A 55,948-nucleotide genomic window follows, 5' to 3' on the forward strand; every position below is an offset into this window, starting at 1 on the left:
ATAATACAAAAGGTACGACGTCACCCAGAACGTATCTTGGGCTCCGTCTGTTTGTAGGTGTCCGGTTTCAGGTCTATTTCACTCCCCTCGTCGGGGTGCTTTTCACCTTTCCCTCACGGTACTGGTTCGCTATCGGTCGCTGAGGAGTACTTAGGCTTGGAGGGTGGTCCCCCCGTGTTCAGACAGGATTGCACGTGTCCCGCCTTACTCGAGGATACATCATCGCATTACTCGTACGGGGCTATCACCCTCTGAGGCCCTGCTTTCCTGACAGGTTCCGATTGTCTTTGATGTATCACTGGCCTGGTCCGCGTTCGCTCGCCACTACTAACGGAGTCTCTGTTGATGTCCTTTCCTCCAGGTACTTAGATGTTTCAGTTCCCTGGGTTTGCTTGAAACCTCCTATTTTATTCAGAAGTCTCATACCTTCTCTTGATAACCGGAAATCCAAAACCTCTTCGATCGAAATCCAAAGGCCTGGCTTCTCGCATTATCTGGTCGAACCCCACACCGTTGTCTTTCGACAAAGGTCTTGGAGTTCCGGCTATCGAAGGTGGGTTTCCCCATTCGGAAATCCGCGGATCAAAGCTTCTTCGCAGCTCCCCACGGCTTATCGCAGCGTAGCACGTCCTTCGTCGCCTCTCAGCGCCAAGGCATCCACCGAACACCCTTAAGGCACTTGATTGCTCTCATTATCAATGTCCACACACTCGGCAGAATGTTGTCTGCGCAACGGCCATCAAAGGCACGCGTCCTCGATGAACGCGATTGGCGCAGCCGGACATTGACTAGAAAGACCAGCTTGCTTCGTAAGATCGTTCCGATAGCGAGGCGGTCAAGCTTCGCTAAAAGGATCATTCACAACCCGCTGTCTGCCTCACGGCCGAAAGCGAGCGCCGAAATGATCCGGAGATAATGAAGGCTCGCGCAACAATTGCTGCACGATCCAACTCGGATCGATCTCCTCTTTACGATGTCAGAAAACACGCAGTTCGTAGTCTTTGGTGAAGACTTGCGAATGCGAAGCGATGTTTCGCGGACGACGGTTGGGATGTCGATGATCAAACCATCTGGTGGAGCCAGACGGGATCGAACCGACGACCTCATGCTTGCAAAGCACGCGCTCTCCCAGCTGAGCTATGGCCCCGTAACCAGAAGACGAATGCTCACTCGATGAAAGTGGTGGGCCTGGGAAGACTTGAACTTCCGACCTCACGCTTATCAAGCGCGCGCTCTAACCAACTGAGCTACAAGCCCCTAACGCTATCCTCTCAAGGACTAGGGCCCTGCTCGCGTGCACGCCGCCGACACGCGCCGAATGCAATCGCACAGCGCAGCCCCGGCGCGTGTTCGTCCGCGAAGAAAGAGAAACGAAGACGGCGAAATCCCGCCAATGGAGCTCAACGATCTGGCGATCTGTTGGCCCCTGATGTTTCTAAAACGGTCCGATAGTGAGCGTGAGCTCGCTGAAGGACCATCCTTAGAAAGGAGGTGATCCAGCCGCAGGTTCCCCTACGGCTACCTTGTTACGACTTCACCCCAGTCGCTGACCCTACCGTGGCCGGCTGCCTCCATTGCTGGTTAGCGCACCGTCTTCAGGTAAAGCCAACTCCCATGGTGTGACGGGCGGTGTGTACAAGGCCCGGGAACGTATTCACCGTGGCGTGCTGATCCACGATTACTAGCGATTCCAACTTCATGGGCTCGAGTTGCAGAGCCCAATCCGAACTGAGACGGCTTTTTGAGATTTGCCAGGACTTGCGTCTTCGCATCCCATTGTCACCGCCATTGTAGCACGTGTGTAGCCCAGCCCGTAAGGGCCATGAGGACTTGACGTCATCCCCACCTTCCTCGCGGCTTATCACCGGCAGTCTCCTTAGAGTGCTCAACTAAATGGTAGCAACTAAGGACGGGGGTTGCGCTCGTTGCGGGACTTAACCCAACATCTCACGACACGAGCTGACGACAGCCATGCAGCACCTGTCTCCGGTCCAGCCGAACTGAAGAACTCCGTCTCTGGAGTCCGCGACCGGGATGTCAAGGGCTGGTAAGGTTCTGCGCGTTGCGTCGAATTAAACCACATGCTCCACCGCTTGTGCGGGCCCCCGTCAATTCCTTTGAGTTTTAATCTTGCGACCGTACTCCCCAGGCGGAATGCTTAAAGCGTTAGCTGCGCCACTAGTGAGTAAACCCACTAACGGCTGGCATTCATCGTTTACGGCGTGGACTACCAGGGTATCTAATCCTGTTTGCTCCCCACGCTTTCGTGCCTCAGCGTCAGTACCGGGCCAGTGAGCCGCCTTCGCCACTGGTGTTCTTGCGAATATCTACGAATTTCACCTCTACACTCGCAGTTCCACTCACCTCTCCCGGACTCAAGATCTTCAGTATCAAAGGCAGTTCTGGAGTTGAGCTCCAGGATTTCACCCCTGACTTAAAAACCCGCCTACGCACCCTTTACGCCCAGTGATTCCGAGCAACGCTAGCCCCCTTCGTATTACCGCGGCTGCTGGCACGAAGTTAGCCGGGGCTTATTCTTGCGGTACCGTCATTATCTTCCCGCACAAAAGAGCTTTACAACCCTAGGGCCTTCATCACTCACGCGGCATGGCTGGATCAGGGTTGCCCCCATTGTCCAATATTCCCCACTGCTGCCTCCCGTAGGAGTTTGGGCCGTGTCTCAGTCCCAATGTGGCTGATCATCCTCTCAGACCAGCTACTGATCGTCGCCTTGGTGAGCCATTACCTCACCAACTAGCTAATCAGACGCGGGCCGATCTTTCGGCGATAAATCTTTCCCCGTAAGGGCTTATCCGGTATTAGCACAAGTTTCCCTGTGTTGTTCCGAACCAAAAGGTACGTTCCCACGCGTTACTCACCCGTCTGCCGCTGACGTATTGCTACGCCCGCTCGACTTGCATGTGTTAAGCCTGCCGCCAGCGTTCGCTCTGAGCCAGGATCAAACTCTCAAGTTGGACTTGAACTTTGAACCGGCTGATCACAACGTTTGACGAGGTCCCACCATACTCGCGAAGCGATTCACATCGCTTGCGAACTGACCTCAATCAAGAGGTCATGGTGTTACCTTTGAAACGTGTACCGCCGAAGTCTTTCGTCCGGCCTCGATCAGAAAAGCCGAAGCTTTTCAGAAACAAGACCCGCAAGGACTCCGCCGTCCACGTTTCTCTTTCTTCATCTTCACTTGTCAAACAGCCCGGGACCGGAGAGGCCCCAACCTTCCTGAGAGGAAGGGTTCCGACACCCCTACCGACGATGAATGACTCCAATCGACCGGTGTCGACTGTTGTGTCACTCAACAAGGTGAGGAGCATCAGGGGCGCGTCCGCTTGCCGTGGTCAGTGACCCGGCAGCGCCGCGCTCAGTGGTCGGGGTTATAGTCCCCCCCGATCGGGATTGTCAACGCCCATTGTCAACAAATCGTCGCACGCCCAAGTCGCTTGTGCAGTGCAGAAAAATGCCCGCATTTTCTGAAGCTTAACCGGGGCGCGGAGAGCGGTTCCGCACCACGGGTGGCAGAGAACTTGAAAAAAGTTTGGGGCCGAGGGGGGCCCGGAAGCGGCTTTCGGCGCCCTCCGAGGGGGGCTGCGGCGCCTCCCCGTTCAGGAAACTTTTTCCATATTTGGCGCCGTACTAGAGCCACAATCCCGCGGCGTTCTGATAAGAGACAAGCTTGAATCGCGGAATGCCAGTGGGGGCTGCCGCGATTTTCATGGGGTCCGAGGAAGGCGATCTTACAGATGAAGCGGCCTTCTTCAGACATTCGAGAGACATCGAGAGACCTTTACCCGCTTAGCTGTTCGTAATTTCGGCCAGCCCTTCGGGCTTCTGAAGCGCGGACGCTGTGCGGCTTGCCGTTTCCCGTGATCCCCCTTGAAGAGGGCGACCAGGGATAAGGTTCGAGAGCGGTCTTCTCGGGTCGTTGATTGGGGGACGTGGGTTGAACCAGAGGACGTCACGCGGCGCTTACGGGCGTGAGACCGGGATCATCGATCTCGGCCACGAGCCGCCGCTCTCCGTCGATGGTTCCGAAGCCGCCGTCATCGATCGTCGTCGCGTCTCCGTGCAATGGTTCAGCGGTACAATTCTGACCGGACTCTGCGGCGCGGCCCTGATCGGCGGCGCCGTTTTCGCGTCGCTCGACGGCGAGATGACCTTTGCCAAGGTGCCGGAGCGGGTCGAGGGCGCGCTGCGCGGTGCGTTCGGCGCAGCTGATCGCGTCGCCACGCTGCACAAGAGCGACCGTCTGCCGCCGCCCGGCGAATCCACGGCCTCGCGCAACATCGTGCGCGTCTCCACCGTCGCCCGCGTCGGCAATCGCGACGTGATGCGGGTGCGCCCCTTCATCCGGATCGCCGGCAATCTGTCGATGACGACGAGCGATCTGTCGGCAAAAATCCCGCCGTTCAACGCGCAGCGTCTTCTCAGCGACGTCGGCTCCGATCCCAAGACGGCCTCCGACGATCCCAACAATCCCGAGGCGGTCGAACCGGATGCCGAGGTCTCCTTCGTCACCAAGGACCTGTCGCCGGTGCTGCCGAAGGCCAAGATTTCCGCGGTTGTGGCGCTCGACGACATCCTGATGCGGGTCCGCGACGCCGCCAACTGGCGCGGCAATGGCGGCGTGCGCTACGCCGCGCTCGCCAACGCCACCGCCGACGTCTCCGGTGCGGCCGGCCAGTCCGACATCAAGATGGCCTACGCCACCGAGACGCCCTCGGCGGACCCCTATGCCGGCTTCGAGACGCGGGTGGTGCCGGAAAACGTCACGCTGCTGCCGAAGACCAAGGAACAGATCACCGGCGGCAATCCCAACGGCGAGCGCGTGCACCTGGTCAAGAAGGGCGACAGCGTCGCCTCCGTGCTGCGCGATCTCGGCGCCACGCCGGACGAGATCAAGGCGATCACCGCAACGCTCGGGCCGCGCGGCCGTGACGGCGGCCTGAAGGAAGGCGAAAAACTCCGCATCCTGATGGCGCCGGCGACGCCGGGCGCGCGGCTGCAGCCGTTCCGCGTCGTCGTCGCCAACGAGACCACGGTCCAGGCCATCGCCGCGCTGTCGGATCTCGGCAAATACGTCGCGGTCGACGTCTCGAGCATGAACACCGTTGCCGATGCGACCGCGAACGCGAGCAGCGACGACGACGATGATGACGACGGCTCCGGCGTCAGGCTCTACCAGAGCATCTACGAGACCGCGATGCGCAACAAAGTGCCGATGCCGGTCATCGACGACATGATCAAGATCTACTCCTACGACGTCGACTTCCAGCGCAAGGTGCAGCCGGGCGATTCCTTCGACGTGTTCTACGCCGGCGAAGACGAAGGCGTGACGTCGACCGAGAAGAACGACGTGCTGTTCGCTTCTCTCACAGTCGGCGGCGAGACCAGGAAATACTACCGCTACCAGAGCCCCGACGACGGCGTCGTCGACTACTATGACGAGACCGGCAAGAGCGCGAAGAAGTTCTTGGTCCGCAAGCCCGTCAACACCGCCATCATGCGCTCCGGCTTCGGCGGCCGCCGCCACCCAATCCTTGGCTATGTGAGGATGCACACCGGCGTCGACTGGGCCACCGCCTACGGCACGCCGATCTTCGCCGCCGGCAACGGCGTGATCGAGAAGGCCGAACTCGAAGGCGGCTACGGCAAATATGTCCGCATCAAGCATAACAACGGCTACGAGACGGGCTATGGCCATCTGTCGGCCTTTGCCAAGGGCATGGAGGCGGGCAAGAAGGTGCGGCAGGGTCAGGTGATCGGCTTCGTCGGTTCGACCGGCGCGTCGACCGGCCCCCACGTTCACTACGAAATCCTGGTCAACGGCCGTTTCGTCGACCCGCTGCGCGTCAAGCTGCCGCGCGGCCGCTCACTGGAAGGCCCGATGCTCGCCGGCTTCGAGAAGGAGCGCGACCGCCTCGATGGCATGATGAGCGGCCGCAACGGCGCCATCGCCCGGATCTCGGATGCGACCGGCGGGCCGCTGCAGGTGACCAACCGCTAAGCCGGCAATCCCTCACCCTTGTTGAGCGATCTAGGGCAAGACCGTCGCCCGCACGATCACGAAGACGATCCCGATCGCCGTCAGGCCGAACGAGACGGCTGCCAACGGCAACAGGACGTCGATCGCGGCATGCGAGCCGCGAAGTTTTGCGCCCCAGACCGCGAATTCGCCGGCCTCCCAGTCGTGCAGCGACGTGGGCCCCCGATGCGGCTCGTACGGCATCCGATACCTCCTCCAGAGGAGCGCAAGGATCCATGGCAGCAGGATCGCGACCACGAACAGCAACGTGACCAAGCCGAGGGAGAGACTGATATCACTGCTGCGGTCAAACAGCACCCAGGCCATGAACGCGAACCATGCGACAAGGCCGACTGCGGCCGCGTAGATCTTGGGGTGAAGCTCGTCGAAGACAGGTCGTTTGCGGGCGACGAGATCTCGTTTCATGGCGATATCCTGCGCTGGCTATGGCTCGCCGGCGACGGAATTGCCGACCGCGATCGAATCGATCAGGCGCGCAAGCAGGCCCTGAATGAGGACATACCGTGTCCCGCGGGTCCCGGAGGGATCCCAGCGCTCGGCGGCGAGCCTGTATGCTGGGGCAACCCCAGCCCACGATGGCAGTTTCATTAAATCGAATGGTATCGATGGCCCTGCCGGACCGGGGCCGCGGAACCCAAATGACCGCTCGCCGGTTAATTGCGTTGGCAAATCTTCGAAGGAGGATGTGTCATGGAAAACTGGAGCAATGCAAAGCTGTGCGACGTCGCAAACCTTGTCCTCGGCGCGATTCTGTTCGTTTCGCCGTGGATGTTTAGCTTCGACGCCGGAAAAGTTTCCCAGAACGCCACCATTGCCGGCCTGGTAATCGCAATCCTTGCGATCGCCGCCCTGGCGGCCTTCGCGATCTGGGAAGAGTGGCTGAACCTGATCGTCGGATTGTGGACGCTGGTATCGCCTTGGATATTGGGCTTCCAGGGAACCACGGCGATGACCGTGCATGTGGTGATCGGCGCTGCTGTGGCGGTGCTTGCGGCAATCGAAATCTGGATCATGACCCAGAACCCACCGCGGCTTACCACGGGCCGCTGAGACATTTGGCCATCTGCTTGCCGCTATCGGCAGCGGGCGGTCGCAGCGTTGGGATGACGAGCCATGAGACGCGTTACCCGAGACGATGTCACCAAGGTGATCAGCGCGGCTGACGACGTGACCATTGCCCAGATCATAGGAACGGGCGCCACGGTGGACGAATTGGTGGAGGCGCAGGCCTGGATTGCCAATGACGAGCCGATGCTGAACACGGGCAGACCGCTGGCAACCGGGCGCGTTCGGGAACTCGTCGATATCCTCTCTGAGCTTGAGCCAAGCGAGGATGAGGATAACGCCGGCGGCAGCCCGGTCGCGGATCAGGCCTGACAGAAACAAGCCGCTCTGGATGCCCCCTGTGCAGACAGGATGCATCCAATCGCTTGATTTTGCCTAGTTCAGCTTGCGCTTCGGCACCGGTGTTTCGAACTGCGTGATCTCCGCGGTCTGCGGCGCCTTGCCGTTGAAGGTCAGCACGTTGCCTGCAGAGGAGATCGCGACGGTATCCCCGTCCTTCACCTCGCCGGCCAGGATCATCTCCGCGAGCGGATCCTGGAGGTAGCGCTGGATCACGCGCTTCAGCGGCCTTGCGCCGTAAGCCGGATCCCAGCCCTTGGCCGCGAGCCAGTCGCGTGCGGCCGCGTCGAGCGTCAGAACGATCTTGCGATCGGTGAGCAGCTTCTGCAGGCGCGCGAACTGGATCTCGACGATCCGGCCCATCTCGCTCTTCTGCAAGCGGTGGAACAGGATGATCTCGTCGACGCGGTTCAGGAACTCCGGCCTGAAATGCGCCCGCACCGTCGCCATCACCTGGTCGCGCACGGCAGAGCTGTCCTCGCCTTCCGGCTGGTTCACCAAGAATTCCGAACCGAGGTTCGAGGTCATGATGATCAGCGTGTTGCGGAAGTCGACCGTGCGGCCCTGGCCGTCGGTCAGGCGGCCATCGTCGAGCACCTGGAGCAGCACGTTGAAGACGTCCGGATGCGCCTTCTCGATCTCATCGAACAGCACCACCTGGTAGGGCCGGCGCCGCACCGCTTCGGTCAGCGCGCCGCCCTCGTCATAGCCGACATAACCCGGGGGCGCGCCGATCAGCCGCGAGACCGAGTGCTTCTCCATGTATTCGGACATGTCGAGGCGGACCATCGCGGTCTCGTCGTTGAACAGGTACTCGGCGAGCGCCTTCGTCAGCTCGGTCTTGCCGACGCCGGTGGGCCCCAAGAACATGAACGAGCCGGTCGGCCGGTTCGGGTCCTGCAGGCCTGCGCGCGAGCGGCGCACGGCGGTCGCGACCGCACGCACGGCCTCGCTCTGGCCGATCACGCGCTGGCCGAGCTGCTCCTCCATCTTCAGGAGCTTCTCCTTCTCGCCTTCCAGCATCTTGTCGACGGGCACGCCGGTCCAGCGCGAGACCACCTGCGCGATGTGGTTGGCGGTGACCGCCTCCTCCATCATCTCGCCGGAGCCTTCGCGCGCCTCGATCTCGGCAAGCTTCTTCTCGAGCTCCGGGATCCGGCCATAGGCCAGCTCGCCTGCCTTCTGGAATTCGCCGCGCCGCTGGGCGTTGGCGAGATCGACACGCAGGGCGTCCAGCTCCGACTTGAGCTTCTGGGCGTTGGAGAGCTTGTTCTTCTCCGCGCTCCAGCGCGCCGTCAGCGCCGTAGACCTCTCCTCGAGCTCGACGAGCTCCTTCTCGAGCACCTCGAGACGGGCTTTGGAGCCGAGATCGCTTTCCTTCTTCAGGGCCTCCTGCTCGATCTTGAGCCGGATGATCTCGCGGTCGAGCGAATCCAGCTCTTCCGGCTTGGAATCGACCTGCATCTTCAGCCGCGCGGCGGCCTCGTCCATGAGGTCGATCGCCTTGTCGGGCAGGAAGCGATCGGTGATGTAGCGGTTGGACAGCGTCGCGGACGCAACAAGCGCCGAATCGGAGATCCGCACGCCATGGTGCTGCTCGTACTTGTCCTTCAGCCCGCGCAGGATCGAGATGGTGTCCTCGACCGAGGGCTCGCTGACGAAGATCGGCTGGAAGCGCCGCGCCAGCGCCGCATCCTTCTCGACGTGCTTCTGATACTCGTCCAGCGTGGTCGCGCCGATGCAGTGCAGCTCGCCGCGCGCCAGCGCCGGCTTGAGCAGGTTGGATGCGTCCATCGCGCCGTCGCCCTTGCCGGCGCCGATCAGCGTGTGCATCTCGTCGATGAACAGGATGAAGGCGCCTTCGGTCGCGGTCACTTCCTGGAGCACGGCCTTCAGCCGCTCCTCGAACTCGCCGCGGTACTTCGCACCGGCGATCAGCGCACCGAGATCGAGCGAGAGCAGCTTCTTGTCCTTGAGGCTTTCGGGCACATCGCCGTTGACGATGCGCAGCGCCAGGCCCTCGACGATGGCGGTCTTGCCGACGCCGGGCTCACCGATCAGGACGGGATTGTTCTTGGTCCGGCGCGACAGCACCTGGATGGTGCGGCGGATCTCCTCGTCGCGGCCGATGACCGGATCGAGCTTGCCGTCACGCGCGGCCTGGGTCAGGTCGCGGGCGTATTTCTTCAGCGCATCATAGGCGTTCTCGGCGGTCGCGCTGTCAGCAGTGCGGCCCTTGCGTAGCGCCTCGATCGCGGCGTTGAGGTTTTGCGGGGTGACACCGCCCTTACTCAGGATCGAGCCCGCCTCGCTGGTCTTCTCCAGCGCGAGCCCGAGCAGAAGCCGCTCGACGGTGACAAAGCTGTCACCGGCCTTCTCGCCGGCCTTTTCGGCGGCATCGAAGGTGCGGGCGAGTTCGGGCGCCAGATAGATCTGCCCAGCGCCGCCGCCACTGACCTTCGGCACCTTGTTCAGGGCGTCCTCGGTCGCCTTCAAAATCGCACGGGAATTGCCGCCGGCACGGTCGATCAGACCGGCAGCGAGCCCCTCATTGTCGTCCAAGAGGACTTTCAGGAGGTGCAGGGTCGAAAACTGCTGGTGCCCCTCGCGCATCGCAAGCGACTGCGCGGACTGGATGAAGCCCCTCGAGCGTTCGGTATACTTCTCGATGTTCATATCTTTTTCTTTCCCTCGGCCTGCCCCTGGAGCCCATTAAGGCACTCCAAACGGCATCTTCATTGGGTTTCCGCTGGCCGCATTGACGTTCCTCAACAGGCAGCGGTCGTTATCAGCCGGCGCTGGCGCCGGCCTGACCCAGATGTGGGAAGCATGCCCTCGGATCGGAAGAGGCGACTTCACAAATTCGTGCGCTGCAAATTCGTGCGCTCAATGGCCGGCTTGGCGCCGGCCGGTCGAATCCCTTAAGTAGCGCCATGACAACCAGCCCGAATGCCGAGATCACCGGCCTTTACCGCTACCCGGTCAAAGGCCTGACGCCGGAGCCCCTGCCCCGCGCTCCCCTGCGGGCCGGGCAGACACTGCCCGCCGACCGCCGCTACGCCATCGAGAACGGTCCGAGCGGCTTCGATCCCGAAGCGCCGCAATGGATGCCCAAGACCCAATTCCTGATGCTGATGCGCAATGAGCGGCTGGCCACGCTGGACAGCCGCTTCGAGGACGCCACCAATCTCCTGACCATCCGTAAGGACGGCGAGGTCGTCGCCAGCGGTAATCTGGAGACCGCGGCGGGGCGCTCCGCCATCGAGGGCTACTTCACCGAGAATTTCCAGAGCGAGCTGCGCGGGCCGCCAAAACTGCTGTCCGGGCGCGACCACAGCTTTTCCGACGTCGCCCGCAAGGTCGTCTCCATCATCAATCTCGGCAGCGTCCGCGCGATCGAGACCATGCTCGGCGGCGCCGCCGTCCATCCCTTGCGCTTCCGCGCCAATCTCTACCTCCAGGGCTGGCCGGCCTGGTCCGAGCTCGACCTCGTCGGCCAGACGCTCGCCATCGGCGAGGCCCGGCTGAAGGTGGTCAAGCGCATCGTCCGCTGCGCGGCCACCAATGTCGATCCAGAGACTGCCAAGCGCGATCTCGAAATCCCGCCAACGCTCTCGCGCAATCTCGGCCATATGGACTGCGGCATCTACGCCGAGGTGATCGCCGACGGCGAGATCGGTGTGGGCGATCAGGTCGCGGTGGAAGAGCCGAAGCTGGTGTGAGCAGCCGTAGGGTGGGCTAGCCGTAGGCGTAACCCATCTCGTCTGTGGACGCGGAAACGAAAGAGGTGGGTTACGCTTCGCTAACCCACCCCACGATTTTCGCGCCTCAGTTCGGCATCACATACGCATAGATCCGGCCGCGCGAGACCGGCGCCTCGCGGACGCGGTTGCCGTTATTGCCCGAGATCATGATCGGATTGCCCTTGGCGTCGATGCCGGTGATGATGCCGACATGGCCGCCGCGGCGGCCGCGCGACATTACCGCGATCGCGCCGACCTGCGGACCGGAGACACGCGTGCCGTAATGCGCGAACGAATTCGCCATGTCGGAGCCGGTGCCCTTATGGCCGGTGTGCTCCAGCACCATGTTCATGAAGCGCGCGCACCACAGACTGCCGCGGCTGGTCGGATTGCCGCCGAGATAGCGGCGCGCCTCGGAGACCAGGCCCGACCCGCCATTGAGGCCGCCGCTCATGGCCATGCCGTCGCTATTGGCATTCGGATCATAGCTGGCCTGGGTATCGCGGAAGCCGCTCGCCTGCAATTGCTCCGCGCTGCGCTCAAAGCGCGAGCCGCGCGCGTGGTGCCGGTAATGATGATATCTGCGGGCGTGATGTGCGGTGTGATGCACGTGGGCGTGCCGCTGTGCGCTATGACGGTGCGATCGTGCTGACGCCGGAGACGAGAACGCGGCCACCGCCGCGAAGAAGAGCGCCAGCGCGACGACGAGACGCGACAGGCGATACGCAAACAACTCAAACATTCCTCATCCTTCGTTGACACCCCTCTTCCCGTCGGCCCATGGGGCGGCCGACATCCACGAGGCCGTAAAAACGTTAGATGTGGCGAGAAAAAGACACTGCGCCGCAGTGCGAAACGCCGCTTCCGGTAATCGTTGCGATGATTTTGTGTCGCTGCTGGTCTGATGCTGCCGCATTGCTGCCAACAGGATTAACTGCGATCCTGTGCGCACGGCTACAAGAGAGGGAAACAGTTAATGCCCCACGCCACGACCAGGGACGACGTCCGCATCTATTTCGAGGAGGCGGGTCAGGGAACGCCCATCATTTTTCTGCACGAGTTCGCGGCCGACTACACCAATTGGGAGCCGCAGATGCGCTACTTCTCGCGCGGCCATCGCTGCATCACCTATTCCGCGCGCGGCTACACGCCGTCGGACGTACCGTCGGGCGAGGTCTACACCTACAAGCATTTCTACACCGATGCGCTCGCCGTGCTCGATCATCTCAAGATCGACCGCGCACATCTCGTCGGCCTGTCGATGGGCGCCTACTCGTCATTGCAGATCGGCCTCAACGCGCCGGAGCGCGCGCTGTCGATGACGCTCGCCGGCGTCGGCTCCGGCTCGGAGATCGAGCACCTCGACGCCTGGCGCAAGCAATGCCGCGCCAATGCCGAACAGTTCGAGACGCTCGGCTCCTCCGAAGTGGCCAAGGTCACGCGCGAAGCACCGAGTCGGATTCCCTTCCTGGTCAAGGACCCGCGCGGCCACGCCGATTTCTACGCCGCGCTGGCGCGGCACGACACCAAGGGATCGGCCAACACGATGCGCGGCTTCCAGGGCGGCCGTCCCTCGATCTACACGATGACGGATGCGATCGAGAAGGCGGCGACGCCGGCGTTGATCATCTGCGGCGACGAGGACGATCCGTGTGTCGGGCCGAGCCTGTTCCTGAAGAAGCATCTGCCGGCGGCGGGGCTCGCGATGTTTCCGAAGACTGGCCACGTGCTCAATCTCGAAGAGCCCGCGCTGTTCAACGAGGCGGTGGAGCGGTTCGTCACGCTGGTGGAAGCCGGGCGATGGCCGGTGCGCGATCCGAGGTCGGTGGCTGCAAACTAGCTTGTCATTCCGGGATGCGCCGACAGGCGCAGGCCCGGAATCCATTGCCCCACAAACGCTGAGGCACGATGGATTCCGGGTTCGATGCTTCGCATCGCCCCGGAATGACAGAAAACCTATTTTCTCCCACCCCGGCTGAGCAAAAACACCCCCTGCTCGCCGAACAGATTCCACACCCACCACGGCAGCCGTAGCCGCAGCGGGCGGCCATAGAGGTCGAGCGCCTCCGCGCGCTCCATCTTGACGTGGATCTCGTCGCAGAGCTGGACGAAATCCTTGATGGTGCAGAAATGGATGTTGGCGGTGTCGTACCAGGTCGCCGGCAGGTTCTCCGTGCGCGGCATGTGACCGCCGATCAGGAGCTGCAGGCGCATCTTCCAGTAGCCGAAGTTCGGGAACGAGACGATTGCCCGCTGTCCGATGCGCAGCAGGTTCTCCAGCACCACCCGCGGCTGCCGCGTCGCCTGCAGCGTCTGCGACAGAATCACGTAGTCGAAGGCGTCGTCAGGATAGTTGACGAGGTCGGTGTCGGCGTCACCCTGCACCACCGCGAGTCCCTTGGCGACACAGCGGTTGACGCCCTCGCGCGACAGCTCGATGCCGCGCCCGTCGATGCCGCGGCTCTCCAGAAGTTGCAGCAGATCACCGTCACCGCAGCCGACGTCGAGCACCTTCGAGCCCGGCCTGACCATCTCCGCGACCAAGAGATGGTCGGCGCGATAATGGCCGGATGGCTCGGTGGCGAGGCCGTTGAGCGGCAGCACTTCCTGTACAGACATCGCTAGCCGCCCTTGCCGGTGAGCCCGCGCGCCTTGCCCGCCGATTGCAGGAAGGCGCGGGAGATATCGAAGAATTCGGGAACGTCGAGCAGGAAGGCGTCATGGCCGCGATCGGTCTCGATCTCGGCGAACGACACCCGCGCGCTCGACGCATTCAGCGCATGCACCAGCGCGCGCGATTCCGAGGTCGGGAACAGCCAGTCGCTGGTGAAGGAGACGACGCAGAAGCGGGTCTGAATGCCGGCGAACGCCTTCGCCAGCACGCCATCATGATCGGCGGCGATGTCGAAATAGTCCATCGCACGTGTCAGATAGAGATAGCTGTTGGCGTCGAATCGCTCGACGAAGGACGAGCCCTGGTAACGCAGATAGCTCTCGACCTGGAAATCGGCATCGAACGAGAAGGTCGGCAGCTCGCGATCCTGCATGCGCCGGCCGAACTTCCGATGCAGCGCTGCATCAGACAGGTAGGTGATGTGCCCGGCCATGCGCGCCACCGCGAGGCCGCGATGCGGATGCGTCCCCTGATCGACATAGCGCCCGCCATGCCAATCCGGATCGGCCATCACCGCCTGCCGTCCGAGCTCATGGAAGGCGATATTCTGCGCCGAATGGCGCGTGCTGCACGCGGTCGGGAGTGCGGAGAACACGCGTTTCGGATAGGCCGCGGTCCATTGCAGCACCTGCATGCCGCCCATCGAGCCCCCGACAACACAGAGTAGCGTGTCGATGCCGAGGCGGTCGAGCAACATGGCCTGCGCCCGCACCATGTCGGGTATCGTAATGATTGGGAAGTCCAACCCCCACACCTTGCCGGTCGCCGGATTGGTCGAGGCCGGTCCGGTCGAGCCCATGCAGCCACCGATCACGTTCGAGCAGACGATGAAGTACTTGTCCGTATCGAGCGGACGGCCGGGCCCGACCATGATTTCCCACCAGCCCGGCTTGCCGGTCAGCGGATGCACATTGGCGACATGCTGATCGAGCGTCAGCGCATGGCAGATCAGAATGGCGTTGGAGCGATCGGCATTGAGCTCGCCATAGGTCTGGTAGGCGATCTGAAATGGCGAGAGATCGATGCCGCAATCGAGCGGCAGCGGCTGATCGGCGCCGAAATGCGCGACCTGCGAGCTCGGATGATCCGCCTCGTGCGACCGCTCTTCAGCGATCGCGGGACTGGGAATCGACTTGACGCCAACCATCTCTGACCATCGACCTCGTTTGCGATCAGCCCTTACGAGCCGCCGCTGACATCAGGCCATGAAAAACCCGGCCTGAACGATAGGTTCGGCCGGGATCGGATGCGTCCCCGGCCTGTTTAGCGAGTTTTTTAACGTGGCTGCAAGCCGGCCGGCTCAAATGACCACGGAACAGGCAAAAACTAGTGGCTTGGACGGTTTTCGTCAAGTCACGGTCCGGATTAACCAAATTCGTCTGTCGCCCGCCGGCCGAACAGGCCATCATTTCTCTTTGCTTTCGCCGCCCATCCTGCCTAATCAGGAGGTCGATCGCAGCGGATCCGGCCTTGCCGATCTGCCTTTGCCGACCCGAATTGGAACGCCTCTCAACAGCCCCTGTCAGATATGTCCCAACGTCCGCCCGCGCCACCATCGTTGCAGGAATTGCGCAAGGAGATTGATGCGATCGACGAGGGCATGCATCGCCTGCTGATGCAGCGCGGCGACATCATCGACCGCCTGATCCAGGTGAAGCAGACCCAGGAGGTGGGCTCCGCATTCCGCCCGGCGCGCGAGGCCGACATGATGCGCCATCTCGTCCAGCGCCATCGCGGCATCCTGCCGCTCGACACGGTCGAGAGCATCTGGCGCGTCATCATCTCCACGTTCACTTACGTGCAAGCGCCATTCTCGGTGCATGCCGACGTCTCGGTAAGCGAACCCGCGATGCGGGATTCCGCGCGCTTCCATTTCGGCTTCACTGTGCCTTACGTCGCGCATTTCAGCGCGCAGGCGGCGGTCGAGGCGGTGGCAAAATCCAAGGGCGATCTGGCGCTGGTCTCGGCGACCTCCAGCCGCACGCCGTGGTGGCTGACGCTGGAGGAGGCGGGCGCGCCGAAGATCATCGCACGTCTGCCCTTCGTCGAGCGCGCCGACCATCCGGCGGCGCTCCCGGTGTTCGTGGTCTCGCGCGTCGCCGACAGCGCCATGGTGACGGAGGTCGAGACCTTCAGCGTGCGCGTGTCCGGCTGGAATGCCGAGATCGCTCGCGCCCTGTCGCCGCTCGCCGAGATCGTGGCGGTGCCCGATACCGCCTTCGACGGCGCGGCGCTGCTGATCTCGATCACCGCAGCGAGCAGCCTCGACAAGATCAAGGCAGCCCTGATCGACGCGGGGGCCTCCGTCCGCTCCACGGCTCTCGTCGGCAGCCACGCAACGCGCTATACGGTGCCCCCGACCGGGACGAAATCGTAAGCCACGAGCCGTCCCGCCAATCCGGAGTCCAAGATGTCCCGCCCCGTGCCGAACCCCGGCATTCTCGATATTGCGCCCTACACACCCGGCAAGAGCCCGGTGCCGGAGCCGGGCCGCAAGGTGTTCAAGCTGTCGGCCAACGAGACGCCGTTCGGGCCTTCGCCCCAGGCGATCGAGGCTTTCAAGCACGTGGCATCGCATCTGGAGGACTATCCCGAAGGCACCTCGCGCGTGCTGCGCGAGGCGATCGGCCGTTCTTTCGGCCTCGATCCCAACCGCATCATCTGCGGCGCGGGCTCGGACGAGATCCTCAATCTGCTCGCCCACACCTATCTCAGCCGTGGTGATGAAGCGATCTCGACCACCCACGGCTTCCTGGTCTACCCGATCGCGACCATGGCGAACGGCGCCAAGAACATCGTGGCGCCCGAGAAGAACCTCACCGCCGACGTCGACGCCATCCTCGAGGCGGTGACGCCGCGGACCAAGCTGGTCTGGCTCGCCAACCCCAACAATCCGACCGGCACCTATCTGCCGTTCGACGAGGTCAAGCGCCTGCGCGCCGGCCTGCCGTCGCATGTGCTGCTGGTGCTGGACGCAGCCTATTGCGACTACGTTTCACGCAACGACTACGAGATGGGGATCGAGCTCGTCGCCACGACCGAGAACACCGTGGTGACGCACACCTTCTCCAAGATTCACGGCCTCGCGGCGCTTCGCATCGGCTGGATGTTCGGCCCCGAGCACATCATCGATGCCGTCAACCGCATCCGCGGTCCCTTCAACGTGTCGACGCCGGCAATGTATGCCGCGGTCGCCGCGATCGAGGACACTGCGCATCAGGCGATGTCGAAGCAGTTCACCGAAACCTGGCGCAACTGGCTGACCGAGGAGATCGGCAAGCTTGGTCTGAAGGTGACGCCGAGCGTCGCCAATTTCGTGCTGATCCACTTCCCGACCGACAGGGGCAAGACCGCCGACGACGCTGATGCCTTCCTGACCAAGCGCGGCCTGGTGCTGCGGGCGCTGAAGAACTACGGCCTGCCGCATTCGCTGCGTATGACCATCGGCACCGAGGAGGCCAACCGCCTCGTGGTCGAGGCCTTGCGCGACTTCGTGGCCGGCAAATGAGCGCCGCTCCCCACTTCCAGCGCATCGCCCTGATCGGCTTCGGCCTGATCGGCGGCTCGATCGCGCGCGCTGCGAAGCTCCAGGGCCTGGCCGGCGAGATCGTCACCACTGCGCGCTCGGAGAAGACGCGCGCGCGGGTCGTCGAGCTCGGCATCGTCGATGAGGTCGTGGCGACCAATGCGGAGGCAGTGAAGGATGCCGACCTCGTCATCCTCTGCATCCCCGTCGGCGCCTGCGGACCGGTGGCGCAGGAGATCGCGGCGTATCTCAAGCCCGGGGCAATCATCTCCGACGTCGGCTCGGTCAAGGGCGCGGTGGTCAGGGACATGGCGCCGCATCTGCCGAAGGGCATTCATTTTATTCCCGCACACCCCGTCGCGGGCACGGAGCATTCGGGGCCGGATTCCGGCTTCGCCGAGCTCTTCATCAACCGCTGGTGCATCCTCACCCCGCCCGAAGGCACCGACACCGCCGCCGTCGAGCATCTGCGCGCGTTCTGGGCGGCGATGGGCGCCAAGGTCGAGATCATGACGCCGGACCATCATGATCTCGTGCTCGCCATCACCAGCCATCTGCCGCATCTCATCGCCTACACCATCGTCGGCACCGCCGACGAGCTGGCACAGGTGACGGAGTCCGAGGTGATCAAGTTCTCCGCCGGTGGTTTTCGCGACTTCACCCGCATCGCGGCGTCCGATCCGACGATGTGGCGCGACGTCTTCCTCGCCAACAAGGAGGCCGTGCTGGAAATGCTCGGCACCTTCACCGAGGATCTCGCAAAGCTCACCCGCGCCATTCGCCGCGGCGACGGCGAGGCGCTGTTCGATCACTTCACCCGCACCCGCGCCATCCGCCGCGGCATCGTCGAGATCGGCCAGGATTCGGCGGCACCGGATTTCGGCCGGCCGCACCCGGCGCTCGAGAAGAAATGACGAGCATGGGCCCAGCCGATCAGATCCGGCCGGGTCCACCTCAGAACGCGCAGCGCTCGCGGACGTAAGCAATCCTATTTGCCCTTGGCTGCGTGCGGCATCACGTGCCGCGGCGGCTTCGCCATCGACGGCACGAACGCCATCGCATCCCGCGCGCCGCCGAGCGCAGTGGCGTGATCGCCATTCGGATACTGGGCTGCGAATGCGGCCGGCTCCTGCGACTGCCACTGCGCGAGCGCGGGCGTCGCAAATGCGGTCGTGAAGGCGATGGCGGCAATGAACAGCTTGGACTTCGTCATGGTGGTCTCTCCTGAACCGGCCGCCACAGTATGCGGCCGACATAGAGAGAGAACGGACTTTGCGACCTCGCATTCCCGGCGTGCAATCACGATCCAGCGAAGGGTCCGTGACGTCAGCTCGTAGCCCGGATGGAGCGCAGCGCAATCCGGGACTCGTGAATGCAGGACGCTGCGCCTCGGATTTCGCGGAGCCTGTCATCGGGCGACGCTTCGCGCCGACCCGTTGGCTCCATGCGGGCTACTACAGCTAGTACAGCGGCGGAATCTGCCCGACCTTGATCGGGCCGAGCAGCACCGCGCCATCGGCGAAGCGCAAGGGGAAGCTGCGGGCCTTCTTGCCTTCCAGCGTGCTCTCGGTGCCGAGCGAATTGATGCCGGCGGCAAGCCCGACATTGGCGTTCTGCTTGACCACCTTGCCGAGTCCGGGAATGGCGCGGTCGAGGGCGCCGAACAGGTTGTTGAGGTCCTGCGTCTTCACGCCGGGCGCGACACGGTCGAGCGTCGCTTGCGGCACGCCTTCCTCCAGCATCTTCTCGATGCCGAGCGCGGGGATCACCCGCTCGAGGCCGGCCACCGTCATCTGCAATTCGCCGTCGAGACGGCCATTGGCGGAGAGGCCGAGCGTGCCGGCCGCGACCGCGATCATGTCGCCCTGCTGGATCCGCGACTGCACGATTTCGATATGGCCGCCGGCGGCCTGGAGTTCGCGGAAGCGCTGCGGCCAGGGCTTCGGCGTGAAATCGGTGAGCCCGGTGACCTTCGCGCGCACGTCTGCCTCGAACGGCTCCAAGAGCAGGGGATGCAGGCCCTGGATGCTGCCCTGTGCGATCTGAAGCACGGTCTCGATGACCGGATGATCGCGCGACGATCCGTCCGCGAGGCGCCCATGCAGCTCGACTTGTTTTGCCCGCGCGAGCGGCACCTGCATCGTGCCGTCGAGACGGTTGATGGTTGGGTCGTCGAACACGATGGAGGCGCGCTCCGGCACCGCCGGCAGGCCGAACACGCTGCTGCGGCCCTTGCTCCAGTTCACCACGAACGAGGTCTGCGTGACGCCGTCGGTCAGCGTTGCGGGCGCCGAGAATTCGGCAATGACGAGCTTGGGGTCGTAGACCTGAGCGACGACCAGGATGTTGTCGAGCTTGGCCGTGAACGGCGTCTTGCTCGCGTTCTGCGAGACCAGAGCGACGCTGGCGCCGGAGCACTGAACCTCGAAGCGGAACGGGAAGCCAGCGATCGAGCGCTTGGCGCAATCATAGATGCGGCCGGACCTGGCCTCCTGCGCGCGCCAGGCGTCGGCGGCTACCTCGGCCTGCGAGGCGGCATAGAACCAGAACCCGCTCCAGGCGACGGCGAGGATCAGGAGGAGGACGGGGGCGATGAAAAGGCCCCAACGGGAGCGCCGGCCTGCGGCAACGGTCATATCGGACATGCGGCGACCCTTTGACCACAGATTTTGGCAAATGTAAGCGAGGTTCGTCTGCCACGAAAGGCGGAGAATTCGCTTCGCTTGGGGACGCGGTTCTGGTAGCCGTGCCCGAAATGTCGGAAACTACCCTCCCCTCCGTCACCACCGCCACGGGCGACCTCTGGGTGTTCGGCTACGGCTCGCTGATGTGGCGGCCAGGCTTCGAATTCGAGGAGCGTGTCCCGGCACGTCTGGTCGGCGAGCACCGTGCGCTCTGCGTCTTCTCCTTCGTGCATCGCGGCACGCCCGAGAAGCCGGGCCTGGTGCTCGGCCTCGACCGCGGCGGGGCCTGCCGCGGCATCGCCTTCCGCGTCGCCGAGAAGAACCGCGCCGATGTGGTCGACTATTTGCGGGCGCGGGAGCAGGTGACGTCGGTCTATCGCGAGGTGATGCGCTCGGTGTGGCTGGAGAACGATGCGCGCCAGCGTGTCGCCGCACTCGCCTATGTCGTCGACCGCGGCCACGCGCAATATGCCGGCCGGCTGTCGCTCGCCGAACAGCACCGCCATGTGCTGCAAGGCCACGGCCAGTCCGGCGCCAACCGCGACTACGTGACCGCGACGGTCAAGGCGATCGAGGCCGAAGGCTTTCGCGATGCCCCGCTGCATCAGCTCGCAACGATGCTGCATGGCGAAGCGCATTCCCTGCACGCCTCCCTTCCGGACGACGAGCAACGCTAGCCCGACGGACGCCTCCATGACGAAGAGCGCCAGGGACATCCTGGTCGAGCGGAGGGCCGGCGCCTGCGCTCGCCCGATCAACTACGCCAACGTGCGCACATAGAGGAAGCTTCGCGCCAGGTTGCCCGAGATCGCCGGAAGGATTCGCCTCACACCGCCCGCCCCTCGCCCACATAGTTCGGGGCGCGGCCGATGAGCTGCTCCTGCTCCCGCCGTCCCGCCTCGACGATGCGGCCGGTCGCTTCCTCGATCGCGGTTCTGACGCGGCCGACGAATTCGTCCTTCGGCAGGCCGGGCGGCAGCGGGTCGAGGAATTCCACGACCAGCGTTCCCGGATAGCGCATGAAGTTGCGGCGCGGCCAGAACAGGCCGGAGTTGAGCGCGACGGGAATGCACGGCACGCCGCAGCTCGCATAGATCTGCGCAAAGCCGCTCTTGTAGGCCGGCGGAGCGCCCGGCGTCGTACGCGTCCCTTCCGGAAAGATCACGAACTGCCGCCCGCCACGCACCGCTTCGCGCGCCCGCCTTGTCATGTCGAGCAGCGCGCGCACGCCTTTCTTGCGATCGACCGCGATCATGCCGAGCTTGGTCAGGAATTGACCGAACACGGGAATGAACAGCAGCTCGCGCTTGAGCACGAAGATCGGCCGGTCAAGGCACTTCAGCAGTCCGAAGGTCTCCCAGAACGACTGGTGCTTGGAGGCGACGACCAGCGGCCCCTGCGGAATCTTCTCGACGCCGCGAAACTCGACCTTGATGTTGCAGATGACGCGCATCAGGAACAGGCTGCTGTTCACCCACCAGCCACCGACCGTGAACAGGGCTCGCATCGGCAGCGCGAAGGTCGGCAGCGCGATGATCGCCCAGAAAAAGAACACGAGCCAGAACAGCACGTTGAAGACGAGCGAACGCAGGAAAATCGAGAACATCCGGCTAAATCCGATCAATGGACCCTGTCAGTTGGCCTGTGCGGTGGCGGGCCGCTTCGACGGCTGGCCCGCAGGCTGCTCCGACACTTCGGGCGAAAGGTCAATCCCGAAATCCTCGAGCCGCACCCTGAGCTCGGCCGCGATGTACTTGACATATTCCGACAGGAGCAGCCGCAGCGTCGAGGCCGAGGTCCACCACGGCTCCTCGCGCCATTTGTCGCCGACCACCGCGAACGGGATCAGCGCCGTATCCGGCATCGCATGCGAGAACTCCACCAGCGCGCGCGGCATGTGATAGTTCGAGGTGACCACGATCAGCGACTTGAAGCCGCGCTCCTGTGCCCAGCGCCGCGCCTCCGCCGCGTTGCCGCGGGTCGAGACCGCGGTCCGGTCGAGATCGACGCAGCAACGCATGAAGGACTGGTTTTCAGGCAGCGTCCGGGAGATGTCGCTTGCCGTAGAGGTCGGGTGCACGCCCGAGATCAGGAGCCGCTTGCCGTAGCCGGCCGCTAGCAGCTCCATCGCATCCGACACCCGCGAGGAGCCGCCGGTCAGGACCACGATGCCGTCGGCCTTGCGATCCGGCGCGATCTCTGCGCCCCGCAATTGCGACAGGAACGCGACGAAGCCCGCCGCCGCGCCGACGAAGACGAGCGCGATCGTCGACACGACGGTCGCGCGCAGCCAGCCGCGCGGCAAGTTCGGCGTTCGATCGTCGGTCGGCGCGCTCATGCGATGTTCGGTGATCCCTTCCCCGGATGATTTTAAGACGTTTTAAGGCGAAGTGGAGTCCGGTTTGCGGACCTAATCGACATCGTTCAGCGTCGCGAACAGCGTCTGGCGCGCGGCGACCGCTGTGATCGCGCCGATCAGCAGCGCCTGCACGGCGAGCACGATGTAGCCGGACGGCCGCAGCGAGAAGGTGCCGAGCAGGGCTGCAAACTGGTCGCCGACCGGCGTGCCTGAGAACCAGCCGGCGATGGACTCGGAGAAGCCGAACACCAGCATGGCGACGCCGCCGCCGATCACGCCGCCCTCGAGCCCCAGGCGGAGGAAATGCCGCAGGAAGCGGTTGGCGATGTAGCGGTCGCCGGCGCCGACGAAATGCAGCACCTCGACGATCGGCCGGTTCGCCGCCATCGCACCGCGGGTCGCGAACGAGACCGAGATGATGGTTGCGACGATCACGAGCGCGAGGATGCCGAGGCCAGCGAGCACGGTCGCGTTGGTCATCGAGCGCATGCGCTCGATCCAGGCACGGTGATCGTCGACACTCGCGCTTGGGGCCACCTGCGTCACGCGGGCGCGCAAGCCGGCGAGATCGAGCTGCGTGCCCGGCTGCACGCGGGCGATGATCATGCGCGGCACCGGCAGATCATCCATCGACAGGCCCGTGCCGAGCCAGGGCTCGAGCAGCTTGCCGGATTCCTCCTTGCTGAACGGCTTGACCTCGACGATGCCCGCTTGCGCGCGCATCGCCTCGATGACCGCCGCAGTGTCGCGCTCGATGTCGCGTCCGGCCTGCGGGCGGACCTGTATGGTGATTTCGCTCGCCACATCCGATTGCCATTCCGCGGCCGAGGCGCTGACCAGCAGCACCGTGCCGGTTGCCATCGAGGCGAGGAACGTCATGATGGCGACGACGGCGACGAGCGCACGACCGTGGATCGAGGCGCGCGGCACGATCGGAGACATGTTGCGCGCTTTGGCCGGCAACGGCGGACGTTCCTGTCCGAGGTCAACCAGCACGCCGCGCTCTTCGGTCCTATTCATAGACGTGCAGCCGTCCCTGGTGCAGCACCAGCCGCCGCGCCTCGTACTGGTCCATCAGGCCGATGTCATGGGTCGCGATGATGACGGCGGTGCCGGACTTGTTGAGCTCGATGAAGAGCCGCAGCAGCCTTCGTCCGAGCGTCGGATCGACGCTGCCGGTCGGCTCGTCCGCAAGCAGGAGCTGCGGCCGCGAGATCACTGCGCGCGCGATCGCCGCGCGCTGCTTCTCGCCACCGGACAGGATCGGCGGCAACGCGTCCATGCGGTCGCCGAGCCCCACCCAGCGCAGGAGATCGATGACCTCCTTGCGATAGCTCGATTCACTGCGGCCCATGACACGGAACGGCAACGCCACGTTCTCGTAGGTCGTCATGTGGTCGAGCAGGCGGAAATCCTGGAGCACGATGCCGATGCGCTTGCGCAAGTCGGCGATCTCGTCCTTGCCGAGCAGCGAGATGTCATGGCCGAACAGGTTGACCAGCCCGCGCGTCGGGCGCAGCGACAGGAACAAAAGGCGCAGCAGCGAGGTCTTGCCGGCGCCGGACGGGCCGGTGAGGAATTGGAAGGAATGCGCCGGGATCTGGAAGCTCAGGTCGCGCAGGATCTCCGGCCCCAGACCGTAACGCAGTCCAACATTTTCGAACCGAACCAAGCTCAGCTCCGTTCGAGAGGGGACGCGGCGCGCAGCGCGAAATTCTGCCGCACGCTCGAGAAGGGTTGTGCGGCCGTTATGGTTTCCGATTCGTTAACGGTCTCCCTGTAGCATCCAAGGTGCCCGGTTTCGCACGACTGGGTCATCGCCAAGACTTGTCCATGCATCAAGGCTCGTCCATGCACATCGTCTGCCCCCATTGTACGACATCCTACGCCATCAAGCTTGCGAGCCTGGGGGCGAATGGGCGGACGGTACGCTGCTCCCGCTGCAAGGAAACCTGGGTCGCGCGCCCCGAGGACGCCATCGAGGAAATGCCGGTCCCGGCCATGGCCGCGGCGAACCAGGCCGACGATCAGTCAGACCTCGCCGAACAGTGGAACTCCTATGCCAGGGACGACGGCGCGGCCGACACGCCGGTGGTCGACAGCCCCTCGATCGCCAGCGACTGGCCGTCCGAGGACGCCAGATCGACCGAGGACGACTGGTCGGCAGCGCAGTCCACCGAGGACGACAACGGCGGCGCTCAGCACCAGTCCTGGTTCCGCGGCCTGTTCCGCCGGCGCATGGCGCAGGTGAGCCGCGAGCGCGAGGCTGCGCCCCCGGCGCGGCGAAGATCCTATTTCGGCCTGCCGACCGCCTGCGCCGCCATGGGCGCGCTGGTCGTGGCTCTCGTGACCTGGCGCGCCGACATGGTGCGGCTGCTGCCGCAGACGGCGGCGTTCTACAAAATGGTCGGCCTCGGGGTGAACCTGCGAGGGCTGGCCTTCAGGGACATCAAGCTCTCCAGCGAGACCGTGGACGGCAAGCAGGTCCTGGTGATCGAGGGCGTGATCGTCGGTGAAGGCAAGAAGCCGCTGGAGATCCCGCGGCTGCGCTTCGCGGTGCGCGACGCGCAAGGTGCGGAGATCTATGCCTGGAATACGGTGCTGGAGCAGACGGTGCTGCGGCCGGGCGAGCGCGCCTTCTTCAAGTCGCGCCTGGCCTCGCCGCCGCCGGAGGGCCGCAATATCGATGTTCGTTTCTTCAACCGGCGCGACGTCACCGGCGGCAGCGTATAATCGGCATCGCCGGGTCCCGCGCGGGAGGTTGGTCCCATGCCAAAAGTCTTGATCGCCGACGACGAGGATTCCATGCGCACGCTGGTCGCGCGCGCAATCGCCATGGACGGTCACCAGATCGTCACCGCGCAGGACGGCGCCGAGGCGCTGGAGATCCTGATCCGCGAAGATGGCGCGTTCGACCTGCTGCTCACCGACATCCAGATGCCGGTGATGGACGGCATCGCGCTCGCGCTCTCCGCCGCGCGCGACTTTCCCGACCTGACCATCCTGCTGATGACCGGATTTGCCGACCAGCGCGAACGCGCATCGAACCTGAATGCGCTGGTGCATGACGTCGTCACCAAGCCGTTCTCGGTCGCCGACATCCGCACCGCGGTCGCGGATGCGCTGGCGGCGAAGAAGGGATAGCGAGCGTCATACTCCCGGTGTCGTCCCGGCGAAGGCCGGGGACCCATAACCACAGGAAGTAGTTTGGCGAAGACTCGTGGTTACCACCTGCACGCCACAACCTCTCCCTGGGGGTATGGGTCCCGGCCTTCGCCGGGACGACATCAAGGACGCGTTGCGCGGAGTGGCTTGGCTGTCGGCGGTTGGTCGCCTCAGAAATCCTTCAGCAGCCGCTCGAGATAATCGAGCTCGATCTGCGGGCGCGAGGGGTCGCCGAGGCGGCGGCGGAGCTCTTCGAGGATGCGGCGGACGCGCTGAACGTCGATCTCACCGGGAATCTTCACGGTGTAGTCGTCGCCCAGTTCACGGCCGTGAAGCGGACGGCCGAGCGGATCGGTCTGGTTGCCACCGGCCTGGCGGCCGGCGCGATTGCCGGGACCATCGCCCTGGCCGTCGCCATCGCCCTGCTGCATAGCCTCGGCCATCTTCTGTGCACCCTTGCGCAGCGCGTCCAGCGCCTTGCCCTGGGAGTCTACGGCACCGTCGGCATTGCCCTCGCCGAGCTTCGAACCGGCATCGCCCATGGCGCTGTCGGCGGAATCCAGCCCGCCATCGTCGTCACCCTGGTCGGCGTCCTGATCGCCCTGGCCCGGCTGCCCCTGGCCCTGCTGACCTTGCTCGCCGCGCTGGCCTTTCTGTCCCTTCTGGCCGTTCTGCGCGAGGCCGCGCTTGGCAAGCTCGTCCTGCAGCTTCTTCAACCGGTCGCGCAGCGCCTGCTGGTCCTGCTGGAGGTCCGACATCGACTGGTCGCCCTGCTGCTTGCCGCGCATGCGGTCGCGTCGGGAGTCCTGGCCTTGCTTGAAGGTCCTGTCGCGCAATTGCTGCTGCTTGCGGATCATGTCGCCGAGCTCGTTGAGCGCCTGCTCCATGTCGCTGTCGCCGGACTGCCCCGGCTGCGCCATCTGGAGGCCCTCCAGCATCTGCTGAAGCTGGTCGAGCAACTGCTTGGCCGCGTCCTTGTCGCCGGAGCGCGACAGGCGCTCCATGCGGTCGATCATGTTGTTGAGGTCCTGCTGGCGCAGGATCTTCGTATTGGGGTCGAGCGGCCGGGCAAGCTGCTGCGGATTGTTGCGGGACTGCTCGGCGAGCTGGCGCATGAAATTCTCGAGCGCCTGGCGCAGATCCTGCGCGAGCTTCTTGATCTCCTCGTCGCTCGCGCCGCGCTCCAGGGCCTGCTTCAGCGCGTCCTGCGCCGCGCGCAGCGCCTTGTCGACATCGGTGATGTTGCCGTCCTCGATCGTCACCGCGAGCGCCCACAAGCTCGCCACGACCTCGCGCAGCGCATCGTCGGTGCGCGCCGCCTCGAGTTGCCGCGACACGCTGTAGAGCCCGAGATACTGCCCGGTCTCCGGCGTGAACAATTCGGGCGCGATCATCAGCGCATCCAGCGCGGCATAGACGTCGGCATTCTTGTTGGCATCAAGCGCGAGGATACGTCGCTGCTCGATCAACGCGCGCGCAAGCGGCTTGGTGAAGAGCCGCTCCGGCAGGCGCATGTTGAACGGCTCGCTTTTCGCCTCGTTGCCGCCCTCGTCTTTGGCGGTCAGCGTCAGCGTGACGTCGGCGCCGGCATAGGGGTCTTCGCTGAGGTCCTTTACTGTCTGGCCGACGCCGTTGCGTGTACGTGCATTCGGCAGCACAAGAGCGAATTGCGGCGGCTGGAACAGCGGCCGCGCGGGCTTGGCATCGGCGTCCTTCGTACCGCCCTTGACGTCGGCGGGACGTGCAGCGAACTGCGCCTCGGCGCCGGTGACGCCGTAATCGTCCTCGATCTTGTAGGCGAGCTGCAGTGCGCCGCGCGCCTGGCGCTCCGGATCCTTGGCGAGCGCAATCGTCGGCGGACGATCCGGCGTCGCGGCGAAGGTCCACTGCGGCTGTCCGGACGGCGCGCGGACATGCGCGGTGCCGTCGCCGGTGATGGTGAAGTGCTTCTCGTTGGTACCCTTGGGTGCTGCCTCGGTGGACGCAGCCTCCTTGAGACCGCCGGAGACGACGACATCCAGGCTGCCGCCGGAGGGGCGCACGATCAGCGTGGAGCCGGCAGGCACGGCGAGCGGCCCGCTCGCCGGCAGCGCGGCGGCTTCCTTGTTGGCGGCCGACAGGATCATCGGCGGCTTCGCGGTGTAGACCGGCGGGGTGACCCAGGCATCGACGCGGATATTGGTCGGCGCCAGCACGCCGTTCCAGTCGAAGGCGGCACCTAACCGCAGCGCGCGCTCGTCGCCGGCGGCAAAGAAAGTTGCGACCAGCATCACCATCACCAGCGCACGCAGCGCCCAGGGGTCGTGGATGGCAAGGCGCGGATGCGGCAAACCGGCGTGGATGCGTTTGAGCGAGGCCAGCGTGCGCTCGCGCTGGGCCTGCCACAGCGCCTGCGCGACCGGATCCTGCGAAGTCAGCGTATCCGTGAGCGTGGTGGCGGGACGGTGACGGATACCCGAACCGCGGTCGAGGCGGCCCAGTGCTTGCTCACGGGTCGGCCAGCGGAAGCGAACCAGCGGGAACAGGGCGGCAGCGGCAAGGCCTGCGAAGACAGCAAGACCAATCGCGCGGGCGACGGACGGCAGCGCCAACCAGAGACCGGCCCAGGACACCACCAGGAACAGCCCAGCAACAGTCAGCAGCCGCGCCAGATGTGGCCAGGCGCGCTCCCATGCGATGGCATATGTAGCCCGTTGCAGGGCCTGCGTCAGCTTCAGCCGCGACAGAGCGTCGCCATCGCGGATCTGGTCTGACGGGTCGGGGGTGACGCCGTTCAATCAACTCTCCAGGTTGCCCGGTGAGAGAAGCCTATCACAACGGCAGCACTGAGGCATCCGTTCCTGTACGGGACACATCCCTTTTCCCGCATAACACGAGGACGTGACTGGCCCGGCGCAACCCCGTAATTTCCGCGGCGCCAATCCAAGGGACGAGAAGGAAATGCCATGGACAAGAAGATGCACGACAAGGGCCTGGAAGTTCGCAAAGCGGTGCTCGGCGAGGCCTATGTCAACAGCGCCCTGAAGAACGTCGACGATTTCAACCGTCCGTTCCAGGAGATGCTCAACGAATATTGCTGGGGCACGGTGTGGGGCCGCGAGGAACTGCCGCGCAAAACCCGCAGCATGCTCAACATCGCGATGATTGCGATCCTCAACCGCCAGCACGAATTTCGTGCGCATCTGAAGGGCGCGCTCACCAACGGAGTCACCCGCGACGAGATCCGCGAGATCCTGATGCAGGTCGCGATCTATGGCGGCATGCCGGCCGCGGTCGACAGTTTCAGGATTGCGCGTGAGGTGTTCGCGGAGATCGACGGCAAGGCGTGAGGCGGCGTCGACGTTAGGGACGCGATACACCTCCCTCGACGTCGTCCCGGACAAGCGTCGCGAAGCGGAGCGCAGGGACCCATAACCACAGGAAGATGTGGTTACGGGGACTCGGAGTTACCGCCCCCGCACGACGACTTCTCCCTGGGGTTATCGGTCCCGGCCTTCGCCGGGACGACGGCGGAAGATGCGGCACGCGCCTCCGCTCCGATCAACGAACAACATAAGAACAACATAAAAGGAAACACCATGGACATCGGATTCATCGGCCTCGGAAACATGGGTTTCCCAATGGCGCGGCGGCTGATCGAGGCGGGGCATCGGCTCGTCGCGTTCGACACGCGCAAGGAGGTCGTCGACAAGCTCGTCGCGCGCGGCGCGACGGCGGCGACGTCGCCGAAGAACGTTGCCGATCAGGTCGAGACCGTGATGGCGAGCCTGCCCTCGCTGCAGGCTTCGCTCGCGGTCGCCACCGGCGCGAACGGCGTGATCGAGGGCGAGCGCGTCAAGCGCTTCGTTGATCTCTCGACCGTCGGCTCGCAGATGGCGACGAATATCCATGGCCTGCTCGCGGGGCGTAACATCGTGCAGATCGACAGCCCCGTCTCCGGCGGTGTCGCCGGCGCGGAGAAGGGCACGCTGGCGGTGATGGTGTCCGGACCGAAGGCGGAGTTCGAGATGATCAAGGCCGCGCTCGACGTGATCGGGAAGGTGTTCTTCATCGGCGAGAAGCCGGGCGCCGCGCAGACCATGAAGCTCGCCAACAATTTCCTGTCGGCAACCGCGATCGTGGCCACATCGGAAGCGGTGGTGATGGGCGTGAAGGCCGGGCTCGATCCCGCCGTGATGATCGACGTGATCAATGCCGCCTCCGGTATGAACACCGCGAGCCGCGACAAGTTTCCGCGCTCGGTGCTGCCGCGCACCTTCGACTTCGGCTTCGCCACGGGCTTGATGGTGAAGGATGTGCGGCTGGCGCTCGAGGAGATGAAGCAGCTCGGCCTGTCGATGGAAGTGGCCGACGCGGTCGGACGCCTGTGGGAGACCGTGATCAGCGCCGAAGGCGCCGACTCCGACTTCACCGCGGCGATCAAGCCGATCGAGAAGAAGGCGGGAGTTGTGGTTGGCGGGAAGACGGGCGGCTTGGCGGGGAAGTAGTCGTCTCGCCACTTCCTCTGTCGTCGTCCCGGCGAAGGCCGGGACCCATAACCACAGGAAGTGGTTTGGCGAAGACTCGTGGTTACCAGCTTCGCGCCACAACTCCTCCCTGGGGCTATGGGTCCCGGCCTTCGCCGGGACGACACCGTGAGTGCTTCGCGGCCGTACCGTCCTTCACGGTCGCGTAGCCCGGATGGAGCGAAGCGTAATCCGGGTTGTTGAACTTCGGCGCGATTCCGGATTTCGCTTCGCTCCATCCGGGCTACGATCAACCGCTCACAGCCACGGCGCCGGCGTATCCATCGCAATCAGCTGCTCGACCTCCACGCGGGGACGAACCACGGCGTACTGGTCGTCCCTCACCAGCACCTCCGGCACCAGCGGCCTCGTGTTGTAGGTGCCGGCCTGCACGGCGCCATAAGCGCCGGCGGTCATGATGGCGAGGAGATCGCCGGGCTTTGGCGTCGGCAGCGTGCGGTCGAGCGCGAGGTAGTCGCCGGTCTCGCAGACCGGGCCGACGACGTCGGCCGTGATGGTCGGGCCGCCCTCGGCCGGCTGCATCACCGGCAGGATGTCGTGATGGGCCTCGTACAAAGTCGGCCGGATCAGGTCGTTCATGGCGGCGTCGATGATGACGAAGTTCTTGCCGTCGCCGTGCTTCACGTAGACGACCTTCGTGACCAGGATGCCGGCGTTGCCGACGATCATGCGGCCCGGCTCGAACATCAGGGTGCAGCCGAGATTGTGGGTGACGCGCTTGACCATCGCGGCATAGGCGTCCGGCGCCGGCGGCGCCTCGCGATCCATGTAGTAGGGAATGCCGAGGCCGCCGCCGAAATCGACATGGGAGATGTTGTGGCCGTCGGCGCGCAGCGTCTGCACGAACTCGGCGAGGATGCGGAATGCCGTCTCCATGTTGGAGAGATCGGTGATCTGGCTGCCGATATGCACATCGGTGCCGGTCACCTCGATGCCCGGCAGCTTGGCCGCGCGCGCATAGACTTCGCGGGCATGCGCGATCGGGATGCCGAACTTGTTCTCGGACCTGCCGGTCGAGATCTTGGCATGCGTGCCGGCATCGACGTCCGGATTGACGCGGATGGAGATACGCGCGGTCTTGCCCGTCTCCGTTGCGAGCCGCGACAACAGGTCGAGCTCGGGCTCGGACTCGACGTTGATGCAGAGGATGTCGGCGGCGAGCGCGGCGCGCAGCTCGGTCTCGGTCTTGCCGACGCCGGAGAACAGGATCTTGCTGCCGGGAATCCCTGCGGCCAGCGCGCGCTTCAATTCGCCGCCGGAGACCACGTCGGCGCCCGCCCCTAACTTCGCCAGCGTGCGCAGCACCGACTGGTTGGAATTGGCCTTCATGGCGTAGCAGACCAGCACCTTCTCGCCCGCAAAGGCCTCGGTGAAGACACGGTAGTGCCGCTCCAGCGTCGCGGTCGAATAGCAATAGAAGGGCGTGCCGACGGTCGCGGCCAGCTCGGACAGGTTCACCGCCTCGGCGTGCAGCACGCCGTTGCGGTAGTCGAAATGGTTCATGGCGTTGGCTCAGTTATCCCGGCTTATTTGCCGGGAGGTTCGTCCAGGAGCGGGTCGAGGATAAACGGTTTTTTCTTGCCCTTGGCCGCCGCGGGCGGGGCTTCCGTACCGTAGGTGGGGTTGAACACGCTCGGCGTCCTCTGAGCTTCGGTCTCGGTGTCGGTCGGCGCGGCGACGTTGGCCGTGGACGCGTTGGAGGCGGTCGGCGGCAGGTCGAGCGGGCCCTTGCGGCCGCAACCGGCAAGCGCAAGCGCCGTCAGGCTAAGGACAATGATGGCCCACCCCGAGCCGGCCGGGCGAAACTTTGACGTCACGACGAGATCCCCACTACGCGGCGCGCACCATACAGAGATTGGCGCTCTCTGGCGAGAGCCGGATGACCATGAAACATAAGCGAAATTTTGCCCTCAGCCCAATTTTCGCTCTTTTTCAAGCCGCTTCGCCCACGCCTTGGCCTGGGACGTCACGTTCTTCGGCGCGGTGCCGCCAAAACTGGTGCGGCTCTTCACCGACGATTCGACCGAGAGCACGCCGAGCACGTCCTTGGTGATCTTCGGCTCGATCGCCTGCATGTCCTTGAGCGGCAGCTCGTGGAGCGCCACACCGTCCTGGGCCGCCTTGGCGACGATGCGGCCGGTGACGTGATGGGCCTCGCGGAACGGCATCTTCAGCGTCCGCACCAGCCAGTCGGCGAGATCGGTCGCGGTAGCGTAGCCCTCACCGGCGGCCGCCTTCATCTTGGCCTCGTCAGGCACGAGGTCGCGAACCATGCCGGTCATGGCGCGGATCGCGAGCGACAGCGCGGCAAAGCCCTCCATCGCGCCCTGCTTGTCCTCCTGCATGTCCTTTTGATAGGCGAGCGGCAGGCCCTTCATCACGATCAGCAGCCCGTTGAGCGCGCCGATGACGCGCCCGGTCTTGGCGCGCACCAGCTCGGCGGCATCCGGATTGCGCTTCTGCGGCATGATCGAGGATCCCGTGGTGAACTTGTCGCTGAGCCGGATCAGGCCGACCAGCGGCGAGGTCCAGATCACGATTTCCTCGGCGAAGCGCGACATGTGCACGGCGCAGATCGAGGCGGCCGACAGCGTCTCCAGCACGAAGTCGCGGTCGGAGACCGCATCGAGCGAATTCGCCATCGGACGGTCGAAGCCGAGCGCTTTCGCGGTGGCGTGGCGGTCGATCGGGAACGAGGTGCCGGCGAGCGCGGCGGCGCCGAGCGGCGACTCGTTCAGGCGCTTGCGCGCGTCCTGGAAGCGGCCGCGGTCGCGGGCGGCCATCTCGACATAGGCGAGCAAATGGTGACCGAAGGTAACGGGCTGCGCGGTCTGCAGATGCGTGAAGCCCGGCATCACGGTCGCGGCATGTTCCAGCGCACGCGCCACCAGCGCCTCCTGGAACGCGGCGAGCGCCGCATCGGTCTCGTCGATCACGTCGCGGACGAACAGGCGGAAATCGGTGGCGACCTGGTCGTTGCGCGAGCGCGCGGTGTGCAGTCGGCCGGCGGCGGGGCCGATCAGCTCGGAGAGCCGGCTCTCGACATTCATATGGATGTCCTCGAGCGCGCGCTTGAAGTCGAAGCCGCCCTTGCCGATCTCTGACAAAATCGTGTCTAGACCCTTGCCGATATTTTTCGCATCAGAGGCCGTGATGATGCCCTGCGCGGCAAGCATCGCGGCGTGGGCCTTGGACGCGGCAATGTCCTGGGCAAAGAGGTGACGATCGACGTCGATGGAGACGTTGATTTCCTCCATGATCTCGTCGGGACGTTCCGAGAACCGGCCGCCCCACATCTTGTTGCTCATGATCCCCTGCTCACGCCTTGCTGCTTGCTGCGCGGCCTTGCGCCGCACGTTTGCTGGCCGCAGCCAGCCGTACTAAGAGGCCCCTGATAGCCATATCTGCGACCGGATGACAAACGATATGCTCGACCCAAAGCCCTCCGCCACGCGCCGGATCCCCCTTGTCATCGCCGCCGTGGCGATCGGAGGGCTGGCCGGCTTTGCCGCGCTGTACGGGCTGGGCCTGAGCCGCGCGCCTGGCGGCGATCCGGCCTGCCGGGCGGCGGTCACCACCGCCAAGAAGATCGCCCCGCTCGCCCATGGCGAGCTGGCGGCGCTGACCATGGCGTCCGCGCCCCTGAAGCTTCCGGACCTCGCCTTCGAGGACGCCGACGGCAAGCCGAAAAAGCTCTCCGACTTCCGCGGCAAGACGCTGCTCGTGAACCTCTGGGCCACCTGGTGCGTGCCCTGCCGCAAGGAAATGCCGGCACTGGACGAGCTTCAGGCCAAGCTGGCGGGTCCGAATTTCGAGGTGGTGGCGATCAATATCGACACCCGCGACCCGGAGAAGCCGAAGACCTTCCTGAAAGAGGCCAACCTGAACCGGCTCGGCTATTTCAATGACCAGAAAGCCAAGGTTTTTCAGGATCTTAAAGCGATAGGCCGGGCGCTGGGCATGCCGACCTCGGTGCTGGTCGATCCAGAGGGTTGCGAGATCGCGACGATTGCGGGCCCCGCCGAGTGGGCGAGCGAGGATGCGTTCAAGCTGATCCGCGCCGCCGTGAACCCTGCGGCGGCGGCTCTTTAAGCGGTGATGTTGAGGTTATTGCCCACGCCGGCGCCGACATTGGCCAGCGAAGGCTGACCCGCGCCGAGGATGGTCAGGACGGCGGATTTCTCCGCATCCATGTTCTGCTTCATCACAGTCGCCGCGACGTTCGACTGGAGAGCCCCCTGTTGAGCGGCCAGCATGGTGCTGACCATCGCCATCATGTCCATTACGCAAACCCTCGTACCGGCCGTAACGTAGGCCTGTGAGGTTAACGCGACATGAATTGTCACAGTGCAGTAGGGTGAGCAAAGCGAAGCGTGCCCACCAATTCCGTCACATGATTGGCGAGATGGTGGGCACGGCGCCTTGCGCCTTTGCCCACCCTACAGCACTGTTCCCAAGCGTCCGGATCGCTGTGAGGCAAGCGCCGCAGGCGTCGAAGGCCGCCGCCGTGCATCTCACTCTGCGGAAAAGTCATGTCCCAGAGCGCGCCATCCGGGTCTCGGTAGAGCACGGCCCAATTGCCAGTCTTCACCGGAATGACCTTGCTCAACAGGTCGCTGAACTCGGGGTGTCCCCCGTCAATGACCATTGAGCCCGTCGACGACACTACCTTGTCGGAACCGGCTTGGCGCCGCGGTAGTCGTAGAAGCCGCGCTGGGTCTTGCGGCCGAGCCAGCCGGCCTCGACGTATTTCACCAGCAGCGGGCACGGGCGGTATTTGGAGTCGGCCAGCCCCTCATGCAGCACCTGCATGATGGAGAGACAGGTATCGAGGCCGATGAAATCCGCGAGCTCCAGCGGGCCCATCGGATGGTGCGCGCCGAGTTTCATCGCCGCATCGATCGCCTCGACGTTTCCGACGCCCTCATAGAGCGTGTAGATCGCCTCGTTGATCATCGGCAGCAGGATGCGGTTGACGATGAAGGCCGGGAAATCCTCGGAGACCGCGACCTGCTTGCCGAGCTTGGCGACGAATTCCTTGGCGGCCTCGAAGGTCGAATCGTCGGTGGCGATGCCGCGGATCAGCTCCACCAGCTCCATCAGCGGCACCGGGTTCATGAAGTGAATGCCGATGAAGCGCTCGGGCCGGTCGGTGGCAGCGGCCAGCCTCGTGATCGAGATCGAGGACGTATCGGAGGCAACGATCGCCTCCGGCTTCAATACCGCGCAGAGCTCGTGAAAGATCTTGCGCTTGACCTCCTCCTTCTCGACCGCGGTCTCGATCACGAGATCGCAGTCGGCGAGGTCGTCCAGCTTCTCGGCGAGCGCGATGCGCGACAGCGCCTTGGTCTTGGCGTCCTCGGTGACGACCTTCTTGGAGACCTGGCGCGCCAGGTTGCCGTTGATGGTGGCCATGCCCGACTTGAGGCGTTCCGCCGAGACGTCGTTGAGCAAGACGTCGAAGCCGGCCAGCGCCGCGACATGCGCGATGCCATTGCCCATCTGACCCGCGCCGATCACGCCGACCTTCTTGATCACTGCCGCCATAATGTCATCCACCGGAACGGCGCACACGAACCGCGCCTGCCTATCCCCAGAGCCGGGAGGTCCGATTTAACCAGAACCCGGGCTCGAAACCTAGATTGGATGCGCTCTTCCGCGCGCCCCGCACGAAAGAAAACGCCTCAAAAATGAAACACCGGCCGGAGTGTACCCCTCCCGCCGGTGCTTTTAACGCGTTTTTACTTGCCGAGCTTGCCGAGTTCGGCCGTGAGCTCCGGAACCGCCTGGTAGAGGTCGGCGACCAGGCCGTAATCGGCGACCTGGAAGATCGGCGCGTCCTCGTCCTTGTTGATCGCGACGATCACCTTGGAGTCCTTCATGCCGGCCAGATGCTGGATCGCGCCGGAAATGCCGACCGCGACATAGAGCTCCGGGGCCACAACCTTGCCGGTCTGGCCGACCTGCCAGTCGTTCGGCGCATAGCCGGCGTCGACCGCCGCGCGCGAGGCACCGACGCCGGCGCCAAGCTTGTCGGCGAGCGGCTCGATGTACTTGGCAAAGTTTTCCCGGCTCTGCATGGCGCGGCCACCGGAGACGATGATTTTCGCCGAGGTCAGCTCGGGACGGTCGCTCTTGGCGACTTCCTCGCCGACGAAGGACGACAGGCCCGGATCGGCCGCCGCAGCGACGTTCTCGACGCTCGCGCTGCCGCCTTCGCCCGCCGCAGAGAAGGTGGAGGTGCGGACCGTGATCACCTTCTTGGCGTCCTTCGACTTCACCGTCTGGATGGCGTTGCCGGCATAGATCGGACGCTCGAAGGTATCGGGGGCAACCACCTTGGTGATCTCCGAGACCTGCATGACGTCGAGCAGGGCTGCGACGCGCGGCATCACGTTCTTGAAGCGCGAGGTCGCGGGCGCGACGATCGCGTCATAGGACGGGGCCAGTGAGACGATCAGCGCAGCCAGCGGCTCGGCGAGATCGTGCGCGTAGAGCGCGCCGTCAGCGAACAGCACCTTCTTCACGCCGGCAAGCTTGGCGGCGGCGTCCGCGGCAGCCTTGGCGTTCTGGCCAGCCACCAGCACCTCGACGTCGGCGCCGAGCGCGGCAGCCGCGGTCAGGGCCTTGTTGGTCGCATCCTTCAGCGACGCATTGTCGTGTTCGGCAATCAGAAGCGTCGTCATCAGAGCACCCCGGCTTCGTTCTTGAGTTTCGACACCAGCTCGGCGACGTCCTTGACCTTGACGCCCGCCTTGCGGCCCGCCGGCTCCGTCGTCTTGAGAATCTCGAGACGCGCGGTGACGTCGACGCCGCAATCGGCGACGGTCTTCTCCGCGATCGGCTTCTTCTTCGCCTTCATGATGTTGGGCAGCGAGGCATAGCGCGGCTCGTTGAGGCGAAGGTCAGTGGTGACGATCGCCGGCCCCTTCAGCTTGACGGTCTGCAGGCCACCGTCGACTTCACGCGTGACCTTGAAGTCCGAACCTTCGACCTCGAGCTTGGAGGCGAAGGTCGCCTGCGCCCAGCCGAGCAGCGCAGCCAGCATCTGGCCGGTCTGGTTGGAGTCGTCATCGATCGCCTGCTTGCCGAGGATGATCAGGCCCGGCTGCTCTTCATCCGCGACCTTCTTCAGGATCTTCGCGACCGCGAGCGGCTCGACGGTGCCCTCGGCCTTCACCAGGATGCCGCGGTCGGCGCCCATGGCGAGACCGGTGCGGATCGTCTCCGACGCCTGCGCCGGTCCAATGGAGACCACCACGACCTCGGTGGCCTTGCCGCCTTCCTTCAGGCGCAGTGCTTCCTCGACCGCGATTTCGTCGAACGGGTTCATCGACATCTTGACGTTGGCGAGTTCAACGCCCGATCCATCGCCCTTGACGCGGACCTTGACGTTGTAATCGACCACCCGCTTTACCGGCACTAAGACCTTCATCGATCCTCTTTCACTTATTTTGGGAGGTTATCAACTGGCGCGGAACCTAAATGCCTGATCCGGCCCGGTCAACGCGCGAAGGGGCCAAATTTTGGCCGGCCCGAACGCTTCCTCCCAATGGGTCAGCGGTTCTGGCCCGGAACCCACAGCACGTCGCCCGCGCCATTATGATTGGCGAAGCGGCTCGCTACAAACAGGAAATCCGACAGGCGGTTCATATACTGAATGCCAGCCGCGCCGACCGCCTCGTCCGGCCTGGCGGCCAGCTCCACCATCACGCGTTCCGCCCTGCGGCATATCGTGCGCGCGACATGGAGATGGGCAGCGACCGCGGTGCCGCCGGGCAGCACGAAGGAGGTGAGCGGCGCGAGGTTCTCGTTGAGCGCGTCGATCTCGCGCTCGAGCCGCTCGACCTGGCTTGCCACCACGCGCAGCCGCTCGGCCTTGCCCTCTCTCTCGGGCACGGCCAGATCCGCGCCGAGATCGAACAGATCGTTCTGTATGCGGCCGAGCATCGCATCGAGATCGGGCGCATCCTTGGTGTGGAGCCGGACCACGCCGATCGCGGCATTGGTCTCGTCGACCGTGCCATAGGCCTCGATGCGCAGATCGTATTTCGCCCGGCGCTCACCGGTGCCGAGCGCCGTCGTGCCGTCGTCACCGGTGCGGGTGTAGATGCGGTTGAGCACGACCATGTTTGCCTCGTTAATGTCTAAGCTAGCGGCCCATCGCCCAGACCGCGAGCATGGCGATGACGATCGCCACGAACTGAAGCAGCACGCGCAGGCGCATCAGCTTCTGCGAAGTGTTGGGCGAGCCGCCGCGCATCATGTTGACGAGACCGAGCAGCAGCACCAACGCCACGGCGCCGGCTGCCACCGGCAGGATGAAAGAACTCAAAAGGGATGCCATTAGGGGTAGATAACACCGTGCCGGCGGATGCGCCATCTCCCCACCTCGTCATTCCGGGGCGCGCGCAGCGCGAACCCGGAATCTCGAGTTTCAAGGTTCGATGCTTCGCATCGCCCCGGAATGACGATGGGAAATCGCGGCCTCGTCCCGATCTGGCTTTTAAGCCGGCAATATCAGATGCTAGCGGAATGATTTCCGATTTGCGTCCATCGCTGGCCTTCTTCGCCTCGCCCCGCTTGCGGGGAGAGGAAGCCGTCTGGAGCAAGCTGTGAAGGCGATCCGCTACATCTACGTCGTCGTGATGGATGCGTTCTACACGTTCCTGGCCGATGACGGCTGGGCGATTGCGAGCCACATCGCGCTGTCGACCTTGATGGCGCTGTTCCCGTTCCTGATCGTGCTGACCTCGCTCGCCGGCTTCTTCGGCTCCAAGGAGCTCGCCGACCAGGCCGCCGGGCTGATGCTCCAGGTCTGGCCCAAGCAGGTCGCCGATTCCATCTCCAGCGACGTCCATGATGTCCTGACCACCACCCGCACCGACGTGCTGACCATCGGCGCGGTGCTGTCGGTCTATTTCGCCTCGAATGGCGTCGAGGCGCTGCGGGTCGCGCTCAACCGCGCCTATGCGGTGGTGGAGATGCGGCGCTGGTACTGGCTGCGGCTGGAATCGATCGGCTACACGCTGGTCGCGGCCTTCACCGCGCTCGCCATGGCGTTCCTGATCGTGCTCGGTCCGCTGATTATCGAGGCGGCGCGGCGCCATATCCCGCTGTTCGTCGAGTCCAACGAGAGCATCCTCACCTGGCTGCGCTACGGCATCACCATCGGTGCGCTGGTGGTGGCGCTGTTCATCCTGCACGCCTGGCTGCCGGCGGGACGGCGCGGCTTCCTCCAGATCCTGCCCGGCATCACCTTCACCGTGGTGGCATCGCTGATCTCCGGCATCGTGTTCGGGCAATATCTGGCGCGCTTCGCCAACAACTACGTGACGATGTATGCGGGGCTCGCCTCGGTGATCATCGCGCTGGTGTTTTTGTATTTCATCGCCGCGATCTTCGTTTATGGCGGCGAACTCAACGCAGCAATCATCAAGTCGCGGCTTCCTCACGGCGTCTCGCTTCAAGCAGCGCAGTCGCTAAGGCCCGCGGGGACACAGGCTTGACCAAAAAGGCGTCGGCGCCGGCCTGGCGCGAGGCCGCCTCGTCCTCACCGCGGCCGGAGACCCCGATGATGGGGATCTGAGCGAGCGGCGGCGGCATGGTGCGGATCCGCTTGATGGCTTCGATGCCGTCGATGCCCGGCAGCACCATGTCCATCAGCACCGCATCGAAGGCGCCTTGTGCGAGCCGGTCGACCGCGTCCTCGCCACGCCCGATGAATTCCGCATGATGACCGAGCTCGGTCAGGATGGTGTTGAGCACGACGCGGCCGAACGGATTGTCCTCGACGCTGAGCACACGCAAGGCCGTCACCGCATCCGCCTCGTGACCGTTCCCGCCGGACTTGCGGGATTGGCCTGTGTCCGACGCGTCCAGGGCCACCGTCAGCGTGAAGGTGGCGCCGCCGCTGCGGCGCGGGGCCACCGTGATGTCGCCGCCCATCGCGCGCGCCAGCTGTTTCACCGAGGACAGCCCCAGCCCGGCGCCGCCGAAGCGCGAGGCAATGGTGACATTGGCCTGAGTAAACGGGCGGAATAGCCGCTTGATCTCAGCCATGGTCAGGCCGATGCCGCTGTCGGACACCGCGAACGCGACGCCAACCCTTCCCTTAACCTTGGCTCTGGCTCTCGCCTTGCGCTTGCCGGGATCCCAGGGCACGACCGCAAGCGCGACGCCGCCCGCATCCGTGAATTTCACGGCATTGTCGATCAGGTTCTCCAGCGCGGCGCGCAGGCGGACGGGATCGCCCACCACCAGCCCGGCAAGCTTCTCGGAGATCTCGACCCGGGCCTGAAGGCCCTTGGCGGCGGCGCGCCCGGCAAGCGAATCGCCCGCGCTGCGGGCCAGCGCCCGCAGATCGAACAGGTCCTGACGCAGCGTGCTTGCGCCCTGTCCGGTCCTGGCGGCGTCCACGAACAGGGTGGCAAGGCTCGCCAGGTGCTCGGCACCGGCCTTGATGGTGTCGGCCCAGCGCCGCTCCCGCTCGCCGAGATCGGAGGTCGCGAGCAGGTCGCTGATCGCCAGAATGCCGGTCAGGGGGGTGCGGACCTCATGGGCAAAGGCGGCCAGTGCTGCCTGAACCACGTCCGGCGTGACGGTCCCGCGCTTGCGCAGCCCATCACCGGCCCCGGACCGCTTTCGAGGCGGCCGCCGCCTGGACGTTCGCGCAGTGCGCACTGGGCGCGTTTTCGCCGCCATAAATCCCCTTCGAAGTATCCCTTCGAACCCCGGCTCGCGGCAAGCATCGCACGGAGGAACACTCCGAGTCACGGCGACGTTTTGCTAAACCCCAGAGAAACTTAATCTAATCCCACCAGACGGCGGATGCCGGCGGGCGTGGCGCCGGCGGCACGCAACTCCCGCAGGCCGGTCGAGCCGGTCGATTTCGCCAGCTTCCGCCCCTCCTCGTCGCAAATCAGCCGGTGGTGGCGATAGGTCGGCTCCGGCAGGTCGAGCAGGGTTTGCAGCAGGCGGTGAACGGAGGTGGCGTGAAACAGGTCCTGGCCCCTGACCACCTCGCTTGCGTCCTGAAGCGCATCGTCGACCACCACCGACAAATGGTAGCTGGTCGGCGTCTCCTTGCGGGCCAGGATGACGTCGCCCCACGCCTCGGGCCGCGCCGCGACACGGCCGCGCTCGCCGTCAGGGCCCTCACCCAGTTCGCGCCAGGTCAGGCCACCAACGCGGCGGCAGGCGGCAGCCATGTCGAACCGCAGCGCGTACGGCGCCCCGGACCCGATGAGGCGTGCGCGTTCTTCGGCTGGCAACGACTTGGCAGCACCGGGATAGAGCGGCGCCCCGTCGGGATCGCGCGGCCAGGGCCCGGTCTCTTCGCGCGCGGCCACTAGCCTTGCGATCTCGGCGCGGCTTTCGAAAGAGGGGTAGACGAGACCAAGCGCGGAAAGATTGTCCAGCGCCGCGCGGTAATCGGCAAGATGCGCCGACTGCCGCCGCACCGGCGTCTCCCAGGTGATTCCGAGCCAGGCGAGGTCGTCGTAGATCGCGCTCTCGTACTCCGGCCGGCAGCGTGTCGCGTCGATGTCCTCGATCCGCAGCAGCATCCGCCCGCCGGTCTCGCGCGCCCGATCGAAATTCAGCAGCGCGGAATAGGCGTGGCCGAGATGCAGGAAGCCGTTCGGGCTCGGGGCGAATCGGAAAACGGGTGGCATCGGTTCTCTGGGTACTCGTCATTGCCGGGCTTGACCCGGCCATCCATCTTCCAAGACTCTGTTACGATAGGAGATGGATGCGCGGGTCAAGCCCGCGCATGACGAGTTGAGCAGCAATGACCATCCATCTCGAAACCCAGTCAGACCTCGAAGACGCCGTCCATACGCTGGTGAAGCGCGACCAGCGCCTGAAGCCGGTGTTTGAGATCGCCGGCATGCCCGCCTTGCGGCGGCGCGAGCCGGGGTTTGTGGGACTTGCGCATATCGTCTGCGGGCAACAGCTCTCCACCGCCAGTGCTGCGGCGATCTGGGGGCGGCTATCGGCCGCCTTCGATCCGTTCGATCATGACGCGGTGCGGCGCGCCCGCACCGACCGGCTGGGGCGGCTCGGCCTCTCCGCTGCGAAGATCAAGACATTGAAGCATCTCGCCCGCGAGATCACCGCGCAGCGGCTCAACCTCGACGTGCTCGCCGAGGAGGACGCCGACGCCGCGCATCACACGCTGATCACGCTGCCCGGCATCGGACCGTGGACCGCGGACGTCTATCTCCTGTTCTGCCTCGGCCATGGCGATGCCTGGCCGGCCGGCGACCTCGCCGTGCAGGAGGGCATCCGCATCGGGCTGGGCCTGAAGGCGCGGCCGACGGACAAGCAGATGGCGCCGCTCGCCGAACCCTGGCGTCCCTTGCGCGGCGCGGCGGCGCATCTGTGGTGGAGCTATTACCGTGCGGTGAAGAAGCGCGAGGGCGTGCTGACGGCCTGAAGCGGCCGAACAGCGTTTAAAACTATGTTGCTGTTGCAAACGGCGCGCGTGATCGATGAGATGTCGGCGCGGACCAGAGCCGGGATCGAACCATGACAGCCACCGACTTCATTGTTGCGCGAGACGATCTCGAAACGTGCAAGACGATCGCAACCGAGCCTCCCGCAGGCGAGGCGCTGCCGCAGGATGCGCTGCTCGTGAAGGTCGACCGCTTCGCCTTCACCGCCAATAACATCACCTATGCGGTGCTTGGCGACGAGATGAAATACTGGCAGCTCTTTCCCGCACCGAACGGCTTCGGCAACATTCCGGTGTGGGGCTTTGGCGAGGTGATCGCCTCAAAACATCCGAACGTCGCCGTGGGCGAGCGCCTGTTCGGTTATTTCCCTATGGCGACGCATCTCGTCATCGAGGCCACCGACGTCAGCAAGCGCGGCTTGCGCGACGGCGCCGCGCACCGCCAGGGCGTGGCGCCGGTCTACAACGCCTATGCGCGCGTCAGCGACAATCCTGCCTACGCTGGCCGGCAGGGCGACTACCAGGCGCTGTTGCGGCCGCTGTTCATGTTGTCGTTCCTGGTCGACGACTTCCTCGCTGAGAACGACGATTTTGGCGCGCGGACCGTGCTGCTCTCGAGCGCCTCGAGCAAGACTGCGTTCGGGCTTGCGCATCTCCTGCACACGCGCGGCCGCAAGGTGGTTGGATTGACGTCGGCCGGCAATACCGGCTTCCTCACTACGCTCGGCTGCTGTGACGAGGTCGTCACCTATGATCGCGTGACGTCGCTGCCATCGGACGTGCCCACCGCCTTCGTCGACATGGCCGGCAACAGCGCTCTGCGCGCCGAGTTGCACCGGCACTTCGGCGATCAGATGAAATGTTCGGTGCGCGTCGGATTGACGCATCGTGCCACCGACGCCGACGAAGGCCAGTTGCCGGGCGCCAAGCCCCGCTGGTTCTTCGCCCCCGACCAGATCCGCAAGCGCGCCAAGGAATGGGGCCCGGGCGGTATCGAGCAGCGTTTTGGCGCGGCATGGTCCGGCTTCGCGCCGCTCCTGGAGAGATGCCTTACGGTGGTCGAGAGCCGTGGACCGGAGGCCGTGCGGCGCATCTATCTCGACACGCTGAAAGGGCGTATTCCGCCTGAGCAGGGCCACATGCTCTCGCTGCTCGGGTAATCGGCTTTTGGCCGCAGGCGAAACGGTATAGCGTCCACCTCAAGAGGAAACGCCGCGAAGACGGCCACGAGGTCGCGCATGCTGGACAGGACGAAGGATATTTCCGTATCCGCACAAGCCTGGCTCGATGAGTTCGAGCTCGCCCTGGGCAAACCTGATCGCGCTGCGCTGGACCGCCTCTTCCTCGCCGACAGCTTTTGGCGCGATGTGCTGGCGCTGAGCTGGAACCTGCAAACGATTGCCGGTCGCGATGCGATCGCGCAAGAGCTGACTGCGCTCGCGCCGAAGGCGGCGCCAAGCAGCTTCAAGATCGCGCCCAATCGCGCGCCGCCGCGCTGGGTGACTCGCGCCGGCAGCAACAATATCGAAGCGATCTTCAATTTCGAGACCGCGATCGGCCGCGGCAGCGGCATCGTCCGGCTTGTCCCTGATAGCGCTGACAGCGACCGGTTGAAGGCGTGGACGCTGCTCACCGCGCTCGACGAGTTGAAGGGCTTCGAGGAGCAGCTCGGCACGACGCGGCCGCGCGGGCAGGCCTATTCGCGCGATTTCCGCGGACCGAACTGGCTCGATTTGCGCAACGTATCGAACGACTACGCCGATCGCGATCCGGCCGTGCTGGTGGTCGGCGGCGGCCAGGCCGGGCTCGCGATCGCGGCACGGCTGAAGCAGTTGAAGGTCGATACGCTGATCGTCGATCGATGGCCACGGATCGGCGACAACTGGCGCAAGCGCTATCACGCGCTCACCCTGCACAATCAGGTGCAGGTCAACCACCTGCCCTACATGCCGTTCCCGCCGAACTGGCCGGTCTATATCCCCAAGGACAAGCTCGCCAACTGGTTCGAGGCTTACGTCGACGCCATGGAGCTGAACTTCTGGACCGGCAGCGAGTTCGAGGGCGGCTCCTACGATGATGCGACGGGATGTTGGACCGTCGCGCTGCGGCGCGCCGATGGCACCCGACGCATCATGCATCCGCGCCATGTGGTGATGGCAACCGGCGTCAGCGGCATCGCGAACGTGCCGGACATTCCGGGTCTCGAAAATTTCAAGGGCAAGCTGCTGCATTCGAGCCGCTATGACGACGGCGAGAACTGGAAAGGAAAGCGCGCCATCGTCATCGGCACCGGCAACAGCGGTCACGACATCGCGCAGGACCTCCACTCCAGCGGCGCTGAGGTGACGCTGGTGCAGCGCTCGCCGACGCTGGTCACCAATATCGAGCCTTCGGCGCAGCTCGCCTATGCGACCTATAACGAGGGCACGCTCGAGGACAACGATCTGATCGCAGCCTCGATGCCGACGCCGCTCGCAAAGAAGACGCATGTGATGCTGACGGAGCAGTCGAAGGAGCTCGACAAGGAGCTGCTGGACGGCCTGCAGCACGTGGGCTTCAAGCTCGACTTCGGCGAGGCCGGCACCGGCTGGCAGTTCAAATACTTGACCCGCGGCGGCGGCTATTATTTCAACGTCGGGTGCTCCAACCTCATCGTCGAGGGCGCGATCAAGCTGAAGCAGTTCGTCGATATCGAGAACTTCACCGCCGAAGGCGCGCGAATGAAGAACGGCGCGCTCCTTCCGGCCGACCTCATCGTGCTGTCCACCGGCTACAAGCCGCAGGAATATTTGGTGCGAAAGCTGTTCGGCGACGGCATCGCCGACCGTGTCGGCCCGGTCTGGGGTTTTGGCGACGGCTTCGAGCTACGCAACATGTATGCGCGCACCAGACAGCCCGGCCTGTGGTTCATCGCCGGCAGCCTCGCGCAGTGCCGGATCAACTCGAAATATCTCGCGCTCCAGATCAAGGCGATCGAGGAAGGGATGCTGGGGCGGGAAGTGGTCACAACGTAAACCACTCGTCATTCCGGGGCACGCGAAGCGTGAACCCGGAATCCATTCACCCCCGAAATCCGCGGCGCGATGGATTCTCGGATGGGCAATTGCGCATCATGGTCCGCGACTTCGTCGCGCCCCGGAATGACGAGTTCAAAGGAGGTTACAGATGCCAGCCATTCTCGGCACCGGCGAGCACCGCTACCGCGTGGTCGAAAACTTCGCAAAGCTGCCGGACGGCTGGCAGCTCACCGACGTCGCCTCCGTCGCTGTCGACAGCAAGGACCGCATCTACGTCTTCAACCGCGGCGCCCATCCGATGGTGGTGCTGGACCGCGAGGGCAATTTCCTGCGCAGCTGGGGCGAAGGCCTGTTCTCGCGCGCGCATGGCCTGCATATCGACGCCGGCGACAATCTCTATTGTACCGATGACGGCGACCATACCGTGCGCAAATGCACCGCGGACGGCAAGGTGCTGCTGACGATTGGCATCCCCGAGAGACCGGCGCCGTTCATGAGCGGCGATCCTTTCCATCGCTGCACCCACACCGCGCTGTCGCCGAAGGGCGAGATCTACGTCTCCGACGGCTATGGCAATGCGCGCGTGCACAAATTCACTCCTGACGGCAAGCTGATGAAAAGCTGGGGCGAGCCCGGCACCGATCCCGGCCAGTTCAACATCGTGCACAACATCGCGACCGACGCCGATGGCTGGGTCTACGTCGCCGACCGCGAGAACCATCGCGTGCAGGTGTTCGATGGCGAGGGCAAGTACGAGACGCAGTGGAACAATCTGCACCGCCCCTGCGCGCTGTGCTGCTGCGGAGGCAAGGCACCGACCTTCGTCGTCGGCGAGCTTGGCCCCGGCATGGCGGTCAACCGCAAGGTGCCCAATCTCGGCCCGCGGCTGTCGATCGTGGACGCCAAGGGAAACCGCATCGCGCGGCTCGGCGGCGAGGAAGGCCCGGGTGTCGCAAGCGGAAAATTCCTGGCGCCGCACGGCATCGCGCTGGATTCAAAGGGCGACATCTATGTCGGCGAGGTCGGCGTCACCGACTGGAAGACCAGCTTTCCGGACGAGGAGATGCCGGCATTCGTGCGCAGCACGCGATGCCTGCAAAAGCTTGAGCGGGTGCGGGAATAGGCGCGCCAGCGCGTCCGCGAAGAGATGACGCACCGTTGTGCGCCCCTGCCTCCCGTCGAGGCGAAGGCCAGGACCCAACCACAGGGAGTAGTTTGGCGAAGGCTGGTTGTCGTGCGGTACTGACACCGCCCACCGCGGATAGATTCCGCGGTGTCCTGGCTTTCGCCAGGACGACACCGAGAGCGGGGCCGCGTTATTCGACACGTAGGCGGCTCGGCGCGCCCTACTCCACCTTGATCTCCGACGCCTTGATGATCGGCCACCAGCGCTCCGCCTCCTCCTTCTGGTAGGCGCGCAGCGCTTCCGGCGATTGCTGCATCAGGGGCGAAACCTGGATGCCGAGTTCGGCAAAACGCTGCTTCACCGGCGGGCTCGCCAGGATGTGGACCATGGCGGCGTTGAGCTTTGCAATGATGTCCCTCGGCGTGCCCTTCGGCACCCACAGCCCATACCAGAGCGAGGCCGAGAAGCCGGGCAAGCCGGCCTCGTCCGCGCTCGGGATGTTCGGCCAGGACGGCGACCGCGACTTGCTCGTGACCGCGAACGACTTGATGCTGCCGGCACCGACGAGGGACTTGAAGTTCGAGGCGGGCTCGATCATCGCATCGATCTGACCGGCGACGAGGTCCTGCATCGCCGGCCCGTTGCCGCGATAGGGCACGAACTGGAATTTGGTGCCGGTTTCCTTCTGGAACGAGATGCCGGCGAGATGGCCTGTGGCACCGACGCCAGCGATGCCGACCGACGCCTTGTCCGGATTGGCCTTCAGCCACGCGATCAATTGTTTGAGATCGTCGGCAGGCAGATCCTTGCGGCCGACGATCAGGAGCGGCTCGCTGCCGATCAGGATGACCGGCTCGAGATCGCGCAAGAGATTGAACGGCAGTGCGTAGAGCCCCCCGGTCAGCATGTGGGTGGTCGAGGTTCCAATCGACAGCGTATGGCCGTCGGATGCGGCCCGCACCGCGCGGCCGACGCCGAGCGAGCCGGCCGCACCGCCGACATTCTCGATGACGATCGGCTGCTTCAGCACGGCATGCAGGCGTTCGCCGAGGAACCGCGCCAGCGTGTCTGTCGCCCCGCCCGCCGGGAACGGCACGATCATGGTGATGGAACGCGCGGGATAATCTTCGGCCGCCACAGGCCCGATCGACGCAGCACCAAGCACGGCCGCGCGCAGCACGGCGAGCCTGCATTGCATGGATCCCCGAATCGCGGCGTTTTTGAGCGCTTGCCACCCCGCCGCCGCATTGCTTGCGCCTGAATAAGTTGCTCAACGGGCTTCACAATCCCGTCACGCTGCATGTAGTATGTCAATACATGCTGCTTCGCAGCGTATATGGAGGCCGGGAGCGTTACTTGAACGCACATGTCTCGCAAGGCAGTTGGCCGGTGTTGGTGCTGAATGCGGACTTCCGGCCGCTGAGTTACTACCCGCTGTCGCTCTGGTCCTGGCAGGACGCGATCAAGGCGGTGTTCCTCGACCGCGTCAACATCGTCGCGCATTACGATCAGGCGGTTCGAAGTCCCACGCTGGAAATGCAGTTACCGAGCGTGGTCTCGCTCAAATCCTTCGTCAAACCGACCACGCATCCCGCCTTCACCCGTTTCAACGTCTTCCTGCGCGATCGTTTCGCCTGCCAATATTGCGGCTCGCCCGAAGACCTCACCTTCGATCACATCATCCCGCGCAGCAAGGGCGGCCAGACCACCTGGGAGAATGTGGTCGCGGCATGCTCGCCCTGTAACCTGCGCAAGGGCAATCTCACGCCGGCGCAGGCAAAAATGTTTCCGCGTCAACACGCGTTCGCGCCGACCGTGCACCAGCTCCACCGCAACGGCCGGCTCTTCCCGCCGAACTATCTGCACGACAGCTGGCTCGACTACCTCTACTGGGATACGGAGCTGGATCCGTAGGATGCCGCCAGTACCCTCCTGGGACTCAATTAAACGTCAAAAGACCCAATTAAGTGTCATGTTTTTTGGGACCCGCGGACGAGGCTAGTTCGCGAAATTTGCAACCTTAGATCGATGCAGGCCGCGGTCGCCGTCGATGACCCTGAAACTATGTCCACGGCGCCGATGCGCGCACAGGGAGTGTGCTCCTTGAGCTCGAAGAACCCGCACTGGGGGAGCGAAGACCTGCAGCTCAATGATTAGAGCCGCTCGCTCATAACGGTCTGGTTGCAGGTTCGAGTCCTGCCGGGCCCACCAGTGATTTCAAGAGGTATCGGTTCGCATCAGCGCTGACTCGGATTCGCAAGAATTGACTCCTCGCCCTCCAGGAGTCCTTCCGTGAATGGTTCGCCCGCCAATTGGCGGTCCTGGAAAAGACCACGGGGTCCAGTATTCCCGGATCGCTGCGCGGATTACCAAACCGCGGCCGGCTTGGCTGACCGGCATCGCTGAACAGGCCTAATATCAATCCTTTCACGGTGGAGAGAGCGGTTCGATTCCGCTAGGGAGCGCCAGCAAAATCAATCACTTAACGCCATACTCGCTCACCGTGTCCAACACATGGCCAATATACGCGTGTGGACGAGAAGACAGCGCGAACTGGCCGGACTGCGGGAGTTGGAGCGGCTTTGCCTGGAATGGGCTAACGACGTGGATCTCGCGCTCGCGCGCGACGGACTGCTCGCACTGGCCGCAGGTTACAAGGCGGCACAGCGGAGGCAGACGTAATCGATAGCGACTAACGCTGCAGCTGAGGGCGAGCGCACTTAGAGAGGACGATAGTTAAACTCTGGAGACAGCATTCCGGCGCTCGAGACGTGCCGACTCTGGGTGTCTGTTTACTGGCGAAGTTCGGAAGTGACAGGCCGGCAGTCAAACGCCGCTTTACTTTGCGGTAGCGCGCCGCGTCTGACTGCGCGTGCTTTGCCAGGGGCAATGTCCGATTGTCCCTGATAGATGCGGCTTAGACCGATGTAACCGTTGGTGCGTGCTGGTCGGCAAGGTATCGTGCCTAAGTCCACCTGCGCGCTCGCGACGCCAGGGAAACTCGCCAGCAATATCGCGACAACACTCGCGATCGAATAGGTTATGCCGCCTCCAAACGCAGGCAATGGATGCGAGGAGCGCTATTTGATCGTCGCGTGCACGGTGATTACCGACGTGCCAGAAGCCGTCGGCCCCTGCCCCGTTGCCTTGATGGCAAAAGTATCGGTTCCCTTGTATTTGGTCTTCGCTTTGTATTCGAACGTAGACTGATTGAGCCTTTTCAGCTTGCCGTGTGTCGGTTTTTGAGAGATGTCCGAGCCATTCACAGTGCCGCGCATCCTGATTGGGAACTGGCAACTTTCCCCGGATGCGAGGTCAATGTCGGCCATCGAATTCTCGCCCCAGTCCGCTAGCGTCCCTGAAATTGAGCATTCAGAGACGGGCCGCGCCAAAGACACAGACAGCAGGCTTGGACCGCCAGCGATAAGCACCAACGCGGCGAACTTGGACAACTGCATAGTTCGCTTCTCCGCAGAGTTGCCAGTTTACGGACATCACTCCTCAGGCACCCCCGCCATGCGCCTACCCGATTGAGAGAGCTGCAGCAGGCGAGCGCGGCCTTCAAACTGACGGCGAGGGAGGAACGGCTGCCTGGACATTAGCCAATGCCGCTTGAAGCGCCGCTTCCTTGGTGTGGTCGAGCGAAGTTTTTAACACCGTACCGCCTTCGCCCTTGAGACCTTCAAGCACTTTGTCAGCTGTTACCTTACGCACCAACACAAAGAGGGCAGCGGTTCCGGGTTGAATAGCGGCAGCGGTCTCCTTCATCCATTTGTCGTCGATGCCAACATCGGTCAGGTATCCGCCAAGGGTGCCGGATGCCGCACCTAGGGCAGCTCCCACCAGCGGCATCAGAAAGATCAGACCGATAAGCGTTCCCCAAAAAGTTCCCGAAACCGCACCCGCAGCCGTGGTGTTGATTAGCTGGTTAAGTTTGATGTGACCTTGAGCATCCTTCACCGCGACCACCGCGTCGCCAAGCTCGATCAGGTACTCTTTCTGCATCGCCAGCAATTTCTGGCGAACTTCTTCAGCCTTTGCTTCCGTGGGAAACGCAATCACGACCAGGTCGCTCATGGTAGTTCTCCTTTTGGAAGCCCGAATTGCAGGCCAAATGACTGTCGCTGGTCTTGATCTACGTCAATCTCTCACGCGAAAGCGCATGACGCTGAGGTCCGACCGCGACGCAAACAGCGCCTGTAGAGTTCCTCCTATTGCGGTCACCAAGCTCAAGCGCCGTGAGTACGTCGCCCGCGTTTGTCTTAGTTCCGCTCAGTCACAGCGCGACTGAACGTAGCCGACTGCTCCCGGCACTGTGCGATCGATCAGTCCGCTTATCCCAGTCGCTCCCAAGGTTCGCATATTGCTACCGATTCACCAGCCAGAAGATTACGCTCAGCACCACGCTGATGATGAGCGAGGTCATCAGGGGAAAGTAGAAGGAAAAGCCCGGCCGCTCGATAGCGATGTCGCCGGGAAGCCGACCGAGCCCAAGCCTGCCGATAAAGGGCCAGACGACGCCGGCGGCGAGGAGGACCAGCCCGAAGATGATGAGTGTGCGGGACATCCTAACCTCCATCAACCTAGCGTTCGACCGCCGCGAGCCGACACTTTTCTACCCCGGATCCCGGCCTCCGCTCTTTAGCTAGGGATGGTCCCCGCGACGCTGCAAGGCTTGCTCATGAATTTCGCGGCGCTTCGGGGTCAGAAGCGGAAGTCTGGGGCTGCCAAGAACTTGGTTCGCTCTGGCTCTGATAACGGACATGCCAGGGCTAAGCGGCCTGCTCCGCCTCCGCCGAGAGGCCGTCGTCGCGCTTTTTGTTAATGAGGTTCAAAAGCCGGGCTGCCGCCCGAGCGTCGCATGGCGCGCGATGGTGGTCTTCGAGCTCGATGTCGCAGATCGCGCACAACTTTCCGAGTCCGTACGATTTGTGCCCGGGATATCGACGCCGCATTCCTACGCAAGTGCAAAGCTTCGGAAAGCGGAAGCGTCGTTCGAGCCGCTCATACTCGTACGACAGAAAGCCGTAGTCGAAGTTCACGTTTGTGGCCGACGAAGATGCCGTCGCCCATGAACGCCATGAAACTGTCGGCGATTTCGTGGAACACGGGAGCATCTCGAACCATCTGGTTGGTGATGCCGGTCAGCTCGACGATCTTCGCGGGGATCGGCCGCTGCGGATTGACGAGCGAATGCCACTCGTCGACCACTTGATGGTTACGGACCTTGACTGCTCCGATTTCGGTGATGCGATCACCGGACGACCAGGCTCCCGTGGTCTCGATGTCGACGACCACGTAGTCCTGTTCCGGGTCGAATCGGTAATCCACGCGGCCGATCTCGGCTGGGAAGCCGGCGTTCTCCAGTTGGAGTCAGCAATAGTTTCAGGACCAAGAGTAGCCAGGTCCCATAACCCGACATACCGGAGTTTTGCGCTACGACCGGGGCCGGAAAGCCGCCGCCCGCGACACATTTAAGCGGGCGGCGTTCTTGTAATCCACCAGATAACGACAAAAGCCCCGGTTGAACCTTGGCGAAAAATGGAATCTGCAGTTGCTTGCAGGCACCATCCGAAAGCGTACGATTCAGGTGATTTGCAAAATTTGGAGGCACAGCATGGCTGCAGTCCTCGTTTTCAAACTCGCCATACTTCGATTAAGCGTTTTCTCGACTGTCCTCGCTTACACGCTCATTTTGGGCTTTTGAAAAAGACAGGCCGCCTCTGTTGGCGGCCTCTTCCCCGTCCGCAGTGCTTGGGCACGTTCCGAAATAAATTGAGCTTAACCGGCTCGGTCGGCGTGCGGGAACCGAGAAGCTCACTGCATGTCTCTTAGCTTATTGACATGACCCAGGCGCCGCAGCTCATTTGTGTAGCGGTGGATTTCTTGGGTACGTTCCTCTCCTTCCAAGCCTTTGATGTCAGCGCTGATTTCTGCCGCGAGAGCAAGGAACGGAAGCTGTTCGTTGTCCTGAAGGCCGAGTCGCAGGAATATCTCCCGCATCTTCAAAAGTAATATTTCCAAGAAAATGTGCGACCCGCTCGACTTCTTTTGGAATGCCTTCAGGCGGTTGATGTACTCGGGCAGCTTCAGGTCCGCGTACACCGAAGTCTGCAGGAATTGGTCAGAGAGGGATTTAGCTAGGCCATCGTTCTTGAGCTGCAAGGACAGTTTCTGCGATCCGAGGTCTCGTCGCATGACATCGGACGTGTAAACCGGAATCATAAGAAAGAACATCCGTAGAAAGCGAGCGTCCAGTTTGGCTGGAAAGTCCAATTCAAGGTTTAGATCGCCTATCTGTAGCCGCCTCTTCTCGATCACGTTCTTGAAGACAATGCAGGCATACAGAATTAGTTTGGACCAGCCGGCAAGGATTCTCGATAAGTGCTGCTCCTTCTTTTCGCGCGGGATGTTCTCCAGGTTTTTTAGAGCAACCGTATAGGCACGCAGGCTCAGAACCCAACCCGGTAGCGTTCCGACGACCTCTGAGCGATGTGCTTGAGGCTTCACATCTTCGCTGTCTGGCGCCTGCAAGGACACCGCTTCATCTCGCTCTGCCGGTGAGGCGCTTGTTAGTTGCTTTTCGATGCTGCTCGTAAACTCCTCGACGTCCGTCTTCTTCACTGCAGGGACCGACAGGGTCTCCAAAAGCTACGGGAAAAAGCCACGGTAACCGGCTCGCTTATCAACGCGCCGACGGTGGGCCAATGTGGATCACGCGCATCTCGGGCCGGTTCGGAGACAATGAGCGGCATAACCAGAGCCGATATGCTACTATCCACGCCTAGTAACGCCTTGGCCGCCAGTGAAGGTTGCCTGAATGCGGGAATTCCTGTTCTTCGTCGCATCGAGCTTCTGGGCGGGCGCTGCGCATGCGGCGACGCCGGGGCACGGCAAGACCATCGCGGCCGCTTACATCGTTGGCGCGCGCGGCAAGCCGATCGACGCGGTGATCCTTGGAATTTTCGTCACTCTGTCCCACACCAGCGGGATCGTGCTGGTCGGCGTGCTCGCCTCGCTCGGCTCGACCTGGCTGCGGCCGCAGCGCATCGAAGCCTATTTGGCGGTTGCGGTCGGTATCCTGGTGATCGTGCTCGGCCTATGGATGCTGTGGGCGCAGCGCGATCTTGTGGCGCTCGCCATGGGCGAAGCCGGCGAGCCGGGCGATGGCACCAGCCGCGCGCGGGATCACAATCACCACCATGCTCACGACCATCTGCGTGGCCATGAGCACGGCGAGCCTGTGGCCTGGCATAGCCACGGATTCGGCAAGGTCCACGCCCATCGACTGGACGTCGTGGTCGAGAACCGTCCGAAACTGCCTGTGCTGCTGGCGCTGGGTATTGCGGGCGGCCTGCTCCCCGATCCAGCCGCGCTGGCGCTGTTGCTCGGCGCGCTGTCGAGCGGAAAAGTTCTGCTCGGCTTGGTCACGGTCGTGGTGTTCAGCCTCGGCTTCGCGGCGACGCTGGTGGTGGTCGGCATCGTCGCCGCGAAAGTCGGCGAAAAGGTGCTCGACTGGCTGGCCAGCATCTGGATGATCCGCCTGCAGATCGCCACCAGTCTGCTGATCGTCGGCATGGGCGTGGTACTGACCATCCGCGCCGCGTCCGAACTGGCGGCGTTGCCGGCGGGCTGAATGTTTAGAGCGCGAGGGCCTTTCTTCGATGTGGCATCCCGCTCTACCTTTTTGTTCGAGCATGATTTTTTCGGAAGACCGGCACCCGCACTCTTGGGGATTTAGAATTCCTATTGGGTTTGCCGCGAGTCCGATTGGAATTTCAAATCCACCGCATTGGCTACCGCGCAACCGCATGCCTGGCCGGCAGCATGCCGACAAACCCGCTGATGTCGGCGTACCAGACATTGCCGTCGCGATCGACGGCGATGCTGAACGGTCGGGCATTGTCGCGGGGAAGCGCAAAGATCTCGATGTGGCCGTTGCGCAGCCGCCCGAGGCTCGCGCGGCGCATCATACCAAACCAGACGTCGTCATTGGGAGCCACGGCAATGCCGCTGAGACCGGCATTTTCCGGACCCGCCTCGACATCCGAGAATTGTCCATCCTTGAATCGTCCGATGCGGTTGGCGCGAAACTGCAGAAACCACACCGAGCCGTCGGAGCCGACCGCGACGTCAGTCGGCACGGCGCCGCCACGCGGGAGGTCGAATGTCCTGCTGGTGCCGTCGACGGCGAGGTGGAGCAGCTGGTTGCCGTTCTGCAGTGTGGCCCATATGTCGCCGTCGGCCGTCACTGCAACCCCATAGGGTCCGCCGCGCGCGGACTCGATCTGATAGCGGGTAAAAACTCCGTCCTTCAGCTTGCTCAAGCCATAGCCCGTCGGATCGGCGAACCAGGCGGCGCCGTCAGGCGCGATCACAAGCCGTCCGAGGCGAGTGATCGGAGTGTCCAGCACAAACCGTGCGATCTCGCCTACGCTGCTGATGCGCGCAATGGCGCGCGCGGCGAGGTCCGTGTACCAGGCGCTGCCGTCCGTCGCGACGGCGAGCCCGAGCGGCTCGATGTTGCGGCTCGATGTGGGCAGTCGCTCGATGCGGCCGTTGCGCAGACGGCCAATCGCATTGGCATGGTCGATGGTGAACCAGATGCTGCCGTCAATGCCCGCCGCAATCGCGATCGGCGCATCTTGCGGNGCTCGTCCATGCGGTACTCGACGAATTTTTCCTCCGGGACGGCGCGGACCAGCAGAAGCGCGCCTCCCACCAGGACCGCGATGCCGAGCGCCGCGGTTAGTGTCCCGATTTTGAAGTTCGCAAGCATTCGCGGCACACTCCGTACGAACCTCGGTTCCCACGCGAATCAACGCGGCGAACGCGCGGCGGCGCGCCGGCGCGACAGATGTAGCGCCGCAAGACAGCCGCCGATCAGCACCAGCACACAGAACGAGACCCCGCCGACGAGGCTGATCGGTTCGATGCGCGCCAGCAGGTTGCCGCCTTCGCGGGCCATTCGCCAGACTTCCGCATAGGGCATCAGCGAGAAGACCGCGTAAATGACGCCTGCATCGTTTGGATCCCGGGCGAGGGGCCCGGACTCGATATGGGTTGGAAGGTTGTCTTCTTTCGGCGCCCAAGATTCGCCGCCGTCGTCGCTGCGATAGATTCCGCGATCGGAGGAGATGACCAGGGTCGTCGCGTCTGCGCTGGCTGCAATGCCGCGCACTCTGGCTCTCGCCTCAGGCAGCGAA

General features: G+C 64.0%; 54 protein-coding genes, 2 tRNA genes, 2 rRNA genes and 1 riboswitch (2 of these 59 cut by a window edge). Of the genes, 21 read left to right on the forward strand and 37 right to left on the reverse strand.

The features are described 5' to 3' along the window. The 4 genes from AYJ54_RS37345 to AYJ54_RS37360 all read right to left on the reverse strand — a co-directional run. Positions 1–685, reverse strand: a 23S ribosomal RNA gene (locus tag AYJ54_RS37345); it reaches 2,189 nt to the left of the window's first position. Between the two features lie 386 nt (positions 686–1,071). Then, positions 1,072–1,147: transfer RNA gene (locus AYJ54_RS37350), tRNA-Ala, on the reverse strand. Positions 1,148–1,180: 33 nt separating this feature from the next. Further along, positions 1,181–1,257: transfer RNA gene (locus AYJ54_RS37355), tRNA-Ile, on the reverse strand. 227 nt (positions 1,258–1,484) lie between these two features. Next, positions 1,485–2,975: ribosomal RNA gene (locus AYJ54_RS37360) — 16S ribosomal RNA — on the reverse strand. Together the 16S and 23S rRNA genes with 2 tRNA genes alongside form the textbook arrangement of a ribosomal RNA operon. Before the next feature lie 983 nt (positions 2,976–3,958). Between AYJ54_RS37360 and AYJ54_RS37365 the strand changes: the two genes are divergently transcribed. Continuing rightward, positions 3,959–6,022, forward strand: a complete 2,064-nt coding sequence (locus AYJ54_RS37365; protein WP_063707182.1) for a M23 family metallopeptidase — start codon at positions 3,959–3,961, stop codon at positions 6,020–6,022. Between the two features lie 30 nt (positions 6,023–6,052). Here AYJ54_RS37365 and AYJ54_RS37370 read toward each other — a convergent pair whose 3' ends face one another. Continuing rightward, positions 6,053–6,466 (reverse strand): hypothetical protein, encoded by a 414-nt coding sequence (locus tag AYJ54_RS37370; protein ID WP_063707184.1) that lies wholly within the window; start codon positions 6,464–6,466, stop codon positions 6,053–6,055. Between the two features lie 285 nt (positions 6,467–6,751). Here AYJ54_RS37370 and AYJ54_RS37375 point away from each other — a divergent pair, with 285 nt between their 5' ends. Then, complete coding sequence (locus AYJ54_RS37375) at positions 6,752–7,111, forward strand: SPW repeat protein (RefSeq protein WP_063707186.1); 360 nt, start codon at positions 6,752–6,754, stop codon at positions 7,109–7,111. Positions 7,112–7,174: 63 nt separating this feature from the next. Beyond that, complete coding sequence (locus AYJ54_RS37380; protein WP_063707188.1) at positions 7,175–7,438, forward strand: hypothetical protein; 264 nt, start codon at positions 7,175–7,177, stop codon at positions 7,436–7,438. 63 nt (positions 7,439–7,501) lie between these two features. Here the strand turns inward: AYJ54_RS37380 and clpB are convergent, their stop codons facing one another. Next, on the reverse strand, positions 7,502–10,141 hold the full coding sequence (gene clpB, locus AYJ54_RS37385) for an ATP-dependent chaperone ClpB (RefSeq protein WP_063707189.1): 2,640 nt from the start codon (positions 10,139–10,141) through the stop codon (positions 7,502–7,504). A 257-nt stretch (positions 10,142–10,398) separates the two neighbouring features. Between clpB and AYJ54_RS37390 the strand changes: the two genes are divergently transcribed. Further along, positions 10,399–11,187 carry an MOSC domain-containing protein gene (locus AYJ54_RS37390; RefSeq protein WP_063707191.1) on the forward strand — a complete coding sequence of 263 codons (789 nt, stop codon included), beginning with the start codon at positions 10,399–10,401 and terminating at the stop codon, positions 11,185–11,187. Between the two features lie 106 nt (positions 11,188–11,293). Here the strand turns inward: AYJ54_RS37390 and AYJ54_RS37395 are convergent, their stop codons facing one another. Beyond that, the gene (locus tag AYJ54_RS37395; protein ID WP_063707193.1) at positions 11,294–11,950 is read right to left on the reverse strand and encodes a TIGR02594 family protein; all 657 of its coding nucleotides are present in this window, start codon (positions 11,948–11,950) and stop codon (positions 11,294–11,296) included. 234 nt (positions 11,951–12,184) lie between these two features. Between AYJ54_RS37395 and AYJ54_RS37400 the strand changes: the two genes are divergently transcribed. Further along, a complete protein-coding gene (locus AYJ54_RS37400) occupies positions 12,185–13,048 on the forward strand; it encodes an alpha/beta fold hydrolase (RefSeq protein WP_063707195.1) in 864 nt (287 codons plus the stop codon). A 116-nt stretch (positions 13,049–13,164) separates the two neighbouring features. Here the strand turns inward: AYJ54_RS37400 and metW are convergent, their stop codons facing one another. Further along, entirely contained in the window at positions 13,165–13,827 is a 663-nt protein-coding gene (gene metW / locus AYJ54_RS37405; RefSeq protein ID WP_063707196.1) for a methionine biosynthesis protein MetW, read from the reverse strand. A 2-nt stretch (positions 13,828–13,829) separates the two neighbouring features. After that, positions 13,830–15,029 (reverse strand): homoserine O-acetyltransferase MetX, encoded by a 1,200-nt coding sequence (gene metX, locus AYJ54_RS37410; RefSeq protein WP_063707198.1) that lies wholly within the window; start codon positions 15,027–15,029, stop codon positions 13,830–13,832. A 95-nt stretch (positions 15,030–15,124) separates the two neighbouring features. After that, a riboswitch (SAM riboswitch) is annotated at positions 15,125–15,204 on the reverse strand. A gap of 206 nt (positions 15,205–15,410) precedes the next feature. On the opposite strand from metX, the gene AYJ54_RS37415 reads away from it, so the two are divergent. The 3 genes from AYJ54_RS37415 to AYJ54_RS37425 are packed head-to-tail and all read left to right on the forward strand — an operon-like array spanning position 15,411 to position 18,322. Then, positions 15,411–16,259, forward strand: coding sequence for a chorismate mutase (locus AYJ54_RS37415; RefSeq protein WP_063707200.1), 849 nt, complete (start codon positions 15,411–15,413; stop codon positions 16,257–16,259). A 33-nt stretch (positions 16,260–16,292) separates the two neighbouring features. Further along, on the forward strand, positions 16,293–17,390 hold the full coding sequence (gene hisC, locus AYJ54_RS37420) for a histidinol-phosphate transaminase (protein WP_063707202.1): 1,098 nt from the start codon (positions 16,293–16,295) through the stop codon (positions 17,388–17,390). Beyond that, complete coding sequence (locus AYJ54_RS37425; protein WP_063707204.1) at positions 17,387–18,322, forward strand: prephenate/arogenate dehydrogenase family protein; 936 nt, start codon at positions 17,387–17,389, stop codon at positions 18,320–18,322. The genes hisC and AYJ54_RS37425 overlap by 4 nt, the downstream gene beginning before the upstream one ends. Before the next feature lie 74 nt (positions 18,323–18,396). Here AYJ54_RS37425 and AYJ54_RS37430 read toward each other — a convergent pair whose 3' ends face one another. Both AYJ54_RS37430 and AYJ54_RS37435 read right to left on the reverse strand, forming a co-directional pair. Beyond that, positions 18,397–18,621, reverse strand: coding sequence for a hypothetical protein (locus AYJ54_RS37430; protein ID WP_063707206.1), 225 nt, complete (start codon positions 18,619–18,621; stop codon positions 18,397–18,399). A 247-nt stretch (positions 18,622–18,868) separates the two neighbouring features. Then, positions 18,869–20,053 carry a DUF2125 domain-containing protein gene (locus tag AYJ54_RS37435; protein ID WP_063707208.1) on the reverse strand — a complete coding sequence of 395 codons (1,185 nt, stop codon included), beginning with the start codon at positions 20,051–20,053 and terminating at the stop codon, positions 18,869–18,871. Positions 20,054–20,163: 110 nt separating this feature from the next. Between AYJ54_RS37435 and AYJ54_RS37440 the strand changes: the two genes are divergently transcribed. Continuing rightward, a complete protein-coding gene (locus AYJ54_RS37440) occupies positions 20,164–20,769 on the forward strand; it encodes a gamma-glutamylcyclotransferase (RefSeq protein ID WP_063707210.1) in 606 nt (201 codons plus the stop codon). A 149-nt stretch (positions 20,770–20,918) separates the two neighbouring features. Here AYJ54_RS37440 and AYJ54_RS37445 read toward each other — a convergent pair whose 3' ends face one another. From AYJ54_RS37445 to ftsE, 4 genes are all read right to left on the reverse strand, one after another. Continuing rightward, the gene (locus AYJ54_RS37445) at positions 20,919–21,698 is read right to left on the reverse strand and encodes a lysophospholipid acyltransferase family protein (protein ID WP_063707212.1); all 780 of its coding nucleotides are present in this window, start codon (positions 21,696–21,698) and stop codon (positions 20,919–20,921) included. Between the two features lie 27 nt (positions 21,699–21,725). Then, positions 21,726–22,430 (reverse strand): YdcF family protein, encoded by a 705-nt coding sequence (locus AYJ54_RS37450; RefSeq protein ID WP_063707214.1) that lies wholly within the window; start codon positions 22,428–22,430, stop codon positions 21,726–21,728. Between the two features lie 72 nt (positions 22,431–22,502). After that, a complete protein-coding gene (locus tag AYJ54_RS37455) occupies positions 22,503–23,471 on the reverse strand; it encodes a cell division protein FtsX (protein ID WP_063707216.1) in 969 nt (322 codons plus the stop codon). Next, on the reverse strand, positions 23,464–24,123 hold the full coding sequence (gene ftsE / locus AYJ54_RS37460; RefSeq protein ID WP_063707218.1) for a cell division ATP-binding protein FtsE: 660 nt from the start codon (positions 24,121–24,123) through the stop codon (positions 23,464–23,466). Before ftsE ends, AYJ54_RS37455 begins: the two co-directional genes overlap by 8 nt. A 179-nt stretch (positions 24,124–24,302) precedes the next feature. Between ftsE and AYJ54_RS37465 the strand changes: the two genes are divergently transcribed. Both AYJ54_RS37465 and AYJ54_RS37470 read left to right on the forward strand, forming a co-directional pair. Further along, positions 24,303–25,184 carry an MJ0042-type zinc finger domain-containing protein gene (locus AYJ54_RS37465; protein ID WP_063707309.1) on the forward strand — a complete coding sequence of 294 codons (882 nt, stop codon included), beginning with the start codon at positions 24,303–24,305 and terminating at the stop codon, positions 25,182–25,184. 36 nt (positions 25,185–25,220) lie between these two features. Next, a complete protein-coding gene (locus AYJ54_RS37470) occupies positions 25,221–25,595 on the forward strand; it encodes a response regulator (RefSeq protein WP_063707220.1) in 375 nt (124 codons plus the stop codon). Between the two features lie 191 nt (positions 25,596–25,786). Here the strand turns inward: AYJ54_RS37470 and AYJ54_RS37475 are convergent, their stop codons facing one another. Next, on the reverse strand, positions 25,787–28,393 hold the full coding sequence (locus AYJ54_RS37475) for a TIGR02302 family protein (RefSeq protein ID WP_063707222.1): 2,607 nt from the start codon (positions 28,391–28,393) through the stop codon (positions 25,787–25,789). A 168-nt stretch (positions 28,394–28,561) separates the two neighbouring features. On the opposite strand from AYJ54_RS37475, the gene AYJ54_RS37480 reads away from it, so the two are divergent. Together AYJ54_RS37480 and AYJ54_RS37485 are read left to right on the forward strand one after the other, a co-directional pair. Beyond that, positions 28,562–28,945, forward strand: coding sequence for a carboxymuconolactone decarboxylase family protein (locus AYJ54_RS37480; protein ID WP_063707224.1), 384 nt, complete (start codon positions 28,562–28,564; stop codon positions 28,943–28,945). A 249-nt stretch (positions 28,946–29,194) separates the two neighbouring features. Then, positions 29,195–30,103, forward strand: coding sequence for an NAD(P)-dependent oxidoreductase (locus AYJ54_RS37485; RefSeq protein WP_063707225.1), 909 nt, complete (start codon positions 29,195–29,197; stop codon positions 30,101–30,103). 276 nt (positions 30,104–30,379) lie between these two features. On the opposite strand, the gene lysA is transcribed toward AYJ54_RS37485, so the two are convergent. The 3 genes from lysA to argH all read right to left on the reverse strand — a co-directional run bounded on the left by lysA (position 30,380) and on the right by argH (position 33,450). Continuing rightward, a complete protein-coding gene (gene lysA / locus AYJ54_RS37490; protein WP_063707227.1) occupies positions 30,380–31,645 on the reverse strand; it encodes a diaminopimelate decarboxylase in 1,266 nt (421 codons plus the stop codon). A 23-nt stretch (positions 31,646–31,668) separates the two neighbouring features. After that, positions 31,669–31,959 carry an LPS translocon maturation chaperone LptM gene (lptM, locus tag AYJ54_RS37495; RefSeq protein WP_063707229.1) on the reverse strand — a complete coding sequence of 97 codons (291 nt, stop codon included), beginning with the start codon at positions 31,957–31,959 and terminating at the stop codon, positions 31,669–31,671. 93 nt (positions 31,960–32,052) lie between these two features. Continuing rightward, positions 32,053–33,450 (reverse strand): argininosuccinate lyase, encoded by a 1,398-nt coding sequence (gene argH, locus AYJ54_RS37500; RefSeq protein ID WP_063707311.1) that lies wholly within the window; start codon positions 33,448–33,450, stop codon positions 32,053–32,055. 118 nt (positions 33,451–33,568) lie between these two features. Between argH and tlpA the strand changes: the two genes are divergently transcribed. Further along, positions 33,569–34,234 (forward strand): thiol:disulfide interchange protein TlpA, encoded by a 666-nt coding sequence (gene tlpA, locus AYJ54_RS37505; protein WP_063707231.1) that lies wholly within the window; start codon positions 33,569–33,571, stop codon positions 34,232–34,234. Here tlpA and AYJ54_RS37510 read toward each other — a convergent pair. The 7 genes from AYJ54_RS37510 to AYJ54_RS37540 form a co-directional block, all read right to left on the reverse strand. Continuing rightward, complete coding sequence (locus tag AYJ54_RS37510) at positions 34,231–34,425, reverse strand: putative motility protein (protein WP_063707313.1); 195 nt, start codon at positions 34,423–34,425, stop codon at positions 34,231–34,233. The two genes, tlpA and AYJ54_RS37510, sit on opposite strands and share 4 nt — an antisense overlap. 59 nt (positions 34,426–34,484) lie before the next feature. Next, a complete protein-coding gene (locus AYJ54_RS54160; RefSeq protein ID WP_063707232.1) occupies positions 34,485–34,790 on the reverse strand; it encodes an Imm27 family immunity protein in 306 nt (101 codons plus the stop codon). A 17-nt stretch (positions 34,791–34,807) separates the two neighbouring features. Further along, positions 34,808–35,689 carry a 3-hydroxybutyryl-CoA dehydrogenase gene (locus AYJ54_RS37520; RefSeq protein ID WP_063707234.1) on the reverse strand — a complete coding sequence of 294 codons (882 nt, stop codon included), beginning with the start codon at positions 35,687–35,689 and terminating at the stop codon, positions 34,808–34,810. A gap of 194 nt (positions 35,690–35,883) precedes the next feature. Then, positions 35,884–36,828 carry an electron transfer flavoprotein subunit alpha/FixB family protein gene (locus AYJ54_RS37525; protein ID WP_063707236.1) on the reverse strand — a complete coding sequence of 315 codons (945 nt, stop codon included), beginning with the start codon at positions 36,826–36,828 and terminating at the stop codon, positions 35,884–35,886. Beyond that, on the reverse strand, positions 36,828–37,577 hold the full coding sequence (locus tag AYJ54_RS37530; protein WP_063707238.1) for an electron transfer flavoprotein subunit beta/FixA family protein: 750 nt from the start codon (positions 37,575–37,577) through the stop codon (positions 36,828–36,830). Before AYJ54_RS37530 ends, AYJ54_RS37525 begins: the two co-directional genes overlap by 1 nt. 122 nt (positions 37,578–37,699) lie before the next feature. Further along, on the reverse strand, positions 37,700–38,272 hold the full coding sequence (locus AYJ54_RS37535; RefSeq protein WP_063707240.1) for a cob(I)yrinic acid a,c-diamide adenosyltransferase: 573 nt from the start codon (positions 38,270–38,272) through the stop codon (positions 37,700–37,702). A 22-nt stretch (positions 38,273–38,294) separates the two neighbouring features. Further along, positions 38,295–38,489: a twin transmembrane helix small protein gene (locus AYJ54_RS37540; RefSeq protein ID WP_063707241.1), complete on the reverse strand. Its 195-nt coding sequence runs from the start codon at positions 38,487–38,489 to the stop codon at positions 38,295–38,297. 268 nt (positions 38,490–38,757) lie between these two features. Here AYJ54_RS37540 and AYJ54_RS37545 point away from each other — a divergent pair, with 268 nt between their 5' ends. Further along, entirely contained in the window at positions 38,758–39,651 is an 894-nt protein-coding gene (locus AYJ54_RS37545; protein ID WP_063707243.1) for a YihY/virulence factor BrkB family protein, read from the forward strand. On the opposite strand, the gene AYJ54_RS37550 is transcribed toward AYJ54_RS37545, so the two are convergent. Next, positions 39,578–40,846, reverse strand: coding sequence for an ATP-binding protein (locus tag AYJ54_RS37550; protein ID WP_063707245.1), 1,269 nt, complete (start codon positions 40,844–40,846; stop codon positions 39,578–39,580). The two genes, AYJ54_RS37545 and AYJ54_RS37550, sit on opposite strands and share 74 nt — an antisense overlap. A 101-nt stretch (positions 40,847–40,947) precedes the next feature. Continuing rightward, a complete protein-coding gene (gene gluQRS, locus AYJ54_RS37555; protein ID WP_063707247.1) occupies positions 40,948–41,817 on the reverse strand; it encodes a tRNA glutamyl-Q(34) synthetase GluQRS in 870 nt (289 codons plus the stop codon). Between the two features lie 116 nt (positions 41,818–41,933). Here gluQRS and AYJ54_RS37560 point away from each other — a divergent pair, with 116 nt between their 5' ends. The 4 genes from AYJ54_RS37560 (at position 41,934) to AYJ54_RS37575 (ending at position 46,739) form a co-directional block, all read left to right on the forward strand. After that, the gene (locus tag AYJ54_RS37560; RefSeq protein ID WP_063707248.1) at positions 41,934–42,581 is read left to right on the forward strand and encodes a DNA-3-methyladenine glycosylase family protein; all 648 of its coding nucleotides are present in this window, start codon (positions 41,934–41,936) and stop codon (positions 42,579–42,581) included. Between the two features lie 92 nt (positions 42,582–42,673). Next, the gene (locus AYJ54_RS37565; protein ID WP_063707250.1) at positions 42,674–43,759 is read left to right on the forward strand and encodes a DUF2855 family protein; all 1,086 of its coding nucleotides are present in this window, start codon (positions 42,674–42,676) and stop codon (positions 43,757–43,759) included. A 78-nt stretch (positions 43,760–43,837) separates the two neighbouring features. Further along, positions 43,838–45,613 (forward strand): flavin-containing monooxygenase, encoded by a 1,776-nt coding sequence (locus AYJ54_RS37570; protein WP_063707252.1) that lies wholly within the window; start codon positions 43,838–43,840, stop codon positions 45,611–45,613. 151 nt (positions 45,614–45,764) lie between these two features. Then, a complete protein-coding gene (locus tag AYJ54_RS37575; RefSeq protein ID WP_063707254.1) occupies positions 45,765–46,739 on the forward strand; it encodes a peptidyl-alpha-hydroxyglycine alpha-amidating lyase family protein in 975 nt (324 codons plus the stop codon). 223 nt (positions 46,740–46,962) lie between these two features. Here the strand turns inward: AYJ54_RS37575 and AYJ54_RS37580 are convergent, their stop codons facing one another. Then, on the reverse strand, positions 46,963–47,940 hold the full coding sequence (locus tag AYJ54_RS37580) for a Bug family tripartite tricarboxylate transporter substrate binding protein (RefSeq protein WP_063707255.1): 978 nt from the start codon (positions 47,938–47,940) through the stop codon (positions 46,963–46,965). 158 nt (positions 47,941–48,098) lie between these two features. Between AYJ54_RS37580 and AYJ54_RS37585 the strand changes: the two genes are divergently transcribed. Beyond that, positions 48,099–48,656 (forward strand): HNH endonuclease, encoded by a 558-nt coding sequence (locus AYJ54_RS37585; protein WP_063707315.1) that lies wholly within the window; start codon positions 48,099–48,101, stop codon positions 48,654–48,656. A 1,166-nt stretch (positions 48,657–49,822) separates the two neighbouring features. On the opposite strand, the gene AYJ54_RS37590 is transcribed toward AYJ54_RS37585, so the two are convergent. The 6 genes from AYJ54_RS37590 to AYJ54_RS37615 all read right to left on the reverse strand — a co-directional run bounded on the left by AYJ54_RS37590 (position 49,823) and on the right by AYJ54_RS37615 (position 53,366). Beyond that, on the reverse strand, positions 49,823–50,200 hold the full coding sequence (locus tag AYJ54_RS37590; protein WP_063707257.1) for a hypothetical protein: 378 nt from the start codon (positions 50,198–50,200) through the stop codon (positions 49,823–49,825). A 103-nt stretch (positions 50,201–50,303) separates the two neighbouring features. Continuing rightward, complete coding sequence (locus AYJ54_RS37595; protein WP_063707259.1) at positions 50,304–50,819, reverse strand: DUF1269 domain-containing protein; 516 nt, start codon at positions 50,817–50,819, stop codon at positions 50,304–50,306. Positions 50,820–51,108: 289 nt separating this feature from the next. Beyond that, a complete protein-coding gene (locus AYJ54_RS37600) occupies positions 51,109–51,309 on the reverse strand; it encodes a DUF2905 domain-containing protein (protein ID WP_063707261.1) in 201 nt (66 codons plus the stop codon). Positions 51,310–51,514: 205 nt separating this feature from the next. After that, the gene (locus tag AYJ54_RS54165) at positions 51,515–51,859 is read right to left on the reverse strand and encodes a 3'-5' exonuclease (RefSeq protein ID WP_245329223.1); all 345 of its coding nucleotides are present in this window, start codon (positions 51,857–51,859) and stop codon (positions 51,515–51,517) included. Next, positions 51,747–52,073 carry a 3'-5' exonuclease gene (locus tag AYJ54_RS54170; RefSeq protein WP_063707265.1) on the reverse strand — a complete coding sequence of 109 codons (327 nt, stop codon included), beginning with the start codon at positions 52,071–52,073 and terminating at the stop codon, positions 51,747–51,749. The genes AYJ54_RS54165 and AYJ54_RS54170 overlap by 113 nt, the downstream gene beginning before the upstream one ends. Positions 52,074–52,559: 486 nt before the next feature. Next, entirely contained in the window at positions 52,560–53,366 is an 807-nt protein-coding gene (locus AYJ54_RS37615) for a hypothetical protein (RefSeq protein ID WP_136624206.1), read from the reverse strand. 196 nt (positions 53,367–53,562) lie between these two features. On the opposite strand from AYJ54_RS37615, the gene AYJ54_RS37620 reads away from it, so the two are divergent. Further along, entirely contained in the window at positions 53,563–54,378 is an 816-nt protein-coding gene (locus AYJ54_RS37620) for a HoxN/HupN/NixA family nickel/cobalt transporter (RefSeq protein WP_063707269.1), read from the forward strand. A 160-nt stretch (positions 54,379–54,538) separates the two neighbouring features. On the opposite strand, the gene AYJ54_RS50155 is transcribed toward AYJ54_RS37620, so the two are convergent. Together AYJ54_RS50155 and AYJ54_RS37630 are read right to left on the reverse strand one after the other, a co-directional pair. After that, positions 54,539–55,393 (reverse strand): Vgb family protein (locus tag AYJ54_RS50155; RefSeq protein WP_210184083.1); only part of this gene is annotated, 855 nt, incomplete at its 5' end. A 167-nt stretch (positions 55,394–55,560) separates the two neighbouring features. Next, positions 55,561–55,948, reverse strand: partial view of a WD40/YVTN/BNR-like repeat-containing protein gene (locus AYJ54_RS37630; protein ID WP_063707273.1) — the final stretch only. Its footprint extends 737 nt past the window's final position; only the last 388 of its 1,125 coding nucleotides appear in the window; the start codon falls outside the window, past its right edge; its stop codon occupies positions 55,561–55,563.

Source organism: Bradyrhizobium centrolobii, from assembly GCF_001641635.1.
GTDB classification, from domain to species: Bacteria; Pseudomonadota; Alphaproteobacteria; order Rhizobiales; family Xanthobacteraceae; genus Bradyrhizobium; species Bradyrhizobium centrolobii.

Coding starts and splice junctions, on each gene's coding strand:
- AYJ54_RS37450 (WP_063707214.1), bottom strand. CDS start 22,430: ATGAGCGCGCCGACCGACGATCGAACGCCGAACTTGCCGCGCGGCTGG.
- AYJ54_RS37425 (WP_063707204.1), top strand. CDS start 17,387: ATGAGCGCCGCTCCCCACTTCCAGCGCATCGCCCTGATCGGCTTCGGC.
- AYJ54_RS37440 (WP_063707210.1), top strand. CDS start 20,164: ATGTCGGAAACTACCCTCCCCTCCGTCACCACCGCCACGGGCGACCTC.
- hisC (WP_063707202.1), top strand. CDS start 16,293: ATGTCCCGCCCCGTGCCGAACCCCGGCATTCTCGATATTGCGCCCTAC.
- AYJ54_RS37455 (WP_063707216.1), bottom strand. CDS start 23,471: ATGAATAGGACCGAAGAGCGCGGCGTGCTGGTTGACCTCGGACAGGAA.
- clpB (WP_063707189.1), bottom strand. CDS start 10,141: ATGAACATCGAGAAGTATACCGAACGCTCGAGGGGCTTCATCCAGTCC.
- AYJ54_RS37380 (WP_063707188.1), top strand. CDS start 7,175: ATGAGACGCGTTACCCGAGACGATGTCACCAAGGTGATCAGCGCGGCT.
- AYJ54_RS37375 (WP_063707186.1), top strand. CDS start 6,752: ATGGAAAACTGGAGCAATGCAAAGCTGTGCGACGTCGCAAACCTTGTC.
- lysA (WP_063707227.1), bottom strand. CDS start 31,645: ATGAACCATTTCGACTACCGCAACGGCGTGCTGCACGCCGAGGCGGTG.
- AYJ54_RS37540 (WP_063707241.1), bottom strand. CDS start 38,489: ATGGCATCCCTTTTGAGTTCTTTCATCCTGCCGGTGGCAGCCGGCGCC.
- AYJ54_RS37435 (WP_063707208.1), bottom strand. CDS start 20,053: ATGTCCGATATGACCGTTGCCGCAGGCCGGCGCTCCCGTTGGGGCCTT.
- AYJ54_RS37470 (WP_063707220.1), top strand. CDS start 25,221: ATGCCAAAAGTCTTGATCGCCGACGACGAGGATTCCATGCGCACGCTG.
- metX (WP_063707198.1), bottom strand. CDS start 15,029: ATGGTTGGCGTCAAGTCGATTCCCAGTCCCGCGATCGCTGAAGAGCGG.
- AYJ54_RS37400 (WP_063707195.1), top strand. CDS start 12,185: ATGCCCCACGCCACGACCAGGGACGACGTCCGCATCTATTTCGAGGAG.
- AYJ54_RS37520 (WP_063707234.1), bottom strand. CDS start 35,689: ATGGCGGCAGTGATCAAGAAGGTCGGCGTGATCGGCGCGGGTCAGATG.
- AYJ54_RS37485 (WP_063707225.1), top strand. CDS start 29,195: ATGGACATCGGATTCATCGGCCTCGGAAACATGGGTTTCCCAATGGCG.
- AYJ54_RS37465 (WP_063707309.1), top strand. CDS start 24,303: ATGCACATCGTCTGCCCCCATTGTACGACATCCTACGCCATCAAGCTT.
- AYJ54_RS37395 (WP_063707193.1), bottom strand. CDS start 11,950: ATGTTTGAGTTGTTTGCGTATCGCCTGTCGCGTCTCGTCGTCGCGCTG.
- AYJ54_RS37565 (WP_063707250.1), top strand. CDS start 42,674: ATGACAGCCACCGACTTCATTGTTGCGCGAGACGATCTCGAAACGTGC.
- AYJ54_RS37550 (WP_063707245.1), bottom strand. CDS start 40,846: ATGGCGGCGAAAACGCGCCCAGTGCGCACTGCGCGAACGTCCAGGCGG.
- AYJ54_RS37580 (WP_063707255.1), bottom strand. CDS start 47,940: ATGCAATGCAGGCTCGCCGTGCTGCGCGCGGCCGTGCTTGGTGCTGCG.
- AYJ54_RS37560 (WP_063707248.1), top strand. CDS start 41,934: ATGACCATCCATCTCGAAACCCAGTCAGACCTCGAAGACGCCGTCCAT.
- AYJ54_RS37430 (WP_063707206.1), bottom strand. CDS start 18,621: ATGACGAAGTCCAAGCTGTTCATTGCCGCCATCGCCTTCACGACCGCA.
- AYJ54_RS37600 (WP_063707261.1), bottom strand. CDS start 51,309: ATGTCCCGCACACTCATCATCTTCGGGCTGGTCCTCCTCGCCGCCGGC.
- argH (WP_063707311.1), bottom strand. CDS start 33,450: ATGAGCAACAAGATGTGGGGCGGCCGGTTCTCGGAACGTCCCGACGAG.
- gluQRS (WP_063707247.1), bottom strand. CDS start 41,817: ATGCCACCCGTTTTCCGATTCGCCCCGAGCCCGAACGGCTTCCTGCAT.
- AYJ54_RS37510 (WP_063707313.1), bottom strand. CDS start 34,425: ATGGACATGATGGCGATGGTCAGCACCATGCTGGCCGCTCAACAGGGG.
- AYJ54_RS37480 (WP_063707224.1), top strand. CDS start 28,562: ATGGACAAGAAGATGCACGACAAGGGCCTGGAAGTTCGCAAAGCGGTG.
- AYJ54_RS54165 (WP_245329223.1), bottom strand. CDS start 51,859: ATGCTCCCGTGTTCCACGAAATCGCCGACAGTTTCATGGCGTTCATGG.
- tlpA (WP_063707231.1), top strand. CDS start 33,569: ATGCTCGACCCAAAGCCCTCCGCCACGCGCCGGATCCCCCTTGTCATC.
- AYJ54_RS37445 (WP_063707212.1), bottom strand. CDS start 21,698: ATGTTCTCGATTTTCCTGCGTTCGCTCGTCTTCAACGTGCTGTTCTGG.
- AYJ54_RS37525 (WP_063707236.1), bottom strand. CDS start 36,828: ATGACGACGCTTCTGATTGCCGAACACGACAATGCGTCGCTGAAGGAT.
- AYJ54_RS37370 (WP_063707184.1), bottom strand. CDS start 6,466: ATGAAACGAGATCTCGTCGCCCGCAAACGACCTGTCTTCGACGAGCTT.
- AYJ54_RS37575 (WP_063707254.1), top strand. CDS start 45,765: ATGCCAGCCATTCTCGGCACCGGCGAGCACCGCTACCGCGTGGTCGAA.
- AYJ54_RS37595 (WP_063707259.1), bottom strand. CDS start 50,819: ATGAGCGACCTGGTCGTGATTGCGTTTCCCACGGAAGCAAAGGCTGAA.
- AYJ54_RS37390 (WP_063707191.1), top strand. CDS start 10,399: ATGACAACCAGCCCGAATGCCGAGATCACCGGCCTTTACCGCTACCCG.
- AYJ54_RS37535 (WP_063707240.1), bottom strand. CDS start 38,272: ATGGTCGTGCTCAACCGCATCTACACCCGCACCGGTGACGACGGCACG.
- AYJ54_RS37590 (WP_063707257.1), bottom strand. CDS start 50,200: ATGCAGTTGTCCAAGTTCGCCGCGTTGGTGCTTATCGCTGGCGGTCCA.
- AYJ54_RS37620 (WP_063707269.1), top strand. CDS start 53,563: ATGCGGGAATTCCTGTTCTTCGTCGCATCGAGCTTCTGGGCGGGCGCT.
- AYJ54_RS54160 (WP_063707232.1), bottom strand. CDS start 34,790: ATGGTCATTGACGGGGGACACCCCGAGTTCAGCGACCTGTTGAGCAAG.
- AYJ54_RS37570 (WP_063707252.1), top strand. CDS start 43,838: ATGCTGGACAGGACGAAGGATATTTCCGTATCCGCACAAGCCTGGCTC.
- metW (WP_063707196.1), bottom strand. CDS start 13,827: ATGTCTGTACAGGAAGTGCTGCCGCTCAACGGCCTCGCCACCGAGCCA.
- AYJ54_RS37415 (WP_063707200.1), top strand. CDS start 15,411: ATGTCCCAACGTCCGCCCGCGCCACCATCGTTGCAGGAATTGCGCAAG.
- AYJ54_RS37530 (WP_063707238.1), bottom strand. CDS start 37,577: ATGAAGGTCTTAGTGCCGGTAAAGCGGGTGGTCGATTACAACGTCAAG.